We start from the raw sequence: 55977 nt of genomic DNA, 5'->3' as shown, positions 1-55977 counted from the left end.
CGCGGACAGCTGCGTCTCGCGGGTCGGCATCCCGGTGGAGGGCCGGAACGGCTGGAGGTCCTCCGGCGCGCCGTGGTTGACCACGGCGACGCGGCTCCACGGCACCAGCCCGCTGCGGACGAGCTGGTCGCGCGCGAGCGCCGTGAACACGGTCACCTGGGCGGCGCCGTCGACGACGCCGCGCAGCACGGCGCGCTGGCGCGGGCTCGGCTCGAGCAGCAGGGTGTGCAGGGTGACGACATAGGGCACGGTGAGCGCGGCGAGCAGGTCGAGGAGGTGACCCCCTGCCTCCCCCCCGAAGATCCCGTACTCGTGCTGGACGAGCACGACGTCCACGCCGCTCTCGTTGAGGACACGGGCGGCGCGCGAGTAGTCCTCCCGGTCGTGCTGGCGCAGCGTGAGCAGGACCTCGGGCCCGTGCGGGCCGTCCGGGTCCGGCTCGGCGAGCGCGCCCGGGGAGTCGTCGAGCACCGCCGCGATGAGGACCTCGACCGAGCTGTCGGCGGCGAGGACGGCGTGGCGCAGGTCCGTCGTGAACGTCGCCAGCCCGCACCGCCGGGGCGGATAGGTCGAGAGGACCGCGACCCGCATCGTCACGTCCCCGACCCGTCGTCGGGGTCGCGCCCGCGCCGGCGCGCCTGCGACACCTCGTCGTCGCCGGCCCCGGTGCCACCGGCCCCGGTGCCACCGGGGTCCCGCTCGAGCGCCCCCTCGAGCCGCTCGAGAGGGTCGACGTAACCGGGTGGGGGCGGGGGGTCCGGGGTGACCGGGGGGAAGGTGGTGCCGTCGGGCCGCAACCGGGACGTGTGGTGGTTCATGACTGTCTCCTCACCCTTCTTCATTCCCCGAAGAGGGGGCAGTCAAACCGTGGAGTGACGGTTCACACTGCGCCGCGGAGCAGGAACGCGGCCAGGGTGAGCATCACCACGCCGATGCCGATGTCGAGCACCTGCCACGTGCGGGGGCGGGCGAACCAGCGCGAGGCGAGCCGGGCGGCATACCCGAGGGCGGTGAACCACCCCACGCTGGCGACGCCGGCACCCAGCCCGAACCACCAGCGCCCGGTCGGGCCGTGGGAGGCGCTGAGGTTGCCGAGCATGAGCACCGTGTCGAGGTAGACGTGCGGGTTGAGCCAGGTGAGGGCCAGCGCCGTCAGCACGGCGGAGCCCTTCGCGGTCGCCGTGCCGGCGACGAGGGCCTTCGGCGTGCGTGCCGCGAGCAGCGAGCGCACACCGAACCAGACGAGGTATGCCGCTCCGCCCAGGGTGAAGACCCGCAGCACGGTCGGGTGGCTCTCGACCAGGGCCCCGACCCCGACGACCCCGGCGACGATGAGGGCGAGGTCGCTGAGGGCGCAGATGGCGACGACGACCCCGATGTGGTCACGCGCGACGCCCTGGCGCAGGACGAAGGCGTTCTGTGCGCCGATGGCGACGATGAGGGAGAAGCCGGAGACGAGTCCGGCGAGGACGGTGGTGAGGATCGTGGTGGTCATCGCAGTCGACGCTAGGTCGTGGCTGAGGTGAAGGCCAGCGAAGGATTCACGGGGCTCCTTAGCCAGACTTCATCTAGGATCGCCCCGTGCAGGCCGACCAGCTCAAGGCGCTCCTCGCCGTCATCGACGGTGGGACCTTCGAGGCGGCCGCGCGACAGCTGCACGTCACGCCGTCGGCGGTGAGCCAGCGGATCAAGGCCCTCGAACAGTCCCTCGGCCGGGTCGTCGTGCGCCGCGGCCTGCCGTGCGAGCCCACGACCGTCGGCGAGGTGCTCGTCCGGCTGGCCCGCCAGCAGCACCTCCTCGAGCAGGAGGCCCGAGCGGCGCTCGACGAGTCCGCCGCCCCGCGAGAGCTCCCGGTCGCGGTCAACGCCGACTCACTCGCCACGTGGTTCCGGCCCATCCTGCGCGAGGTCGCCGACTGGGACGGCGTCGTCCTCCGCCTCCACGTCGAGGACGAGGGGCACAGCCACGAGCTGCTGCGCGCCGGCACCGTGCTCGGCGCGATCACGTCCAACCCCGTTCCGGTGCAGGGCTGCTCGGTCGAGCAGATCGGCGGGATGCGCTACCTCCCGGTGGCGACCCCCGCGCTGCGGGACCGCTACTCGTCCGGGCGCGGAGTCGCGTGGGGCCGGATGCCGGTGCTCCGGTTCAACGAGCACGACGAGGTCCAGGACCGGGTGCTCCGCAGGCACGGGGTGGATGACGGGGCGGCGCCACCCGCGCACCGCATCCCCTCGTCCGAGGGGTTCGCCGAGGCGGTGCGGGCGGGCCTCGGGTGGGGCGCCCTCCCGCTCTCCCAGTGCGGCGACGACCTCGAGCGCGGGTCCCTCGTCAGGCTCGGCAGCCGCGACCACGTGGACGTGCCGCTGCACTGGCAGGCGTGGCGGCTGCGCTCCCCGCTGGTCGACCGACTCACCGCCGCCATCCGCGCCCACGCACCGGCGGGCTGACCGACTCAGCCGTCGCCGTCGCCGTCGCCGTCGCCGTCGACTCGGTCGTCGACGGCCTCGACACCCTGCCGGTCGAGCGCCGCCAGGTGCTCCCGCATCGTCTGGAGCACCTCCGGCGGGTGCGGCTCCCAGTCGAGCACCTCGCGCACGACGCGCACCGGGTGGCGGGTGCGGTACGACCGGGTCGGGTTGCCCGGGAACCTCATGTTCGTGAGGTTGGGGTCGTCCTCGATCGGGCCGGTCGGCTCCACCTCGTAGACCCGCCCCCGTCCCTCACCCACCGCGAGCTCGGCGCCCCACGTGGCCGCGTCGAGGGTGGCGCTGACGTAGACGTGGTTGGCCTCACGGCGCTCGCCGAAGTTCGAGGCGTAGCCGGGCACGAGGACGTCCCCCCCGACGAGGTCGGCCCTCGTGCCGTGGAAGAACGGCCCCGGGTCCGAGACTTCGGACGGCCGCGGCTCGTGGCCCGAGCGGATCCGGGCGCCGGTCAGCCGGACGAGCACGCCGTGGCGCAGCGCCGACGGGATCTCGGCCACGTCCTCGACCCTGGCGACGAGGTCGCGCAGCGCCGGCTCCGAGGCGTTGCTCTCGACCTCGATCCGGTAATCCACCCCCGTCGACTGGCACGGGTCCCCGCCGAACCCGCCGTCGGCGACCACCCGCACCCGGGTGAGCACGATTCCCCGGGCCTTCGCCTCGCGGAACAGGTCGTTCGACACGCAGCCCGCCACCGCCAGGTGGAGCAGGTGTCCGCCCGTGAACTCGTCCACCGACGCGCGGTTCCACTGGCCCGTGTGCCGGTTGCGCACCTCGAGGACCACGGGGCCGGCCTCCCCGATCGTCCCGTCGCCCGTGGTCTCCACCACTGCCTCGAAGTCACCCATGATCCGACTCTCCCAGAGCTCCGCGGAGCAGGTGTGGTCAACGGGGGTGCCCAGACCGGGATACCTTGCGAACATGAGCGAAGACTGCAGGCACGGTTTGAACCCAGCGTGGTGCGCCTCGTGCCGAGGTGACGACGACCGTGCGCTCTCGCCCGCAGGAGGCCGCAACGTCTACGGCGACGGCATGCAGGCCCAGGTGGACCGGCTGTGCCGGCAGCTCGCGATCCCCATGGTCAAGGTGGGCGCCCTGAGCACCCTGCCGCCCGAGGTCTTCGCCGCCGCGGCCAAGGCCTGCGGCGTGAAGGCGGGCACGATCCCCGAGACGGCGGCCGCCATCGCCGTGAAGTCCGGCGTGCGGTGGACCTCCGCCTGCGACAACCGGGCCACGCCGAAGGGCGCGGCCACCGAGGTCACCCGTGAGGGTCTCATCGTGCTCAACCGCGCCGTCGGCGTGATGCTCGCTCGCGCGTAGCTCCAGACGTCGACGCGCTCGTCAGCGCACCCCACGACAGCATGACGAAGCCCGGGGGAACGTTCCCCCGGGCTTCGTCATCGGGTCACTTGAGCGTGAAGTTCGCGCTGATCGTGGATCCGTCGTCCGTCGTCATCGTGACCTGGTAGCAGACGCCGGACTTTTTCGGGGTCTGCCAGTTCTGGATGAACTGCCCGCCGGTGGTGTCGTAGCGCAGGCTCGTGGAGCCAGTCGTGACGAGCTCGATGTCATCGGTGGTGACCCCGGTGTTGGGGCAGGCCACGCCCTTGACCACGAAGCTGTCGACGACCGAGATGTCCGTCAGCTCGGTCGTGCCGGCGTGGACGGTGAACTTCAGGGGCACGGTCGAGCCGCCCTTGACGCTGTTCCACGTGCCGCCCATGTCCACCGGCTGGCGGAACCCGCTGAGCGTCCAGGCGAGGACCGAGTAGCGGCGGGACTCCGTGGCGCTGTTGCCGGCGACGTCGTGCGCGGTGGCCACCATGGTGTGGTCTCCCACGGTCGTCGCGTAGCCGGTGACGGCGCAGTCGAGGGGACCGGACAGCGTGTCCTGTGCCTCACAGGTGGGTGCGGCGGGGACCGCGCCGAAGTAGTGACTGTCACCGTCGGCCGGTCCGCCGACCCACGAGAGGGTCGGGGCGGTCCTGTCGATCCTGATGCCGGTCTGGGTGTCGGACGCGGTGTTGCCGGTGACGTCGGTGCAGGTCCCGGTGGCGCCGAGGTTCGCGCCCTCGGTCGTGATGGTCTGGCTCAGCGTGGAGGCGGAGGCATCGACGGCGACGTTGTCCGTGCAGGACCAGGTGAGCGTGACGTCCGTGTTGTTCCAGCCCGCCTCGTTGGCGACGGGTGCCTGTGACTCGAAGGTGATGACCGGATTCGTCGTGTCGACGATCGTGTAGGTCGCCGAGCTCGTCGCCGTCAGGACATCGTCGCCGTCGCTGTTCCCGTCGTCGCTGTAGGTGCACGTCGCCGTCTGCTGCCCGAGGCCGAAGGCCGCGAGCGGTCCGGTCATCTCGCTCAGCGTCGCAGCAAAGGTCGAGTCGCCGTCCTCGGCGTCCGTCACGGAGCAACCGGCCACGGGGACGGCGCCGTACTCGTAGGTGCTGCCGGTGGAGACGCCGGTGACCTCGACGACGGGCGCGGTGTTGGTCTCGGTCGCCGACACGTCCACCTGGAACGCTGCGGGGGTCAGATTGAAGCTGGCCCCGGTGGTGTTCGCGGTCTGGCTGAGGCTCACCGTCGTCGACCCGGCCCTGACCGGGGTCACCGTGATGGTGGCGGTGGCGCTGCAGCTGGTGAAGGTCACGCTCGACGGGGACACCGTGGCGATGGTCGGGTCGGTCGAGGCCACGCTCACGGTGAGGCTCGTCTGTCCCGTGAGGTTGCAGCCTGGCTTGCCATCCGCCGGGTTGTTGCCCGTACCCGTCTCGTTCACGGACAGGGTGGTCGTTCCGTTGGACCCGCCGACGGTCAGCGGCATGATTTCCGCGTCCGCGTCGATCGAGGTGTCGAGGTTGTTGACGATGTCGTCGGCGGTGGCCGACGCTGAACCGAGGGCCATCGCGAGGGCGGTGATGGCGAGGACGGAGGAACGGCGGAGCAGGGTAGCGTTCAACGAGACTCCTGGGGGTGCAGACAGTCAGGGGCAGTGGGAGTGGGCGAAACCAGGAGCCGGGCCCGAGCCGAGACCCGTGTGATGCCCCGGACTCCGCCGGGCGAAAGGAAACGCAGCACGGTGGGGTGCACCACCACCATGAGTGGGTCGTCGACGACGCCGACACTACGGCCGTAGCCCGTCTGCGTCAGGCGAATAGGAAAATCGGGCTAGTCATTCGAGCCAGCGGCTCAGGGGCACCCCGGCACCGGCGCGCTGTAGGTGGTGTTCGACATGTTGGACACGTAGTAGTCGCTGACCCACCGGCCGCCGACGAGCTGGTTCCACACCCGTGTCGAGGCGACCAGCGTCCCGGCCTTCTGGCAGGCGACGTAGGCGAGGGCGCCGCCCTGCAGCGAGCCGTTGACGGCATACGTCGTGCCCGGTCCGGTGCGCGTGTTCACCGGCGTCCCGATGGTGATCTGCCCCGGGTAGGAGCAGCGCTGCAGCGGTGCGCTGAAGGTCGTCGTCGACGGCGTCGAGACGTAGCGGTCCGAGACGTAGCCGCCGGTGCTGATGCGGTCCCACACCGAGGTCGTCCCGACCAGCTGCCCGCGGGCCTGGCAGATCACCGACACGGTGGAACCAGAGGCCAGCGATCCGATGATCGGGTACGCGCTCGACGGACCGCTGCGGACGTTGAGGGACCCGGAGCTCGTCACGCGGTAGGGCCGGGCAACCGTGGCCACCGGGCCACGGATGATGTCGCTGTCAATGTTCATCGTCACGCCGCCCCAGGTCTCGTTGTGGTCCCCGCGGTACTGCTTCGCGCGCTGCCACTCCGCCCAGAGGCCGTTGCCGGCGGTCGGCCAGTTCACCGTGGTCGCGACGTTGTCCCAGCGCGCCATCCAGATGGCGTCCGGCCGCGCCAGGGTCGTCGACAGGTAGCTGGCCGCGAGGTCGCGCACCCCCGAGTCTTGGTGTGCGTAGACGCCGGCGAGGTAGCCAGACCGGTGCAGGGCCCGCGTCCACTCCGACACGTAGGTGCGCACGGCGGTGGTGCACCCGGCGGCGGCACGGTCGTAGTGCTCGACGTCGGCGTAGAGCGCGCTGCCGGGGAGCAGGCCGAGAGCGCGGGCCTTCGCGACGGCGTCCGCCCCGTCCGCTGCACCCCGGGCAGCCGCGGTGGCGGCGGTGAACCGGTAGGTCTTGGTCCCGAAGATGCAGAACGGCTGGTCACCCATGTACGTCGGGACGAGGAACCACCCACCCGCCGTCGCGCTCCGCACCCAGGCCGCCGTGAGGTTGGGCTGGGTGCAGGCTCGGTTGCGCCCGCCGAAGTAGATGTTGACACCCGCGTAGGGCGAGCGACCCTTCCACGCGGCGAGGCCCGTGAGCGAGGGCGCCGTGCACGTGTCGAAGAACAGCGCGGACACGCGTGTCGCCGACGACGCCGCGGGATAGGTCGCGGGGGTGCTCGGGTCGGCTGCTGCCGGGGTCGGCGAGGCGACCCCCATCGCGAGAGCCGCGAGGGCTGCGGTCGTCCAGGCCGCGACGCGTCGTGCAGGGCTCATGGTCCACCTCCAGCGGAACCGAGCCGGGCGCACGGCCCCACGCCTTCCATGATCCGCCTCGGTGGAGCCCGGCTGAAGAGGTTCGGACAACTCGTCCGGGCCAATTTCGGCGGCCCTGCTGGGAGCCGGGTGACTACGACCTCTGCCCGGCGCCCAGGGTCCTCACGAACGCGTCGTCTTCCGCGCGGTCGTGAGGACCGGGATCTCACCCGCGGAGCAGGGGCGGGCTCAGCCCAGCCAGACGCCGTCGTCCCACGCGGCCGCGAGCACGCCGGCATACCGCGCCAGGTCGTGACCCTTGCCCGCGACCCACTCGTCGGAGTTGTAGGTCTCGTCGTAGCGGTCGCCGCGGTCGCACACGAGCGTGACGATCGAGCCGCGCTCGCCGGCGGACTGCATCTCCGCGGCCAGCCGCAGCGCGCCGTAGATGTTGGTGCCGGTCGACGGCCCCGCGTGGATCCCGGTGCGTTCGCGCAGGAACCGGGTCGCCGCGATCGACGCGCAGTCGGGCACCCCGAGCATCCGGTCGACGACCAGCGGCAGGAACGACGGCTCGAGCCGCGCCCGCCCGATCCCCTCGATCCGCGAGGGCTCGAGGCGGGCCTCCCCGTCGCCCTGCCACGCCGGCAGGAACGCCGAGTGCTCCGGGTCGACGACGCAGACCCGGGTGTCGAGCGCCTGGTAGCGCACGAACCGGCCGATCGTCGCCGAGGTCCCGCCGGTGCCGGCGCCGACGACGATCCAGGTCGGCACCGGGTGCTCCTCGAGCGCCATCTGCTCGAAGATCGACTCGGCGATGTTGTTGTTGCCGCGCCAGTCCGTCGCCCGCTCGGCGTTGCTGAACTGGTCGAGGTAGACGCCCCCGGCCTCGTCCGCCACCCGCCGCGCCTCGTCGTAGACCGCAGTGGGGTCCTCGACGAGGTGGCAGCGCCCGCCCTCCCGCTCGATGAGCGCGATCTTCGCGGGCGAGGTCGTCGAGGCCATCACGGCGACGAACGGCACCCCGAGCATCTGCGCGAAGTGCGCCTCGCTCACCGCCGTCGAGCCGGACGACGCCTCGACGACGGTCGTGCGCGGGCCGATGATCCCGTTGCACAGCCCGTAGAGGAAGAGCGAGCGCGCGAGCCGGTGCTTGAGGGAGCCGGTCGGGTGCGTCGACTCGTCCTTGAGGTAGAGGTCGACGCGGCCGCAGCCGGGCAGGTGCACCTTGATGAGGTGGGTGTCCGAGGTCCGCGTCGCGTCGGCGCGCAGCTTGCGGATCGCGCCCTGCACCCAGGCCCGGTCGGGCTCGGTCCGCAACCCGGTGTCGACGAGGGGGGTCGGGGCGGTCGGCGATGACATGCGGCTCAACCTATCGACGCCCCTGCCCGCCCACCACCAGCCCCACGGCGGGAACGGCGAGAGGCGGTATGCCGGGTGGGCACCCGGCATACCGCCTCTCGTCCTGCGCCCCGGAGGGTCAGCTGTTGTTGCCGCGGCCCTCGTCGAGATGCGGCGTCGACAGGTCCGACCCCTCGGACGTGCCGGAGGTCGACGGCGCGGAGCCGTCGGCCCACTCGCCGGCGTCGGTCCAGGCGTCGCCCTCGGTGACGGTCTCGGTGGTCGGCTCGCCGGAGTACTCGGCTGCGTCGTCCGCGGTGAACTCGTCGGTCTTGTCGCCGGCCTTGTCCTTGACGTCGGCGGCCTTGTCGGCTGCGGCGTCCTTGGCCTCGGAGGCCTTGTCGGTCGCCTTGTCCTTGACCTCGGTGGCCTTGTCCTTGACAGCCGAGCCCGCGGCAGCAGCCTTCTCCTTGGCGGCGGTGGCGAGGTCGGTGACCTTCTCGCCGACCGTGGCGCCGTTGGTCCCGCTGTGCGCGCCACCCACGGACGAGTCACGCCCGGAGCCGGGAGCGGTGTAGGCGCCCGCGGTCGCCCACGGGTCCTTCTTCTCGGTCGACTTCTTCCACGCGAGCGCGGCAGCGCCGGCAGCGAGGAGGCCGAGGAGCAGGAGGCCCTTGCCGCCCTTCTTCTGCTTGACGACGGCGTCGCCCTTGAGCACGTGGTAGGCGTCGGGGGCGCGCTCGGCGGCCTCGGCCGCGGCGGCCTTGGTGGCCGCGGCGCCGGCGAGGACGGTCGCGAGGGCGGTCGCGAGCTTGGGCACGACCTCCTCGACGAAGGTGTCCTTGGCGTCGTGGACCTTGGGCCCGGCCTCGGCGGCGTAGTCGCGGGCGGTCTCGCGCGCGCTCTCGACCTTGGGGGCGGCCTTGTCCTTGAGCTCGGCGGCGCGGGCCCGGAGGTCGGCAGCCGTGGAGTGGGCGCTGGACGAGGCGTCCGACGCGGTGGAGGCGGCGGTCTCGACCCGAGCCGCGACGGCCTCACGGGCCTGTTCGGTCTTGCTCTTCGTGCGGAACACGACGATCTCCTATCGATGGACGAGTGAACGGTGTCGCCGTTCAACGACTGCTTCCCATCAAACACTGTTTGACCAGCACTGTCACAGTTGGGCCTCGGGGCAACCCATACGATGGGACGCATGAAGGCAACCCTGAAGACCAATCACGGCACGATCAACGTCACCCTGTTCCCCGACCACGCGCCCAAGACGGTGAAGACCATCACCGGCCTGGCCACGGGTGAGCTCGAGTACAAGGACGACGCCGGTCGCACCAACCCGGACAAGTACTACGACGGCCTGATCTTCCACCGCATCATCCCCGGCTTCATGATCCAGGGCGGCGACCCGATGGGTCAGGGCTTCGGTGGCCCCGGCTTCACCTTCGACGACGAGATCCACCCCGAGCTGACCTTCGACCGTCCCTACCTCTTCGCCATGGCCAACGCCGGCAAGCGGATGGGCAAGGGCACCAACGGCAGCCAGTTCTTCATCACCGTCGGCGCCACCCCGTGGCTCAACGGCAAGCACACCATCTTCGGCGAGGTCGCCGACCAGGAGAGCCGCGACGTCGTCGACAAGATCGCCGCCGTCAAGACCGGTGCGAACGATAAGCCCGCGCAGGACGTTGTCATCGAGAGCTTCGACATCGAGGCCTGACGACCACCGCAGCGAAGGCGAGCGTGAGCGCGTGAGCGAGCCCACGGCATACGGACAGACCGGCACCCCCGAAGAGGTGCCGGTCTGCCCGCGTCACACCGACCGCGTCTCGTACGTCCGCTGCCAGCGCTGCGGGCGCCCGGTGTGCCCCGAGTGCCAGCGCCCGGCCGCCGTCGGCGTGCAGTGCGTCGACTGTGTGCGCGAGGGCCAGAAGTCGATCCGCCAGGGCCGGACGGTGTTCGGCGGCGACGTCAGCGCGGTGAGCGGTCGGCCGTTCGTCACGACGACGATCATCGGCATCTGCATCGCCGTCTTCCTCGCCCAGCTCGCCTCGCCCCCGGTGACCGACGAGGTGGCGTTTGTGCCCTTCCTCGGCGACACCGAGCCGTGGCGCTTCATCACGTCGGCGTTCGCGCACAGCCCGCGGATGCTGCTCCACATCGGCTTCAACATGTACGCGCTGTGGATCATGGGGCAGTACCTCGAGCCGATGCTCGGGCGCGCCCGGTTCGCGGCGCTCTACCTCATCAGCGCGGTCGGCGGCTCCGTCGTCTACCTGCTGCTGTCCTTCCCGCAGTCGGTCGACGAGCTCAACCTGCGCGACTTCGGCTCCTGGGAGACGCCGGCGGTGGGGGCGTCGGGAGCGGTGTTCGGGCTGTTCGGGGCGTTCCTCGTGCTGCAGCGCCGGCTGGGACGCTCGGCCGCGACGATGTACGCGACCATCGGGATCAACGCGGTCCTCGGCTTCGTCATCCCCGGCATCGCCTGGCAGGCGCACCTCGGCGGGCTGCTCGTCGGGGCGGCGTGTGCGGCCGTCGTGGCGTACACCGGGCGCCGGCCGGAGGGTGCGGCGCCGACGCAGCGCGCGAACTTCGGCGTGCACTGGGTCGGGCTGGGCGCCATCGCGGTGGCGCTCGTCGTGCTCACCGTCCTCAAGTACGCGCTGACGTCGTCCCCGATCTGACCTGTGCACTGCTGCGCTGGGGTGCAGCAGTGCAGCCGGCTGACCCCCGCCCCCCGCCCGCTCCTCGCGCGGCACTGTGCACTGCTGCGCTGCGCCGCAGCAGTGCACACCCTGACCGCGTCGTGACTGTGCCCTGCTGCGCTGGGGTGCAGCAGTGCACAGCGGTGGGGCGGGGCTCGCGTGCTGCGCTGGGGCGCAGCAGTGCACAGGGCCGTCCGCGACGACGTGCGGGGCGCCGACGACCGAGCGGGCCCGCCGATCGGCCGACCGGGGTTCACCGGCCCGGATTACATCGCTGTCATTCATCCACACTGGGGACAACTCCTGTGGATAACTTCCCGTTGTCCACAGCTTGTCCCCAGAAACGGTGCACAGGACACGCAGAACGGCCCCCGACCGGGTGGTCAGGGGCCGTTCTCGCGAACCGGGGACGGGCGGGCGTCAGCGCCAGCGCGTCGTCATGAGGAAGCCGGCCATCATGAAGGCGAAGCCGGCACCGAGGTTCCAGCGCCCGATCTGGGGCAGCGGGTACTCCTTGGTTCCGGAGATGTAGTAGGTCACGACCCAGACGAGACCGATGAGCATCAGCCCGAGCATGACGGGAACGAACCAGCGCGGGTTGGGCTTGGTGGCGTTGGCCTGCGCCGTGCGGGGCGGGGTGTAGGCGGGCTTGGCGCGGCCCTTGGACTCTGGCACGGACTGTCTCCTTGGCATTCGGGGTCGTGGCCTAGCGTAGAGCCTGTTCCAGAGAGAGGTGGTGACCCCGGTGGCTGAGCGCAGAACCTTCCTCACGACGCGACCCACGGCGTGGTCGCTCCTCGTGCCCGTCGTGGCGATCTTCGCGGGCATCCTCTTCGCCACGAGCGGGTCGGTGGCGCAGGGTCGCAGCCTGCGTTCGGACGGGGCCGGCATCCCGGACATCATCCGGCAGCAGACCAAGGACAACACCCGGATGACCGAGGAGCTGCAGACGCTCGAGGCCGAGGTCGAGCAGCTCACCCGCACGAGCACCCCGGGCAACGCGGCGATCGGCGAGCTCAAGCGCAAGGCCGACGCGCTCGCCGTCGCCGCCGGCCGCGCAGCCGTCGAGGGACCCGGCGTCGAGGTCCAGCTCAACGACTCCGACCTCGACGTCGACGCGCTGCCCGCGGGCTTCACCGTCGACGACATCGTCGTGCACCAGCAGGACGTCCAGGCCGTCGTCAACGCGTTCTGGGCCGGGGGCGCCGAGGCGATGATGATCCAGGACCAGCGGATCATCTCGACGAGTGCCGTCCGCTGCGTCGGCAACACCCTCATCCTCCAGGGCCGCGTCTACTCCCCGCCCTACCGCATCCGCGCCATCGGTGACCCCAAGCGCCTGCGCGACATCCTCGACCAGTCGCCCGAGGTCTCGATCTACCGCGAGTACGTCAACGCCGTCGGCCTCGGCTACGACGTGACCTCGTCCGACGCCTACTCCTTCCCGGCCTACGCCGGCTCGATCACCCCCGACTACGCCTCGGTGGAGCAGTGAGCCGGAGCCGCGGCGGCAGGTTGACGGGTGCGGGGGTCGTGGGGGTGCTCGGCGAGGTCCTCGTGACCCTCGGCGGGCTCGTCCTGCTGTTCGTCGTCTGGCAGGTCTGGTGGACCGACGTCGAGTCCGACCGGGCCCACGCCCAGACGGTGTCGACCCTCGAGCGCGAGTTCAGAGAGGCGTCCGGCGACGTCGGCGACGCGGCGGCGGCCGACGCAGAGGTCAAGGTCGGCGGTGATGCCTTCGCCGTCGTGCGGATCCCCCGTTTCGGCTCCGACTACGCCCGCCCGCTCGTCGAGGGCACGTCGGCCAAGGAGCTCGCGCGGGGCCTCGGCCACTACGTCGGGACGGCCGGCCCGGGGGAGGTCGGCAACCTCGCGATCGCGGGGCACCGCACGACCTACGGCAAGCCGCTCGCCGACATCGACCAGCTTCGACAGGGGGACGAGGTCATCGTCGCGACCGCCGGGGGCGAGAGCGTGTATGCCGTGACCAGCCACGAGATCGTGCGCCCCTCGGAGTCCGACGTCATCGCGCCCGTGCCGGGTGACCCCGCTGCCGCGCCGACGAAGGCGGTGCTCACCCTCACGTCGTGCCACCCCAGGTTCAGCGCGAAGCAGCGCTGGATCGTCCACGCCGAGCTCGTCCTCACCCGAACGAGGGACCAGATCGCGCTGTCCGACAACCTCCCCGCGCCGCGGGTGGAGGCGTCCTGATGTATGCCGCCCTGTGGCGCGCGCTGCCCGGTCCCGCCCTGCTCCGTGCGGCGCTGCTCGTGGTCCTGCTCGGTGCCGTCGTCGTGGCCTGCTTCGAATGGCTCTTCCCGCTCGTCGCCTCGTGGCTGCCCTACGACGAGACCACCGTCGGCTCCGACACCGGCGCCGCCCTTCCGGGCCCTTCAGCCCTTCCGGGTCCCGTAGTCCTGCCGGGCCCTTCCGCCCTTCCCTCCCTCCGCCCCCTCGAGGACCTCGCATGAGCGACCCCACCCGCATCCTGGTGATCGACAACTACGACTCGTTCGTCTTCACGATCGTCGGCTACCTCGAGCAGCTCGGCGCCGAGTGCACCGTCGTGCGCAACGACGCGATCGCCCCGGCCGACGGCGCCGACTTCGACGGCGTCCTCGTCTCGCCGGGGCCCGGCACGCCCGAGGAGGCCGGTGTCTCGATGGCGATGATTGAGGCCTGCGGTGAGCGCTCGCAGCCGATGCTCGGCGTCTGCCTCGGCCACCAGGCCCTTGGGGTCGTCGCGGGCGGGGTCGTCGGCCGCGCGCCCGAGCTGCTCCACGGGAAGACCTCGCTCGTGCACCACGAGGGCGCCGGGGTGCTCGCCGGGCTGCCCACGCCGTTCACGGCGACGCGCTACCACTCGCTGACGATCGACCCCCCGACCCTGCCCGACTCGCTCGTCGCCACCGGCCACACCGAGAGCGGCATCATCATGGCGGTCCAGCACCGCGAGCTGCCACTGCACGGCGTGCAGTTCCACCCCGAGTCGGTGCTGACCCAGGGCGGTCACCGCCTCCTCGCCACCTGGCTCGAGGTCTGCGGCGACGCCGACGCCGTCGAACGGTCGGTCGGGCTCAGCCCGCTCGTCCACGACGCCGCGCACGTCGCGGCGCACGTCACCGACTGAGGGCGCGGCGAAGCACCCGGTCGCGGGCCGCCCGGCTCAGGGCTGGCTGGGACTGGGGCTCGGGCTGGGGCTGGGCTCGGTGGGAGTCGGGCTGGGAGTCGGCGTGGGGGTCGGCGACGGGGTGGCGCTCGGCGTGCGTGTCGGCGCTGGCGGAGGTGGCGGTGGAGCCTTCTGGGCGACGGTGATCGTCACCTCGGAGAGGAGGGCGACGACCTCCTTCGCGTCCGGGTCCTGCGCGACGACCGTGCCCTCGGCGGCCCGTGAGGTCTGGCGGTACTCCGTTTTGGGCTTGAGCCCGACCGCGAGCAGTGCCGCCGACGCCTCGTCCTGGGTCTTCCCCGTGAGGAGGGGGACCTCGACCTGGCCGGAGGCAACCGACACGTTGACGACCGACCCGGGGGTGAGGGACTGCCCGGCGGCGGGGGTGCTCTCGACGATGCGGTCCTTGGGCTGCTTGTTGGTGTTGACCTTGACCGTCCGGCCGATGGCGAGCTTGGCCTCGCTGAGCAGATCCGTCGCCTCCTCCACGGTCCGGCCGGCCAGGTTGGGCACGACGACGGCGGCCGGGCCGGTCGAGATGGCGATCCGCACGGTGGTCTCCGAGGCGACGACCCGGGCCCCGGGGTCGGGGTCCTGGGAGATCACCGACCCTTCGAGAACCGTGGCGCTCGCGGCGGCCGTCTCGACGAACTTCAGGCCGGCCCGCCGGAGCTCGGCCACCGCGGTGGCGCGGGGCTTGCCCTCGAGCACGGGCACCGAGACCTTGTTGGCCTCCGCCTGCACCTCGAGGTACTGCTGCACCCCGAGACCGAGCAGCGCGAGAGCCGCGAGGGCGAGCAGTACCATCACGGCCCGGAAGGCGCCGCTGCGGCGGCGACGCGGCGGCGCGTCCCGAACGGCGGGGAAGGTCGACGTCGTCGAACCCGCCGCGGCCACGGGAGGCGAACCGTCCCGGGGACTGGTCTGGGCGGCATACACCTCGGTGGGTTCGGCGGTGCTGATCGCGGGGTGCCCCGCCGTGAGCAGCGCGAGCGAGGCCATCGCCGCGTCGCTGACCGGGCGGCCGAGGCGCGCCGACTGGAGGTCGGCGCGGAACGCCCCGGCGTCCTGGTAGCGCTTCTCGCGGTCCTTGGTCAGTGCGTGGAGGACGACCGCGTCGAGTCCCTCGCTGAGCGAGTCCTCGAGGATCGACGGCGGGGTCGGCTGCTCGCCGACGTGCTGGTAGGCGATCGACACCGGGCTGTCGCCGACGAACGGCGGCCGACCGGTGAGCAGCTCGTAGAGCATGCAGCCGGCGGAGTAGAGGTCGGAGCGGGCGTCGACCGGCTGGCCCTGCGCCTGCTCGGGCGAGAGGTACTGGGCGGTGCCGATGACCGCCTGGGTCTGGGTCATCGTCGCGGCCGCGTCGGCGATGGCGCGGGCGATACCGAAGTCCATGACCTTGATGGACCCGTCGGCGGCGATCATGACGTTGGCCGGCTTGATGTCGCGGTGGACGATCCCCATGCGGTGGCTGTAGGCGAGCGCGTCGAGCACCCCCTCGGTCACCCGGCAGGCCTGGTCGATGGACATCCGGCCCTGCTCGGTGAGGACCTCGCGCAGGGTGCGCCCCTCGACGTGCTCCATGACCATGTAGGGCACCGCGACGCTGGCGCCGCCGGACTGGACGACGTGGTCCTCGCCGGAGTCGTAGACCGCGACGATGGAGGCGTGGTTGAGGCCCGCCGACGACTGGGCCTCGCGACGGAAGCGCTTGATGAAGGAGGGGTCGCGGGCGAGGTCGCTGCGGAGCATCTTGATCGCGACCTTGCGGCCGAGCCGGGTGTCGTGGCCGAGGTGGACCTCGGCCATCCCGCCGCGGCCGATGAGCTCGGCCACCTCGTAGCGCCCCCCGAGGAGCATCGTCTCCCCCCTCATGACGTGCTCACCTCTTCAGCCCTGCCTCGATCATGGCCTTGGCGATGGGCCCGCCGACGGCGCCACCCCCGCGCGCCTCGCTGTCGGCGTCGCCGCCGCTCTCGACGACCACGGCGACGGCGATCTGCGGGTCCTGCGCCGGTGCGAAGCCGGTGAACCACGCGTGCGCCCGCTGCTCCGGGTCGTGCTCGGCGGTGCCGGTCTTGCCCGCGACCCGCACCCCGTCGACCTGCGCCGGCTTGCCGCTGCCGTTCTCGACGACGGCCTCCATCATCTCGGTGAGCTGGGCAGCGACCTCGGGCGTGACCGCCTCGGACAGCTGCTCGGGCTCGGAGCGCTCGATGACGCTGAGGTCGCTGGAGAGGACCGAGCGCACGAGGTGCGGCCTCATGACGATCCCGCGGTTGGCGACGGCGGCGCTGAACATCGCGACCTGCAGGGGCGTGACGCGCACGTCGTACTGGCCGACCGCCGACTGGGCCAGCTGCGGCTCGTTGAGCTCGGCCGGCACGCTGCTCGGCGTGACCCGCATCGGGATCGACAGCTGGTCACCGACGCCGAACTTCGCGGCCTGGTCGCGAAGCGCGTCGGCGCCGAGCTCGAGACCGAGATGGCCGAACGCGCTGTTGCAGGAGATCTCCATCGCGTGCAGGAACGTCGTCTCGTCGTTGTCACCGCAGGCCCGGTTGCCGATGTTGGGCAGGTCGGTCGTCGTCTGCGGCAGGTCGAGCGCGGCCGGCCCGGGCAGCACCGAGTCCGGCGCGAAGCGCCCGCTCGACAGGGCGGCGGCCGCCGTGACGATCTTGAAGGTCGAGCCGGGTGGGTAGAGGTCGCCGCCGATGGCCCGGTTGACGAGGGGTTTGTCGGCCGCGCCGTTGAGGGCCTTGTATGCCGTGTCGACCTTGCCGAGGTCGTGGCCCGACAGTGTGGCCGGGTTGTACGACGGGTTGCTCACCATCGCGAGGATCTCGCCGGTCGACGGGTTGAGCGCGACGGCGGCGCCCTTGCGCCCGTCGAGGGCCTTGATCGCGGCCTGCTGCACGCGGTCGTCGAGGGTGAGCTCGAGGCTGGCGCCGGTCGTCCGACGACCGGTGAAGAAGTCGGAGACGCGGCGGAACGCGAGCTTGTCGCTGCTGCCGGAGAGCAGCCCGTTCTCGGCCTGCTCGAGGCCGCCGCCGCCGCCGTAGAAGGAGTAGTAGCCGGTGACGTGCGCGTAGGCCGCCCCCAGCGGGTAGGTCCGCAGCCACTTGTAGTCGTTGCTGACGGGCACCGACTTCGCGACGGCGGTGTCGCCGACGAGGATCTGGCCGCGCTCCCGGGCGTAGCTGCTGAGCAGGGTGCGCCGGTTGTCCGGGCGCGCGTTGAGGTCCTTGGCGTAGACGAACTGGATCATCGTCGTGGACACGAGGAGCGAGGCGAAGAGGAAGGCGACGACGAAGGAGAGACGGCGGATCGGGCGGTTCATCGGACCTTCACCACCTGGGTCTTTTCGTGGGACACGGGGTGGGGGACCTCGGGGTCGGGGACGGGTCTGCGGGCGTGGTCGCTGATCCGCAGCAGGAGCGCGACGAGCGTCCAGTTCGCGAGCAGCGAGGAGCCGCCCTGCGACAGGAACGGCATCGTCAGGCCGGTGAGCGGGATGACCCGGGTGACGCCGCCGACGACGACGAAGCACTGCAGGGCGACCGAGAACGCCAGGCCCGAGGCGAGCAGCTTGCCGAAGCCGTCGCGGGCGCCGATCGCCGTGCGCAGGCCCCGCTCGACGAGCAGGACGTAGAGCAGGAGCAGCGCGAAGAGCCCGACGAGGCCGATCTCCTCGCCGAAGCTCGGCACGATGAAGTCGCTCTCGGCGAAGTAGGTCAGCTCGGGACGGCCGCGGCCGAGACCGGTGCCGAACATGCCCCCGGACGCCATGCCCATGAGCCCGCGGGCGAGCTGGTCGGAGGTGTCGAGCGCCTCGCGGCTGAACGTGTCGAGCCACAGCAGGACGCGTCTCTGGACGTGGCTGAAGATCATGTTGGCGATCCACGCGCCGACGCCGAAGAGGAGCAGGCCGATGGCCACCCACGACGTCCGCTCGGTCGCGACGTAGAGCATCGCGACGAACAGGCCGAAGAAGAGCAGCGACGAGCCGAGGTCCTTCTCGAGCACGAGGACGCCGACCGACAGCATCCACGCGACGAGGATCGGGCCGAGATCGCGCGCCCGCGGCAGGGTGAAGCCGAGGATGCGGCGGCCGGCGACGGAGAGCGCGTCACGGGTCTGGACGAGGTAGCCGGCGAAGAACACCGCGAGGACGATCTTGGCGACCTCGCCCGGCTGGAACGAGAACGGACCGATCGCGATCCAGATGCGGGAGCCGTAGTTCTCCCGGCCGAGGCCGGGCACGAGGGGCAGCAGCAGCAGCCCGAAGCCCAGGGCCCCGGCGAGGTAGGTGTAGCGGCGCAGGATCCGGTGGTCGCGCAGGATGATGAGCGCCGCGATGGCGAGCCCGGCCGCGATCGCGCTCCACATGAGCTGGCGCAGCGCCATCCCCTCGGCGAGGTCGCGCCCGTTGGCGAGGTCGAGCCGGTTGATCATGACGAGCCCGAGCCCGTTGAGCAGGGTCGCGATCGGGAGGATGAGCGGGTCGGCGTACGGCGCCCGCCAGCGCATGACGAGGTGGAACGTCACCGTGATGACGAGGAAGCCGGTGCCCACGGCGATGAGGCTCGGCGGGATCGTCCCCTCGACCGCCAGGCCCACGTTGGCGTAGGCGAGCGCGACGATGCCGACCGCGAAGACGAGGAGCGCGAGCTCGACGTTGCGGCCCTTGCGGGCGGGGATGGCGGAGACGGTGGTCATGGTGCAGCCGTGGCGCTCGGGGTCGGCGCGACCGTGAGCGTGCCGGTCGGGGTCGGGGCCGGGCTCGAGACACTGGTGGTCGGCGTCGGCGTCGGCGTCGGGGTGGGCGAGGGCGTGGTCCAGGTCGTCGGGACGGTCGCGCAGTCGCGGGACTGCGACTTGGCGTAGCGGCACGCCTGCGCCTGCACCTCCAGGTTGCGCACGAGAGCGGCCGCATCGGAGCGTGTGCCCATCGAGATGCCGCGGCCGAGCTGCCCGCGGTAGAAGTCGGGCAGGTCGTCGACGTCGATGCCGCTCGTGGTCTCGGCGCGGGAGAGGTCGATCGGCCCGAAGGACTGGTCGACACCCTTGAAGACCGCGACCCGGCCGTCGTTGACGCCGACGTAGACCTGGGACTGCGTCCAGGCGTATGCCGCATAGCCGCCGGCCACGAGGACCACGGCGGCGAGGAGGGACGCGCCGAGCGCGCGCAGCGCGGTCGTGCGGCGGCTGCGCGGGCCCTCCTCGGCGAGCTGGAGGTCGCCGGGGTCGGTCGCGCCCGTCGCCTCCTGCGAGAGGGCGGCGGCCTTCGCGGCAGGGGTCACGGGGATCGGTCGGGTCCGTGGACGGTTGGCCGCGGCGGCCCCGACGACCTGGGGGGAGTCGCTGGGAACCGGGCCCTTGGTGAGGTCGACGACGTCGCCGACGACGACGGTGACGTTGTCGGGGGCGCCCGCCCGCAGGGCGAGCTGGACGAGCCGCTCGGCGCAGACGTCGGGCTTGCGCTCCGTCGTGAGGATCTCGTCGATGGTGTCGCGGGCGACGTAGTCGGACAGGCCGTCGGAGCAGATGAGGTAGCGGTCGCCGACGACAGCCTTGCGCACGACGACGTCCGGCTCCTCGTCCTCCGCGCCGGTGAGGACGCGGGTGACGAGCGAGCGCTGCGGGTGGGTGCTCGCCTCGTCGGGGGTGAGCCGGCCCTCGTCGACGAGGGACTGCACGAAGCTGTGGTCCTTGGTGATCTGGGCGACCTGCCCGTCGCGCACGAGGAAGGCCCTCGAGTCGCCGATGTGGGCGAGGACGAGCTTGTCGCGGGCGCGCAGGATGGCGATGAGGGTCGTGCCCATGCCCTCGAGGTCGGGGTCCTCCTGCACCATCCGGCCGAGCTCCGCGTTGGCCTCGGCGATCCGCCGGAGCAGGGCCCGGGTCGCATCGGCACCGGAGAACGACTCGCCGTCGAGGCCGACGAGCGCGCCCATGATCGTCGACGACGCGACGTCGCCGCCGGCGTGGCCACCCATGCCGTCGGCCATCGCGAGGAGGTGCGGGCCGGCATACCCGCTGTCCTCGTTGTTCGTCCGCACCATCCCGACGTCGGAGCGGGCGGCGAAGTGGAAGGCGATCGCCACCCGCTACCTCCGCAGCTCGACGACGGTCGTGCCGAAGCGGATCTCGGTGCCGGCCGTGACCGGGGTGGGGGTGCTGAGGCGCATCGGGCCGATGAAGGTGCCGTTGGTGGAGCCGAGGTCCTCGACGACCCAGCCCTCCGGTCCCTTGTAGATGCGAGCGTGCCGGCCGGACGCGAAGTCGTCGTCGAGCACGAGGGCCGACTCGGGGCTGCGCCCGATGAGGATGCCCGCCTCGCGCAGCGGCAGGCTCGTCCCGGCGAGTGGTCCGCTCGTGACACGCAGGTGGCTGGGGTCGCGGTCGGGCGAGCGGGTCGTGAACCGGCGGGCGGCGGGGCGGGGCACCGGGCGCTGCTCGGCGGGGACCGCGGCCGGGTTGGAGCCACGCGCGGCAGGGCGCGGGGTCGCGGCCCGCGGCGGCGCCGGCCGGCGAGGCGTCACCTGCGTGCCGTAGAGGTCACCGCGGAGCACGCCGACGACGGCGATGACGAACGCCCAGAGGGCCACGAGGAGGCCCAGGCGCATGATGGTGATGGTGATCTCGGTCATGGGTGCGTCCCGCTCACTTACGGCCGGCGCGGTAGGTCACCGAGGTGCGGCCCACCGTGACCCGGTCACCGCTCGCGAGGTGCTCGCTGGTGATCCGCTCGCCGTTGACGAAGGTGCCGTTGGTGGAGCCGAGGTCGCGGATGGTCGCGACCGTGTGGGGGCCGTCCTGGGTCACCCGGATCTCGCTGTGCCGGCGTGAGATCCCGGGGTCGTCGAGGATGATGTCGGCGCTGTCGTCGCGGCCGAGGACGGTGATCGCCCCCATGAGCGGGTAGCGCTCGCCGTCGACGTCGAGCCACGGCCGGTCGGCCGGGTTGGTGCGCCGCTTCACCGCCGGGGGCTTCGCCGGACGGTATGCCGCGGTCTCGCCGAGCTCGTCCTCGTCCACCTCGCGCTCGGCCGGCCGCGCCCGCACCCGCTCCGGGACGGCGGGTGCGGGGGTCGGCACCGGGGCGACGGGTGCGGGGGCAGCGGCGGGCGAGTCACCGGCATACGCGTCGGGACGGGAGGACCGGCGCACGGGCTGGTGCTGGCCGGTCGTCCCGGTCGCGCGGGGGCGCTTCGCGGTGCTGGGGCGGATCCGGAAGACGCCGGTCTCGAGCTCGTCGTCCTCGTCGAAGAGGATGTCGATCGGGCCGCCCGGCTGGTAGTGCTGGCTGTCGGCGTGCTCCTCGGCGGCGGCGATGAGCTCGTTCTCCAGCTCGGCCCCGTGGTCGGTGAGGCGCTCGTAGTCGGTCTCGCTCAGCTCGATCGTGAAGACGTTGGGGACGAGGCTGCGCCCCTTGCCGGCGGTCGCGGCGCGGTCGTCCATGGCGCGTCGGATCGCGCTCGCGATCTCGACGGGCTGCACCTCGGAGCGGAACGCCTTGGCGAAGACGCCGTTGACGGCGCGCTCGAGCTTGCCCTCCATGCGGTCGAACAGGCCCATGGCTCGCCTCCTTCGCTCGTCGGTCCTCGGGTCGGTCGCTCCGGCCGATGCTATCTGCCGGGGCTGTGGGGACTCGTGAGGCGAGCGCGAGTCGAGTGGTCACGACACCCCGTATGCCGTGTGCGCATCCGGGGTGTCGTGACCACTCGACGGGTCCTGCAGGGGCGGAGGTGGGGCGGGCATGAGTCGACCGCCGCACCGGAGGGGATGCGGCGGCCGGGTTCAGGGGGTCAGCGAAGGATGCTGTCGTTGCCGACGATCCTGCTCCACCAGCGGCCGAGGCCGAGCTTGTCACCGGAGAACGTGTAGGCGAGGACGATGAGCGCCAGCGCCTCGATCCAGTGGCTGTCGAAGATCGGGTTGGTGAAGCCCTCGCCGTCGCGGCCGATGGGGAACTCCGCGAAGTACATGAGGGCCATGAGCAGGGTGCCACCCCACGCGGCGATCTTCATGCCCGCTCCTGCGAGGAACGCGACGCCGATGCCGAGCAGGCCGAACATGAACAGCCAGTCCCAGACACCGCCGGCGAAGTTGGCGAAGAAGTCACCGAAGGGACCTTCCACGACCGCCGGGTTCTTCGTGAGGAAGCCCGTGGTCGGGGACCCGCCGTCGATCCAGGCGTTCTCGGCCGGCGTGCCGTAGCCGAGGCCGAAGAGCTTGTCGAGGAAGGGCCACAGGAAGGTGAAGCCGAGCACGTAGCGCAGTGCGACGAGCGCCCAGCGGGCGACCGGGTTGCGGACCACGTCCTCCATGTGGGTGATGCCGTCAGGCGTGTCGGTGCGTGTCTCCATGCCCCGGACCGCCTCGCTGTGCTTGGTGGTTGCCATGATGTCTACCTCCAATTGGTAGGTGGTCGGGGGGACGTTCCCTCCGGTACCTACGACGTTAGGAGCACTGCGAGAGACGCGGATGGGACCTATGTCCTGACTTGCGGGGGCACGTCAGTGACCTGCGTCACCGCCCGTGCGGCTCGTCAGGCCACGCGCGAGCCGAGACGCTCGCTGGCGCTGCGGCCGCGGCGCTCGACGGGGACTGTGCCGACGACTCCGCCGAGGCCGATCCCCTCGGCGCCGCCGTAGATCGTCTCCACCCCGCCCGCGCGGACGGCATACGTCTCGTGCCAGATGCCGACGGCCCCGGGACCCTTCCGAACCGCCTGGTTGAAGGCCCGCCAGGCCGGGAGGTGGGCGTGGTCGGTCGCGCTCGCGTAGGCGTAGAGCTGCTCGGTCGAGCGCCACCACTGCACGACGAGCGGCCCTCTGGCGCCGAGGTACTGGCGTGCCCCGAGGAAGCCGAGGTCCTCGGCCTCGCCCCGGGCGGCGGCGACCTTGTTGCGCTCCAGCTCGGCGAGCATCTTCGGCATCGCGGTGAAGACGGGCATCCAGAGGTCCGGGCGGTGCGGCTTGCGGAAGGTCATGCCGATGTGGAAGACGACGAGGTCGCCGTCGAAGGTGTGTGTCGTGCGGGTGTACGGCGCGGACATGGTCGCTCCTTTGGGATAGTGGAACTATCTGATCCTGCTCATTTTGGGGAGCGTTACTATCCAATGTCAAGGGGTTCCCGTGTCGAACCGAAACGTGGAGGTGTGCCGTGCGGCTGGCCGAGCTGTCCGACGCCACCGGTGTCGCCGTCGCGACGCTGAAGTACTACCAGCGCGAGGGCCTGCTGCACCCCGGCCGGGCGCTGTCCCGGACGCAGGCGGACTACGACGCGACGCACGTCGAGCGGGTGCGCCTCGTGCGGGCGCTCACCGAGGTCGGGGGGATGTCCCTCGCGCGCGTCAAGCGGGTGGTCGACGTCCTCGCCTCTCCGGGTGAGGACCGACTGCACGTGCTCGAGGCGGCCCAGCGGACCCTCGCCGGGGACGGGACCGGCGTCCCTGCGTGCGACGACGACGTCGTCGTGCCGCGGGGCCGGGTCCACGAGTGGATGGACCGCCGCGGGTGGGAGGTCGACCCCGCGGACCCGTTCATCGAGGACCTCGAGCGCGCCTGGGCCGCCTGCGACTCCGTCGGCATCGGGCTCGACGAGGAGCGGATGGACCGCTACGCCGACCACATGGAGGGGGTGGCCGACGTCGACGTGCGGTCGGTGCCCAGCGAGGCGGAGGCCGCCGTGCGGCACGTCGTCCTCGGCACCGTCCTCGTCGACCCCGTCCTCGTGGCCCTGCGCCGGCTCGCGCAGCAGCACGTCTCCCGCACGATCGAGCGCACCCGCCCCTGACCCGTCCCCGCGCCCGGAGCCTGACCCCCGACTCATTGCGCACACCGCCCAGCCCAGCCCGGCGGCGGGGGCCCCAGATCTGTTCCTGTTGCGCAATAAGTCGGGGGAGGGTGAGCTTTTCGCCCGGTCCGCCAGGCGCCCAACCTCCCACCTGGTAGGGCGCACCGGCCAGGCCCGACTTATTGCGCACACCGCCCAGCCCAGCCCGGCGGCGGGGGACCCAGATCTGTTCCTGTGGGGCAATCAGTCGGGGGTGGGGAACTGGTCACTCGTTGTCGCCGCCGGTCTCCGCGACCCGGGTCGCGTTCGGTCCACCCTCGGACGTCCCGGTCTCGCCCGCGTCGGACCAGACCCAGTCCCGTACCTCCGGGATGTCCTCACCGTGGGTGACGGCATACGCCCGCGCCTCGAATCGCTTGTCCTGCATGCGTTGCCGCAGCCCCGCCGCGCGTGACCCCAGGCTCGGCACGCGGTCGATGACGTCGATGACGAGGTGGTAGCGGTCGAGGTCGTTGAGCATCACCATGTCGAAGGGGGTCGTGGTCGTCCCCTCCTCCTTGTAGCCGCGCACGTGCAGGTTGTCGTGCCCGGTGCGGCGGTAGGTCAGGCGGTGGATGAGCCAGGGATAGCCGTGGTACGCGAAGATCACCGGCTTGTCCGGCGTGAAGATCCCGTCGAAGTCGCGGTTGCTCAGCCCGTGCGGGTGCTCGACCTCGTCCTGCAGGCGCATGAGGTCGACGACGTTGACGACACGCACGCGCAGTTCGGGAAGGTTCTCCTTCAACAGGTGCACGGCGGCCATGACCTCGACCGTCGGGACGTCGCCGGCGCAGGCGAGGACGACGTCGCACTCCGCCGACGCGCCCTCGGTGCCGGCCCACTCCCAGATGCCGAGGCCGCGCGTGCAGTGCAGGATCGCCTCGTCCATCGGGAGCCAGGTCGGCCCGGGCTGCTTGCCGGCGACGACGACGTTGACGTACTGGTCGGTGCGCAGCAGGTGGTCCCACGTCGACAGCAGGGTGTTGGCGTCCGGCGGCAGGTACACCCGGATGATGTCGGCCTTCTTGTTGACGACGTGGTCGATGAAGCCCGGGTCCTGGTGGCTGAAGCCGTTGTGGTCCTGGCGCCACACGTGCGAGCTGAGGAGGTAGTTGAGCGAGGCGATCGGGCTGCGCCACTGGATGTCGTTGGTGACCTTGAGCCACTTGGCGTGCTGGTTGAACATCGAGTCGACGAGGTGGATGAACGCCTCGTAGCTGCTCATCATCCCGTGCCGCCCGGTGAGGAGGTAGCCCTCGAGCCAGCCCTGGCACTGGTGCTCGCTGAGCATCTCGAGGACCTTGCCCACCCGGGCCATCGGCTCGCCCTCGTCCAACGGCTCGTATGCCGCGTTCCACTGCTTCGGGGTGACGTCGAAGACCCCGCCCAGCCGGTTCGACGCGGTCTCGTCGGGCCCGAAGATGCGGAAGTTGTGGGGGTTGGCGCGCATCACCTCGGCGAGCCAGTTGCCGAGGACGCGGGTGGCCTCGGCGGTGGCGCCGCCGGGCACGTCGACCGGCACGGCGAAGTCGCGGAAGTCGGGCAGCCGGAGCGGACGCTTGAGGAGCCCGCCGTTGGCGTGCGGGTTCGCGCCCATCCGGAGCTGGCCCTCGGGCGCCAGCGACGCGATGTCCTCGTCGAGCCGCCCGGCGTCGTCGAAGAGCTCGTGCGCGGCATACGACTGGAGCCAGTCCTCGAGGTTCTGGAGGTGCTCGTCGGTGTCGCGGGCGCTCGCGAGCGGCACCTGGTGGCTGCGCCAGTGCCCCTCGGTGACCTTGCCGTCGATGGTCTTGGGGCCGGTCCAGCCCTTGGGGTGCTCGAAGACGATCATCGGCCAGCGGGGCCGCTCCACCTCGTCGGCGCCGACCTTCGCCGCGTCGGCCTTGATCGCGGCGATGTGGTCCATGACCTCGTCGAGCAGCTCGGCGAAGCGGCGGTGGTAGGCCTCGGGTGCCTCGTCGTCGAACCCGGCCTTGAAGAAGTACGGCGTGTGGCCGTAGCCGACCATGAGCGACTCGAGCTCGTCGTGGCTGATCCGGGCGAGGACGGTCGGGTTGGCGATCTTGTAGCCGTTGAGGTGCAGGACCGGCAGGACGACGCCGTCGGTGGCGGGGTTGGCGAACTTGTTGGCGTGCCAGCTCGTCGCGAGCGGGCCGGTCTCGGCCTCGCCGTCGCCGACGACGGCGAAGACGAGGAGGTCCGGGTTGTCGAGCGCCGCGCCGTACGCGTGCGAGAGGGCGTAGCCGAGCTCGCCGCCCTCGTGGATGGAGCCGGGGGTTTCCGGGGCGACGTGCGAGGGGATGCCGCCGGGGAAGCTGAACTGCCTGAACAAGCGCTTGATGCCGGGCTCGTCCGGCGTGATGTCGTGGTACGTCTCGCTGTACGTGCCCTCGAGGTAGGTGTTGGCCACGAGCCCCGGGCCGCCGTGGCCGGGTCCGGTGATGTAGATCGTCGGCTGCTTGCGCTCGTCGATGACCCGGTTGAGGTGGGCGTAGAGGAAGTTGAGCCCCGGGGTCGTCCCCCAGTGGCCGAGCAGGCGCGGCTTGACGTGGTCCCGGTGCAGCGGCTCGCGCAGCAGCGGGTTGTCGAGCAGGTAGATCTGGCCCACGGAGAGGTAGTTGGCCGCCCGCCACCAGCGGTGGATGCGGTCGACGGTGGCGGCGTCGAGCTGGCCGGCGCCGCTGTCCCTCCGCGCCTGCCAGAGGGGGGTGGGGTCGGGCCTGGAGCTCATCCTGCGGGTCCTCTCGTGGGGCGGACACACCTGCCGTGCCCACGATAGTGACGAGCGCTCCGTCGCGGTGTGGCTTCGCCGCGGTCGGGTGGCTGAGAGAGTTGGGCCATGAGGTCCTGGTGCGCGGTCTACGTCGATGTCGGCTACCTCCTCGCGTCGGCCGCGACCAGGGTCACCGGATCCTCGCTGCGCAGCAGCGTCGAGGTCGACTACCCGGGGCTCATCGCCGCGCTCGTGCAACAGGTCGAGGCCGACTCGGGGCTGCCCGTGCTGCGCGTCAACTGGTACGACTCGGGCGCCCGGCCCGGGGGCCAGCCCGACCACCACCAGGACCAGATCGGACTCCTGCCGCAGGTCAAGCTCCGTCTCGGGCGGTTGTCGTATGCCGGCGAGCAGAAGGGCGTCGACGTGCGCCTCGGTCTCGACCTCGCCCTCCAGGGCCGGTCGCGCGTCGCCGACGTCGTCTACCTCGTCTCCGGGGACGACGACCTCACCGAGGCGGTCGAGGAGGCGCAGGGCGCCGGCGTCCAGGTGAAGCTGCTCTCCGTCCCCGGGGTCAACGGCCTCTCCCACGCCGTGTCCAAGCACCTGCGCCGCGCGGCCGACAGCGAGCTGCTCGTCGACACCGAGACGATCGACACGTGCGTGCGCTCCCGGGCCCTGCCGCCCGGGCTGGTGCCGACGACGGGCGACGGCGAGGAGGCCGTCCAGGCGCCGGAGGTCGCACCGGAGCCCTCGAGCGAGGCCGACCTCGACCTCGACCTCGACGTCGAGCTCGACCCCGACCTCGACGAGCCGGTGCCCGATTCCATTGAGCCAGAACCGGTTCCGGTGGCAGGCACGAGTGAGGCGGCCGACGAGACCGTCCCGGAGAGCGAGCCGTCCGGCACGCCCGTGCTGTCGCCGTCCCCCTCCATCTTCGGGCAGCGGCGGGCCACCGAGCTCGTGCTGCCGCCGCCGCCGGGTTGGTCGGCGAGCGCCGGCGGCGAGGTCGGCGTGGCGCTCTTCGACGCGGTCGCGTATGCCGTCGTGTCGTCGTGGTGCCGCACCGCGACGCCCGCGTCGCTCGCCGACCTGCGCGGCTCGCGTCCGGCCATCCCCGGCGAGCTCGACCGCGCCCTGCTGCTCGACCTGGCGAGCCGGTCGGGCGGCGACGACATCGACGACGCCGGCCGGCACCAGGTGAGGGAGCGCTTCTGGCACCACGTCGGGCGGATCCGCCTGTCGTGAAGGTCAACGTCCTCGCGGCCGGGTCGCGTGGCGACGTGCAGCCGATGGTCGCGCTCGGTGTCGGGCTCGCCCGCGCCGGGCACGCGGTGACGATCTGTGCCGGCGACGACTTCGAGGACCTGGTGACCCGTCACGGGCTGGGCTTCGTCCCGGCCGGGCTGCGGATCGAGGAGCTCATCGGCTCCGAGCTCGGCGTCGCGTGGCTGGGGCACTCGAGCAGCAACCCGTTCCTCGAGCTTCGTGCGCTCAAGCGCTTCGTGCGCCTCAGCGTCGAAGAGTATGCCGGCGCCTTCCTCCCGCTCGCGGGCTCGGCGGACCTCTGGCTCAGCGGGCTGCTCACGCTCCACGCCGCGGACGCCCTCGCCTCGGTCGGCGGTGGGCGCCACGTCGTGGCCGAGTTCGCCCCGATGCGGCCGACCCGCCTCGGGGCGTCGGGACTGCAGCCGGTGCTGCCCGGGCGGTCCTCGTGGCTCAACCACGTCGCCGGACGGTCGCTGCTCGAGGTCGTGGGGTCGGTGTTCTCCCCGCCGGGTGACGAGGTGCGGGCCGAGCTGGGGCTGGCGCCGACCGGCCGCCGCGGCGTCCTCGACGCGATCCGGCGGACGCCGGGGCTGCTTGCCGCGTCGCCGCTCGTCGTCCCTCCGGCGCCCGACTGGCGCGACAACCCCGAGGTGACCGGCTACTGGTTCCTTGACGACGAGGTGACGGCGGTCGCGGACCCCGAGCTGACGGCATACGTCGAAGGGGGTTCGCGTCCCGCGTACGTCGGGTTCGGGTCGATGTCGACGCGCGACGCCGACCGGATGAGCCGGCTGGTCGCGGACGCCGCCCGGGCCGCCCGGGTCCGGGTCGTGCTCCACCGCGGGTCGGCGGGGCTGGGGTCGCTCGACGACGAGTGGGTGCGCGACGTCGGGGACGTGCCGCACGGGTGGCTGCTCCCGCGGATGGCGGGCGTCGTCCACCACGGCGGGGCGGGCACGACCGGTGCGGCGCTGCGGGCGGGGGTGCCGCAGGCGGTCGTGGCGCACATCGGTGACCAGCCGTACTGGGGGCGACGGGTGTGGGAGATCGGGGTGGCGGCCCGGCCGATCCGTCGGCACGAGCTGACGCCCGGGTGGCTGACGGAGGTGCTGCGCGGGTTCGCGCGGGGTGAGTGCGCGGCGCGTGCGGCGGCGGTCGGTGTGCAGGTGCGGGGCGAGGACGGTGTCGGGCGGGCGGTGTCCCTCCTCACGGCGGAGGTTCGGTAGTCCGCCCCGTGGGGGGCCGCGGTTTGGAGGCGGGTGGGTGCGTGCGGCACACTGGTCCAGTTCCCAGCGCAAGTGGCGGAACGGCAGACGCGCTGCGTTCAGGTCGCAGTGTCCGAAAGGGCGTGGGGGTTCAAATCCCCCCTTGCGCACATTGGGTGGTTCAGGTAACTCTGATCCATCAGTTCAGGTAATTCCGCAGGTCTCTGACCTGCGGAATTACCTGCATCTGGGCCCTCTCTCTTGGTGGTTCGGGCGAAACGGAGGATCGAGTGTTGTTACGTCTCAAATCTCTGCTGAGCCCGTCCGGCCGTCCAGCGCCGGACCTGTCGGTCCTCCCGTGCACGCTGGGCATGTGACCTTGATGCCACTGAATCCTGAACTGGAGCGAGCGCGTCATGACGCGCTTGTTGCCCTGGGCGGCCGGGTGCGCGAACTCCGGCTGGCGAAGTCCATGACGCAGCAGCAGTTGGCCGATGCCACAGGGATGCACCGCGTCAGCATCAACAAGATGGAACACGGCCAGTTGGACGTGGGAGTGAGCAACGTGACGGCGCTCGCGTCGGCCCTCGGGGTAGACGCCAACGAGTTGTTCTCGAAAGGCCCAACGTCAGCCTGAACTAGGTGGGGGGACTGACGGCCGAGCGGTGGCGCCTGAACGTGCGCAGGTGGTGTATTTCGATGCCCGCGAACGAAGAGGTGGATGCTATGGGGTGGGCGTCCGTCCTCACGGGCCATTGAGGCCTTACCCCTCTGTCACGCCGAGCGCCGAGTAGCGGTCGACCGGGATCAGACCGAGCCGTTGGTGCCCACGGCTCGGTCCGATCACGCTTCAGCGCTGACCGCTGCGGAGGGCGTGGACGAGGCGGGCTGCGAGGTCGCGGGCAACCTCATGCAGGTGAGGCGCGAGTGATGTGCTGGCGATCTGGTCGGCGGGCTCGGCCCGCAGGACCGCGTCCCGTCCGAAGCCCATGAGTCCGGACGTCCGGGTGCCTACCCCATGCGGATCGCCCTCGGCTACCGAATCGGCCGGGTCGATGGCTGCCGCCACCGCGATGTTCGCGGATCCAGGTAGGTACGGGGTGAGGTGCCGCAGAAGGACGGTCAACCGCTGTACGAGGTCCGTTTCGTTGATGAGCGATCCGAGCATGTCGCGCGGGAGCGCTTGGAAGGCGCTAAGGGCTCCATCACGTCGGATGTAGACACCGGCGAAGGGATCAGTCGTGACGTCGTTCCAGCCGCTGCGGTGATTTGGATCGTTGCGAACAGCCCAGGCATTCTCAGTGTCGGCGTTGATGTCGAGTGCGTCGCCATGTCCGAAGAAGCCCTGCTGTCGGGCGTCGGTGGCTAGGCGGGTGGCCAGGTCGCTCAGCGCTGCAACCGGCCGAAGGGTGGTCTGCTCGATCGGCAACACGTGAACTTCCAAGACAGCGATGCTGTCTCGGACTTGCGGCAACGACGGTCGCGCACGACGCCACGGCACCTGCACGGGGCCTGACAGAGGGTGCTGAGCAAACGGCGGCGTCGGTGGCCTATGTCCTTGGAGTGCCTTGGTGACCGCGACGCCGAGTTCCGCGTTGTCTGTGAACTCAGTCCAGAATCGACCCTCCTGATAGTTCCCGACTCGTGCAAGGAACGCCTCCTGCTGCGCGTCGGGAGTGGCGTCTCGCTTCCGGAACACATAGATGGGCAGGCCGCGCCCGGTGGCGGTGTTGAACTCCTCCTCTGTCGCGGAAAGCCCAGAGTCACCCATCTCGCCGCCATAGGTGGGACCGAGGAGCAGTAGGTACACGTCGGCCTCTTGGACGCCACCCAAGCAGGCTCCCCGACTCGTGAGGTCTTGTGCTCCGAAGTCCTCGAAGCGCAGGGGCTGGTGCCCGAGTGCGCGGATCAAGTCAGGCAGGTAGTCGCGCTCGTCTTCGAGCCCACGCCGGACCGATGAGATGAACACCTTCATGAGGACCCCTATCCACAGAGCAGGGTGATCGCACCCTGCCGCTTCCACTCGGACATGTTTCGAGGTAGAGCGTCCTCGGCCATCCTGGTGAGGTCGTCTCCGTCGATGCGCCACAGGCAACGACACTGTTCGCACAGGATGTCTCCGGACCCGTCCTTGGGAACGCCCCCGTGGTTGTCGTGGTCGCAACGCAGAAAGTCGGGGACACCTCGGCGGACCGGGATGCACATCATGAGCGCATAGCCGCACCGGCGGCACTCCAGGCGGCATTTCACTGCCTGCGGATTCCTACTCATTCCAACTCCCGTTGATCGGAGCACCCGACGGCCACGCGAGCGCACTGGCCCTCTAGAACGTACGTCGTAGCACCGACAGTCAGGGATGCCTAGCCAGGGTGCTGAGGGTGTCAACGGGCGCCCGGCGCCGTGTGACGCAGGGCCATCCGGCTTTTGGCTTGATGCCCATTTCGCTGGGAGAAGAATGCGGTGCCCCGTCGTGCGGCTCTGAGAGTGGTCGGGATTCCGACCGCCTGCTTTACTCCGGAGCCCTCGGCAGTGTGAGGTAACTTGCGGCCATTGGCCGCTGCTTTCCTACGACTCGGCGCCTCCTGTGTCCAATTTCACGGCGGCTTGTCGCTCTTTCTGGTTCACTTCCGCGGGTAAGTGACGTCTGCCGAGGTCACAGGGGGTTGCGCGAAGCATGGGCGTGTTTAAGGAGGCAGTTCGGCGTCTGCTCGGCCACTCTGAGACCGCGAAGGGTCCCGCCGGACGAAGTGCATCGCCGTTTCAGTCGCCCGCGGCTGCTGCACTGTCCTCATGGCCACGGACCGGCTACGCCGTGATTGACGTTGAGACCACGGGGCTGTCGCCGCGAAGTGATCGCGTCATCGAGGTCGGCGTCGTCTTGCTCGACCGCCACGGAAAGTTCGAACACGAGTGGGTCAGCCGTCTCAATCCGCAACGACCTGTTGGGGCGACGCACATCCACGGGATCACGGACGCCGACGTGGCGCAGGCGCCTGTCTTCGAGGCGGTCGTTCCCCACCTCGCAGGACTCCTCCATGGGCGCGCCTTGGTAGCCCACAACGCGCGCTTCGACTCATCCTTCATGAAGTTCGAGTTCGGCCGCGCGAACTGGTCATGGCCCAGCGTGCCGATGCTGTGCACTCTTGATGCCTCTTGGCACTACCTGCCTCACCTGGACCGTCGTCGTCTCAGTGACTGCTGCTGGGCAGCCGGACTTAAGGTGGACGGGGGCCACTCGGCACTCGTTGACGCACGGGCTACTGCCAATCTCTTGGCCCACTACCTACACCCCGGCGTGCCGCCGACCGCGCTCCAAGAGCACCGCGCGGTCGTCGGACAAGCCACCCGCGTGCTCTGGCCGACGGGCGCGGGAATGGGTCGGATTGCAGACCCCAGCGCTCCTGCCAAGTTGATGCCCCGAACTATCCCGCGCTACATGTATCCACAGGCGAGGCGACGGTGTCAGTGTCCGCCCCTACCGTGTCGACGCACATCGAGGCCGGGTCGACCGAGCGGGGCCTCTCATCAAAGGAGGTGGGACATGCGCGACATGATCTGGCTGGTTCGCGAGGGGCAAGCGCTGGTGGGTGCCTTCGCGATGAGGACGGACGCCGAGCGCCGGGCAGCCGAGGCTCGGGCCGAGCAAGGGCGTGACGGCGAACCGGAGGGCTGGGCCGTTCGGGTCGAGCCGTGGACTATCACGCCACCGAGCGGACTGCCTCCGTTCGAGGAGGCGGGGAGGCAGCACGAGGCGATCCTCGAACAGATGGACCGCGAGTGGGGTCTGCTGGAGATCGCGCCGATGGGGACCGCTCATTTCTTCCACCTGGACACCTACCTGCTCGTTCCGTATCGGAACAGGCTGGTCGTCCCGGCCTTCCAGTTCGACCAGTGGCGGCAGTTGTGGCCAGGCTTCCGGGACGTCCTCAAGGTCTTCCGGGACTCTGGATGGGACGAGTTCTCGATCACGGCGTGGTTCGTCAGCCACCAAGGCTCAGCCGACGGTGACGTTCCGGCCCTCCTCATCCGTGACGAGCCCGAGCGGGTGCTCGACGCGGCCCGCATCAGCGCGGCCGACCGATAGACGAACACACGGCAGAGACGGAGTGTGACCCCAGCGGCAGCCGAGGTGACCAGTTAGGTTGCCCGGTGATCATCGAAGAACTCGACTGGCGGATTCCCCCTGAAGACCTTTGGCCCCACGACCTCGTTGTCCGGTACGTCCACGGTGACCCCGACGAAACCTGCGACGTCGCGTGCCGACAGTGCAGCGGAGACCCGGAGACCCTTGGACCGTTGCCCTCTTGGACACCCTTGAGAATCGTGCCGTGGTCCGTGGCGAACGCGTCGAAAACTACGAGTTCGCGTCGTTGGAGGGCATCGTCGCTGCGGCGGCTAAGCACCTTGAGGCACTCAGCGCAGACTTCCCGCGCTTCGACCCCGAGCACGTCCGTGCCAGCGGATTAGTGGCGGTGCAAGCCAACAACGCACTTCCTGGCCTTGAAGCCCTCGTTGAGGGGCGAACCGACTGCAGCGCAGCCGGAGTGAACCTGGAAGGCGGAGATCCCGTTCCGGGTCCGTAGTCCAAGGACCGACAGTGCCGCCGCAAGTACGGCGGCGGGGTCAGGCGCAGCAGGAGGTGGGCATGTCGCCCCGGAACAGCCCAGCGGCCAATCGCAGGCTCTCAGACGTGGTCAGGTAGGGAGCCCACGTGTCAGCGAGGTCATCGACCGTCATTCCGGACTTGATGGCGTAGGTCGCGGCCAGCATGATCTCGCCTGCCCCGTCCGCCACTGCGTGGACCCCCAGGACCCTGCCGGTTAAGGCATCGGCGATGACCTTGATCGCCCCTCGGGTGTCGCGGTTGACCAGCGCACGGGGCACGTCTTCTAGGGACAGGGTGCGGCAGGCGCACGAGTAGCCCTGCTCGATGGCTTGGTGTTCGGTCAGCCCGGCTGAGGCGAGTTGGGGCCGGGTGAACGTCACGGCAGGCATGCCGGTGTAGTCCACCGAGCCCTGCGCGCCGTCGGGGGTCTCGTCGAGCGCGTTACTGGCGGCGACCCGCCCCGAGGCAGCGGCGACGTAGACGAACTGCGGGGTCCCGGCCACGTCCCCGGCAGCAAAGACACGCGGGTTGCTGGTGCGTTGGTGGGCGTCGATGCGGATGAAGCCCCGCTCGTCAGTCTCGACCCCGGCACCGGCCAAGTTCATCGCATCGGTCTCAGACCGTCGACCGGTCGCCACCAGGAGCCGCTGCGCGGTCACTTCACTGCCGTCAGCCGCAGTCACCATGACTTGCCCGTCGTCAGTGGTCCGAACGCTCAGCGCCCGGTGCTCGATCACAGTGATGCCGTCCTCGGAGAACACTTCAGCCATCACGTCGCGCAGTTCGTCCTCGGCTTTCGGGGCCAACCGTCCCACGATGGTGACCTTCGCGCCCAGGTGGGCGAACAACTGGGCCTGCTCCATGCCCACGTACCCGCCACCGACGACCACCAACGACTCCGGCAGGGCGTCGAGATCCATCGCAGTCGTCGAGGTCAGGTACTCCACATCCTCGACACCGGAGATACCGGCAACCGATGGTTGGGAGCCTGATGCGATGACGTAGGCGCGGGCCCGCAACGGCTTGCCGTCCACGGTCAACACCTCGCCATCGGTGAACCGGGCCTCACCGGCCATGACGGGGAAGTCCCACGCCTCGGCCACCTCCGCGTACTTGTGCTCGCGCAACCGATGGATGAGTTCGTCCTTCTGCGCCACCAGAGCACCGAGGTCCACCCGGCTCGCTGAGGTCGGCGCACCGGCAAACGGGTTCGTCAACGCTGCGTGCCGGTGCCCGGCCGCCGCCAGGAGCGTCTTTGACGGCACACATCCGACGTTGACGCACGTCCCGCCCAAGGTGCCCCGCTCGATGAGAACGACGCTGCGCCCCGCTTTCCGGGCCGTGATACCTGCCGCCATGGCTGCTCCACCGGACCCGATGACGGCTAGGTCCACGTCATACTCACCGCTGCTCTCGATCAGGATGGCGTCAGTGCTGCTGTCGTCCGTTGATGCGGTCACGGTTGAGTCCTTCGGTTGCGTCGCGTGCGGTGACCAGACAACGATGGACCTTCCACCGCACTGGAAGGTCAAGTGCGAACGACGAGAGAGTTCAGGCATGCGTATCGGAGAACTGGCCGCAGCAACCGGCACGTCCACTAAGGCGCTGCGCTTCTACGAGGACAGCGGCCTGTTGCCGCCTGCGAACCGGACGGGCAGCGGATACCGGGACTACGAGGACGACGCGATCGACCGGCTCAACTTCGTTCGCAGAGGCCGCGCAGCCGGACTGACTTTGAAGCAGATACGCGAAGTCATCGACATCCGTGAGTCGGGCACCGCGCCCTGCGGGCACGTGCAGGACCTGCTCAACACCCGCATCGCCGACCTCGATCGCCAGATATCTGACCTGCGAACCCTGCGTGACACCGTGGTCCACCTGCGCGACGGCGCGGCCAACGCGAATCCTGCCGACTGCCGCGCCGAAGACGTATGCCGTTACCTGTGATGGCCACACTTAGGTCGACGGGCCTTTCGACTTGCCCCAGAACACCCGTGGAAGCCGGACCCGGCCGTTGGCCTGTTCCGGTGCTTCTTCCTGCATAGGGGAGGCGAAGGTGTCTGCGTCGACACTGGCCCTAGACCGACGGCGGTGGGAGCGCCGACCTACTTGACGAAGGGGCGGGTGTCATCCGGCCAGTTGGTCCGGTGGCCTCGCGGGAACACCCACCGGAAGGCGCTCATTCCGGGCTTCTTGCACCAGCAGTCGGCCGCGCACCCACACTTGCGCAAGCCCATTGCCTCGGCCAACCGGGTCATCAACGCGGCGAACAGGTAGAGCCCGGCCAGGCGTGCGCCGAGTGCGATGCGCTCAGATGCCGGTCTTCGGCAGGGTGATGACACTGGTCGCACGTCCAAACAGGCGCCTAGCAACGCTGTCCGGGGCGAGGGTGAGCACTGTGATCGTGCAGGCTGCGGGGAGTCGCGCGAAGTCCCCGTCGTTGCTGGCCAAGAAGAAGCGAGAGACTCCTGCGGCCGCGAGGCCATTGGCGCGCTCCAGCAGCAGGTGATCCGCTCCTTGGCGGCGAGTGCCGCCGCTTAGGACCGTGATGCCGAATGGCCCCAACAGTCCGCGGTGCTGAAGCCACGTCCGACGGTGACAGGCCGCGTAAAGATGGTCCGTTGCAGCGCAGATCTGCAAGATCGTTCGGGCCAACCGCTCGTTGCCTTCGCGACCAAGGGTGACGTTGTCCAGGTCCCAGAGCAGGGCGTGGTCCGCGGCCTGTCGAGGGGAGGCTCTCGGCGCGGGAGCCACGTCCGTCATGACTGACCGTCGTTCTCACCAGATCTCCAGGGTCCATCACCGTTCTGACGGCCGGTTTCCGCCGGTGGAGCAAAGCCCGTGGCCCGTTCCCAAGCGCAGAAGGCTCGGATAGTCATAGCGGCGTCACGCCGTTGCGCCTCGACTTGTGCTGGGGTGAACCCGGTCGCGGCCGAGTCCGCTTCCTGCATGCGTGTGAGTGTCTCGTGGGACCGAAGGACTGCCCCGGCCAGCATCGCGTGAATGTATGCGCCGTTCAGCGGAGCCTGCAGCGTCCGTTCGAGTGCCAATGGGAGCGTCTGCTCGGAGCCGTTGTCGGCGTCGTCCCACAGAGAGCGCAGTGTGGCCACGATCGCTGTGATCGAGGCTTCGTCGAGGTCTGTGATGTCGGCGAGGGTGCGTGCCAGCATGTAGTGAGCGGCTTGGGCCGTCAGGTGCGATTCGGACGCTGCAGGATGCAGGGCTACCAGGAGGCGGAGTGCGTCCAGCCGCTCTGGCGCTAGACGTGCGCTCCAGGGTTCTACTGTCATGAGCGTTCCGGCGTGTCGAAGCCTGGCGCTGAGCCAGCGGGCGATGGCGGCTCGACCGTCGAACGGGGCGTTCGTGCAACACGCTGACAAGGGCCGCTGGCGGGCGCCCGGGGGTCGCACTTCAAGAAGTCGGTGGTGGGCATCGCCTTCCTGCTTGGCGATGGGGTGTTCGGATAGGGCGCGGCGGGTTGGGATTGGGCAGGTGGGCGCGTCGACGCTCGTTTTGATCCGAGCGGTACTACGCCCACGAGGTTCAGCCCGTAACCGTGAAGTGACATGGTTCTCGCTCCAGAGGTGTAGTGCATTGACTACATGCAAGCATGAGGCCGCGTCACCTGTCCACCCACCCGAGCATCGGCCTCGAAAGCCGTGGCTGACTCGCCTCCACCCTCATTGGCGAGCGAGGGGCGCTCGAAAGGACGTCTTCGGCGTCACCGAACTCACTTCACTTCCGCTCGACGCCGCGCCCTGAACGGTGCTTGTGGTCACCCTGGGCGCAGCGTCATCAGGCACGTGACTGCCCAGCCATGAAGATTCCACGAAGATCCGAGCCGGGAAGGCTCTTGCACGACCGGTACCAGTCAGCGCGCCTCTAGCATCGACCCGGCCGACGCCCTGAACCTGGACCGGCACCGATCCTTCAAGGAGCCAATGCCCATGGGTGCACACCACGCACGTCGCAGACAGGGCGACTCGGCCTCGATGCGGGCGCTGGCCATCGCCGTGATCTTGCCCATTGCCCTCACCACTCTCGCCGCCATCATCTGGCTCTGGCCCTCTGGCGAGGCCATCAATCCGGAACAAGCGGCCCAAGGCGAGCAAACAAATGGTCGTGTCGTTGCCGTCGAGACCGGGCCATGCCCGGAGGGTCAGCCCGGCACTGATCGGTGCGGCACGGTGCAGGTTCGGCTCACTGAGGGGTCCAAGGGTGACGTCATCGAGGCCCCACTGCCCACGGGGCCTGGTGCGCCCCCCATCCGAGAGGGCGAGGACGTGGTTCTCCTGCGTCTTTCCTCCCCCGAGGGGGGTGAGTACGCGGTCGTGGACCACCAGCGCGAAAGACCGCTCTGGGTCCTCGCCATTGCGTTCGCCCTTGCCCTCGTAGCCTTCGCTCGATGGCGCGGAGTGTCCGCTCTGGCAGGGCTCGTCGTGACGTTCGCGCTGCTCGTCTACTTCGTGGTCCCAGCCATCCTCGGCGGGGAGTCGCCGCTCCTCGTGGCCATCGTCGGTTCCGCCGCGATCATGCTCATCGTGCTCTACCTGACACACGGATTCTCACTCTCGACCACTGTGGCCGTGCTGGGAACGCTCATCAGCCTGACCCTGACAGGGGTGATCTCGTCGGCCACAGTCTCGGCCATGCACCTCACCGGCATGACCGACGACATCTCGACGTCCGTTGGGCTCTCTTTGCAGATCAACATGCAGGGGCTGCTGCTCGCTGGCATCGTCATCGGGTCACTAGGGGTCCTGGACGACGTCACGGTCACTCAGGCCGCGACCGTCACCGAACTCGCCGAGGCAAACCCGGCCTACGGCTTCAAGGACCTGTACCGCGCCGCTGAGCGCGTCGGACGGTCCCACATCGCCTCCGTCGTGAACACGATCGTTCTCGCGTATGCCGGTTCGTCGTTGCCGCTGCTGATCCTCATCGTTGCTGGCGGTGATTCATTGGGCGGGAGTGTTACGGACCAGGTGATCGCGCAGGAGATTGCCCGAAGTGTTGTCGGCACTCTGGGGCTGATCGCGGCCGTGCCGGTGACGACGGTGCTCGCCGCTTGGACGCAACAGCGGGTGCTGCAGGGTTCCCGGCACGCCTGATCCCGCTGGGCTTCCCCGTTTCTGCGCGTCGTACGAGATCGACGTGCGTGCCTGGAGATGCCTTGCGTACGGCCGGGCTTGCGGCTTCAGCGCGTCGGGCGGAAACGTCGCAACCTCAGGCTGTTGCTGACGACGAACACGGAACTGAAGGCCATGGCTGCGCCTGCGATCAGGGGGTTGAGCAGCCCCACGGCGGCGAGCGGTAGTGCAGCCACGTTGTAGGCGAACGCCCAGAAGAGGTTGCCCTTGATCGTTCGCAACGTAGCGCGTGCGAGCCGGATCGCGTCGGGTGCTGCCCGCAGGTCGCCGCTGACCAGCGTGAGGTCGGAGGCCTCGATCGCTACGTCCGTTCCGGTGCCCATGGCCAGGCCCAGGTCGGCTTGCGCCAGAGCGGCGGCGTCGTTGACTCCGTCGCCCACCATGGCGACCACCGCTCCCTCGGCCTGGAGGCGCTTGACGACCTCCACCTTGTCCGCAGGGAGGACCTCGGCAATCACGTCGACGTCCGCGATGCCGACCTGCCCGGCAACCGAGCGTGCGGCTCGCGAGTTGTCCCCAGTGAGCAAGACCGGACGCAAGCCCAACTCGCGGAGTTCAGCGATCGCTTGGGCGGAGGTTTCCTTGACAGTGTCGGACACAACGACGACTGCGCGAACGGCGCCGTCCCAAGCAACCCAGACAGGGGTTCGACCCTCGTTCTCAGCGGCCTCGGCCTGGCCCTGCAGGTCTACTGGGAGGCTCAAGGACCATTCCTTGGTGAGCCATGAGCCCCGGCCCACCATGGCTGCATGGCCGTTCACCGAGCCGGAGACTCCGTGCCCGCCGTGGTTGGTGAAGTCCTCGACCTGAACAAGGTCGACCCCGGCGTCCTTCGAGTGCGCGGCGATCGCCCGTGCAATCGGGTGCTCGGAGGCGTGCTCCAACGGCCCCGCGATCGCGAGAACGGTCTGAAGGTCTTCGGTGGCCGTCACGTGCACGTCGGCTACTGCCATGTGCCCCGTCGTGACGGTCCCCGTCTTGTCGAGAACGATCGTGTCGACCCGTCGCGTGGACTCCAAGATCTGTGGGCCCTTGATGAGGATGCCGAGTTGGGCGCCTCGACCGGTCCCGACGAGAAGCGCGGTCGGAGTGGCCAACCCGAGGGCGCAGGGGCACGCGATGATGAGCACGGCCACGGCCGCCGTGAACGCTGCTGTGACCGAACTGCCAGTGACCAGCCAGGCGGCAAGCGTGAGCAGCGACAGGCCGATGACGATCGGGACGAACACGGCGGACACGCGGTCCGCGAGGCGCTGAACCTCGGCCTTCCCGTTCTGGGCGTCCTCGACGAGCCGAGCCATCTGCGCCAGTTGGGTGTCAGAGCCGATGCGAGTGGCGCGCACCACGAGTCTCCCGCCCGCGTTAACGGTGGCGCCGACAACTGGATCTCCCGGACCGGCCTCAACCGGCACGGACTCGCCGGTCAGCATGGACGCGTCCACAGCGGACCGGCCGAACTCGACCTGGCCGTCAGTGGCGATCTTCTCGCCCGGGCGGACGACGAACCGGTCGCCCACGCTCAGTTGACTCACGGGAATGCGAACTTCGGTGGGACCCGATGGACTGTCGCGCAGTACGGCGACGTCCTTGGCTCCCATATCGAGGAGTGCGCGAAGGGCAGCGCCGGAGGTGCGCTTGGCGCGAGCCTCGAAGTAGCGACCGGCCACAATGAACGTGGTGACAGCCGCGGCGACCTCCAGGTAGATGTGGGACTCTGCCGCAGCGTCGGACCGGCTCGGAAGCAGGTCGAACGGCATCCGCATGCCCGTCATCCCGGCATGCGTGAAGAACAGCGCCCATAGGGACCACAACCATGCGGCCCCCACGCCCACGGAGATCAGGGTGTCCATCGTGGCGGCTCGGTGCCGAAGATTGGTCCACGCGGCCCGGTGGAAGGGCAACGCGCCCCAGACGACGACGGGCGACGCAAGCGTCAGTGACAGCCACTGCCAGTTGTCGAACTGGAGGGCTGGAATCATCGACATCAACAGCACGGGGAGCGTCAAGACAGCGGACACGGTCAGCCGCTGCCGCCAGGTGTCAGCCTCTTGGTCCTTGGCCGACTGCCCCGTGTCCTCCACTGCCTCTTGAGCCCGTTGGGGGGCAGGAACCGACGCTGTGTACCCGGTGGCCTGGACGGTGGCGATGAGATCAGCGGGGGCGACCTCCGACCCGTAGTGAACCTTGGCCTTCTCGGTGGCGTAGTTCACGGTGGCGCTGACACCGGGCATCTTGTTGAGTTTCTTCTCGATGCGCGCGGCGCACGATGCGCAGGTCATCCCCCCGATCGCGAGTTCGACCTCTTGGTCGTGCTGCTGGACGTTGTCCACCTGGGTGGCCATCGTGCGGTCCTTCCGGGTCTGGCTGTTGCGGTTCTGATTAGGAGCGAGCGAGGTGGTAATCCCCGGCCTCGTCAAGTGCTGCGGAGACCTGTTCGTCGCTGAGGGGTTCGGTGCTGGTCACCGTGACGGTGGATGGCCCGTCGGGGACGAGTCGGACGTTGACGTCGCTGACCCCGGGAAGTGCCTTGACTTCGCTGGTGACTGCGTTGACGCAGTGACCGCAGGTCATGCCGGTCACTGGGAAGGTCTGGGTGTTCATGGTGTTCTCCCCGGTAGGTGTGGTGGCGGTTTCGGAGGAAGCAGGGCTGCAGCAGGCGCAGCCTGAGGGCTGCGCCATGGGCAGGTTCTTACCGGTGTTCTCGGACAAGGTGATCTCCTTCGAGCGATGGGTGGGTCAAGAACGGACGAGTCGGGCGATGGCAGCCGACGCTTCTTCGAGTTTCTGGCTTCGATCGGTCTCGCTGCCGTCCGCCACGTCGGACATGCAGTGCCTCAAGTGGTCATCGAGCAGGCCGAGCGCAACGGCTTCAAGCGCCTTGGTTGCGGCAGACACCTGGGTGAGGATGTCGATGCAGTAGGTGTCGGACTCGACCATCTTCTGCAGGCCGCGCACCTGCCCCTCGATTCGCCGCAGCCGCCGTAGTTGCTCGTCCTTGCTGTCGATGTAGCCGGGAACGACCCGGGCGGGGTTCTTGGCGCTCATGGGCTCCTCCATCTCAGCAGTGCCAACATACCCCCGTGGGGTACATATTCCCGATCCCGATGCCAAGCGTTCGCCCCGACGCGTCGATCACCTTCATGGTGGGACTAGGGCCTCAGCCTTCCCGGCCCGCCGGGCCATTGAGTGCAGGTTTCATGAAGGCTTGCTGAAGCCGGTGCTGAGGATGGCGCCTCCCCCGGCGGTCATGTTCGGGTCAGAGGCAACCGGACGGTGAAGATCGATCCACGACCCCGTCCCGGGCTGGTCGCCGACAGTCCGCCCCCATGGGACTCGACGAGCGCCTTGCTGATCGTCAAGCCGATGCCACTTCCGCCGCGAACGCGGCTACGTGCGGGGTCTGCGCGGTAGAACCGTTCGAAGATGTGAGGCAAATGCTCCGCTTCTATCCCCTCACCGTTGTCAGTGACAGTGATCTCGATCCAGTGAGGGTCCGGTTTATGGACCGCCATCTGGACATGGCCACCGGACCCCGTGTGCTGGAGGGCGTTGTTAAGCAGGTTGGAGAGCACCTGGGCCATCCTGTCCGGGTCCGCAAGGACGACGCCATCGGCGCGTTCGTCAACGACCAGCGTCACCTGCTTGGAGACGTAAGCATTGCGAACCGCGGCCGCGGCGGAGTCAGCCAGCGCAGCGGCGCGGGTCGGCACTCTCCGCAGATCGCGTCCGTCCTCCTCCGCACGGGCCACGGCGCTGATGTCCTCCGCGAGACGCTGCAACCGTGCGGTGTTCCCATGCAGGACGTCCAAGGTCCCGTCATCGAGCCTTCGAACACCATCCTCCACTGCTTCCAGGTGCGCCTCAATGCTGCTCAGAGGCGTCCGCATCTCGTGTGCAAGGTCGGCCAGCAGTCGCCGACGGGTGGCTTCCACGTCTCCGAGACGCCGCGCCAAGTCGTTGATGGTCGCTGCCAACTGGTCGAACTCCACACCCAACCCCGGGCTGGGCACTTGGGACTGATACTGCCCATTGGCGATCTTGGCGGCCGAGTTCGCAACAGCAGCGGTCGAACGCTGGATTCGCCGGGTGAAGAACGCGGTCACCCCCAAAGCCAGGATCACGGACGCGGTAAGCGCGGTACCCACCGAGATGATCAGCGCCGAGCCGAACGCCTCCTCCACGTGGGCGGCCTCGGACGCCGAGTGACCCACTCCCGCCTGACGCAGGTGATCATGAAAGATGCTCGGGCCGACTATGGCTGCTACCAGCCATGACGTGGCCGCGCCCGCAACGAGCACGAGCGTCTGAGCAACCAGCAGGCGCGGGGCCAGCCCAGCCCGCCTAGGACCGGCCCCCGCACGCTGGGACGCGATCATTCGCCGGTCCCCATCCGATAGCCAATCCCACGCACCGTTCGGATAAACCGTGCGGCACCGGCGTCATCACCAAGTTTGCGGCGGAGGTGGCCGACATGAACGTCGACGAGATGCTCGTCCCCGACCCATGTCTGCCCCCACACCCGATCGATGAGTTGACGTCGGCTGAACGCCATCCGAGGCCGTTCGGACAGCACAGCGAGGACGTCAAACTCCGTCCGCGTCAGGGGCACCGGCTCGTCCTCGATCCAGACGTCCCGGCCGACAGGGTCGATCGCGAGGGAGCCGAACCGGCGATACGCAGGGCCGTCCTCCGAGACCCCCAAGGGGCGGGGCCGACGCAGCATCGCACGCAACCGGGCGATGAGCACTCGCGGGCTGAAGGGTTTCGTCATGTAGTCGTCCGCTCCGACCGAAAGGCCGACGAGCGTGTCGAGTTCGTCCGTCCGGGCCGTCAACATGACGACGTAGGCGTCGGAGAAGGTGCGCAACGACCGACAGACCTCGATGCCGTCCTGCCCTGGCAGGCCAAGGTCGAGGACCACCACGTCAGGATCGACACTGCGGGCAACCTGAACCGCGTCCATCCCGTCGTGGCTCTTGTGGACCTCGTAGCCCTCGCGTTCAAGATAGTTCGCGATCACCGTCGCCATGGGCACGTCGTCCTCGACGACGAGGGCTCGTACGCCCCGCAATGATGCCTGGCGACTAGACCCACCTTCGACAGTGTCCTCGCGCCCTGCCTTCTCCTGGACCATGCCCACATGGTCGCAGCCGTCCTCGCGTCGACCACTTGCAGAGGGGTCGGCACGGAGCATCTTCAGCGAACCTTCACAGAACCACTGCCGTCTAGATCGTGTGGCCGTCCCACATTGAAGGCATCCGATCGAGGAGTTGAGGACGATGATGTGGAACGACGGAATGGGTTGGACCGGTTGGCTCGTGATGGCCCTGACGGCCGTGGCGTTCTGGGCCCTGGTCGTCGTCGCTGTCGTGGCTCTGTTCAGGGACAGCCGCCCCGAGTCGAGGCAGGCCAAGGCCGGGTCTGACGAGGCCAGGCGCATCCTCGACCAGCGGTTCGCGCGCGGCGAGATCGACGCCAACGAGTACCAAGCGCGGCAAATCATGCTGCGTTCGGCGCACTGAGATCCGCCTCGACGGACCCATGCAGAACACGGCGCAGGGGCAGACAACCCGGTTGGGCGCCCTGCGCGACGCGGTAGGAGCAGCGGCCGGTGCGGTTCTGGGTCTGGTCCCGCACGTCCTGCACCACGTCGGCATCATCGCAGGCGCCGCTCTCCTCACCGGTGCAGGCGGCAACGCCGCCCTCTACGTTGTGGGCCTGGTTCTCTCTGTGCCCATGCTCCGACGCATCCACAGACGGTTCCGCACATGGATCGCGCCTGCCATTGCGGCGGGCCTCTTCACGGCGATGTTCCTCGTGTCTGCGCTCGTCGTGGGACCCGCCATCAGCGATGGCTCGCCTGCCGAGGAGCGAGATCCGGCGCCGTCACCGACAGGGCAGCACAACGAGCATCACTCGTGAGGCCTTCAACGAACCTTCATCCGCTTCCCGCGGCTTCCTCAACTTCCGGCGGTCACCGTGGCAAGTGGAAGGAAGGAAGTTGACATGGGCGACAGAAGGTTCTCCGTGAACATCACCCCCGCTGAACGCATCGGACGGATTGCAGCCGGTTTGGCCGCCGTGGCCATCGCGATCGCGCTGTTCCAAGAGCCAGGACCCGCCGGGGCTGTGGCCCTCAAGGTCTTGCTTGGCCTCGCAGGGCTCGACTTGGTCGTCACAGGTGCCACGGGGCACTGCCCTCTGTACAAGGCGCTCGGGCACGTCCCGGCCTCCACGAAAGGGAGAAGACAATGACCGATACGCGTGATGGCGACCACCGTCCCATTCACTGGCACGAGGACGCGCCTTCCGATGATCTGACGTCGAAGCCGTTCGCCGACGAGGCTGGCGCGTCTCCTCAGAGCCGTCACTCAGGCGGTCATGCGCTGATGATGCTGGCCTGTTGCATTCCCATGGTGTTCGTCGTGGTTGCACTCGTCGCGACCGGTGTCGTGGGTGCTGGCGCCATCGCATACGCGCTCCTGTGCGTGGCGATGATGGCCGCCATGATGCTTTTCATGCCTGGGCACCGGCACTGACGGAATACCCCATGGGGGTATACAGTTGTCTTGTCGGAGCGAGTTCCCAAGTCGAACCCACGGAGATGTTGCGCCATGAGCCAGAAGACCGTTCTGCAACTGGGAGGCCTGCACTGGGCCACCTCCGCCCGAGCCATCGAGGCCACGTTGACGCGTCGGCCGGGCGTCGAGGCCGTCGAAGCCAACGCGGCGAACCAGACCGCGACCGTCACCTACGACCCACATTCGACGACGGTGGCGGAACTGACCGGCTGGGTTCGCGACTGCGGCTACCACTGCTCGGGCCAGTCAGTTCCCCAGCACGTCTGCGAGCCAATGAGTGAGCCCGCGGCTGAAGGGGCTGCCTCTGTTCACGACGGAGGACACGCGGGACACCAAGCGCACACCCAACGCGACGTGATGGACCACGGCGCTCACTCGCCGCACGAGATGATGGGACACGGCGGCCACGCAGGCATGTCCATGGCAGACATGGCGCGCGACATGCGCAACCGCTTCCTCGTCGCGCTGGTCCTCACCGCCGGTATCACCCTCTGGTCACCCATGGGCAGAGACATGCTCGGCTTCACCGCCCCCACCCCGTTCGGGCTTCGCGACGACGTGTTCGCCCTCCTGCTGAGCCTCCCGGTCGTGTTCTACTCCGCGTGGATCTTCTTCGACGGAGCATGGCGAGCGCTTCGCAACCGAACGCTGGACATGATGGTGCTCGTGGCCGTCGCAGTCGGAGCCGGATGGCTCTACAGCGTTGGAATCACCCTCACTGGTGGCGGCGAAGTCTTCTACGAGGCCGCCGCAATGCTGACCACCTTCGTGTTGCTCGGACACTGGTTCGAGATGCGGGCCCGCGGCGGAGCGAACGACGCCATCCGCGCCCTCATGGACCTGGCCCCACCGAAGGCCACCGTCATTCGCGACGGCCAAGAGGTCGAGATCCCCACGGCAGAGGTAATGGTGGACGACCTCGTGCTGATCCGCCCCGGTGGCAAGGTGCCCGTCGACGGAACCGTCGAAGACGGGATGTCCGAGGTCGACGAGTCCATGGTGACCGGCGAAAGCATGCCCGTGGGCAAGTCCTCCGGCTCCGAGGTCATCGGCGCCTCGATCAACACGACAGGAGTCCTGCGAGTCCGCGCCACCAAGGTCGGATCCGACACCGCGCTCGCACAAATCGTCCGCCTGGTCCAGGAAGCCCAGAACTCCAAGGCCCCGGGGCAGCGCCTTGCTGACCGTGCCGCGTTCTGGCTCGTTCTCGTTGCACTCATCGGCGGGGTCGGCACCTTCCTCGTGTGGCTGGCCGTCGGCGCCAGCGTCCAAGTGGCACTGCTGTTCGCGATCACGGTGGTCGTCATCACCTGCCCCGACGCCCTCGGTCTGGCCACGCCCACCGCGATCATGGTCGGCACGGGTCTTGGTGCCCGTCGAGGCGTCCTGTTCAAGAACGCCACCGCTCTGGAGTCCGCTGCCCACATCGACACTGTTGTGCTCGACAAGACGGGCACCCTGACCAAGGGCGAGCCCGAAGTCACCGACGTTCTGACTGACAACTTCCTGACCGAGACCGAACTCCTGCGCTTGGTCAGTGCGGTGGAACGTGAATCGGAGCACCCGCTTGCGAGCGCCATCGTCGCGCATGCTGACGACCAAGGCGTTGCTCGGGCAGCCACGTCTGACTTCCAGAACGTTCCAGGTCACGGCGCCGTGGCCGACGTGGACGGCCACCGCGTCGTCGTCGGCAACCGCAAACTCATGGCCCAACAAGGAATCGACGTCGGACCATGGCTGGCTCGCCGAGATGAACTCGCCGCCAGCGGTCGCACCGCCGTCCTCATCGGCGTGGACGGACGAGGCGCGGGAGTCATCGCGCTCGCAGACGCAGTCCGAGAAACTTCCGAGCAGGCCATCCGGGAACTCCACGAACTCGGCGCCGAAGTCGTCATGCTCAGCGGCGACAACCAAGCCACCGCCGACCGCATCGCCGGGCAACTCGGAATCGACACCGTGATCGCCGAGGTCCTCCCCGGTGACAAGGCCGCAAAGGTCGCCGAACTGCAAGCCGCAGGCAAGAAGGTGGCCATGGTCGGCGACGGCGTGAACGACGCTCCCGCCCTGGCCCAGGCAGACCTGGGCATCGCGATCGGCGCAGGCACTGACGTCGCGATCGAAACAGCAGACCTTGTACTCATGCGCTCGGACCCCCTCGACGTTCCCATCGCCCTGCGCGTTGGTCGGGGAACGCTGCGAAAGATGCGTCAGAACCTCGGGTGGGCCGTCGGCTACAACGTCATCGCACTGCCTATCGCCGCCGGTGTCTTCGAACCGTCCCTGGGGCTGGTCCTTCGTCCCGAGGTCGCGGCGCTCTCGATGTCCGGATCAAGCGTCATCGTCGCCGTGAACGCACTAATGCTCAAGCGGCTCCGTCTTCCGTCAGGACCACAGGCAGACAGTGCCCAGGCGCACACGCAACGGGCCTCCAAGGCGCCTGCCCCGACGGGCCGCTGACACCACCTGGCCGTTACCTGCCCGAGCGGCTGAGGTCATCTTCATCAAACCTTCAGAGAATCCACGTCGTCCCGGGCGACCAAGCGCTGGAGGGTAGGACCCGGTGCGCAGCCGACTTCCCCCTCGCCGGATGCGCACCACCACACACTCACCATCAAGGAGCGAAGTTCCGTGCACCTCAAGAAGCACCACCCCGTCCTGGCCACCGTCGGCGTTGCTGCGCTTCTCGCCCTCAGCGCCTGCGGCACAGACGACGCTGGGTCGGGAACAGCGGGCGGCGGGAGCACGACATCAGCGACCGAATCGCAGAACGTTGACGCCGGGCGAAAGGGCGACGTCATGTTCGCCCAGATGATGATTCCGCACCACCAGCAAGCGGTCGAGATGGCAGACGCAGCGCTCAAGAAGGACGCGTCGACCGAGGTCAAGGGACTGGCAACCCAGATCAAGGCGGCCCAAGACCCTGAGATCCAGACGATGACGAAGTGGCTTCAGGAGTGGAACGCGCCCATGACCGCAGAGGGCGGCCATGGAGGACACGGCGGCGGCGACGGCATGATGTCCGGTGACGACATGGAAAAACTGTCGGCCGCCAATGGAGCCGCGTTCGACAAGATGTGGCTGACCATGATGATCGAGCACCACGAGGGCGCTGTAGAGATGGCTGAGGGTGTTCTCAAGACGACCACGAACCCTGAGGTTGAGCAGATGGCCAAGGCGATCGTCGAGGGCCAGAAGACGGAGATCGCAACCATGAAGGGCCTTCTGTAGCCCGCGTTGGCGCACTCAACGACGTCGCCTGAAAGGTCTTTCATGCACCACCCAGCACGCCAGAGCGTCCGTGCACTCTTCGCGGTAACGGCAACTGTGGCCCTGCTGTCTGCGTGCTCGGCAAACGCCGACAACGCTGAGAGCCCCGCGCCTGCAATCTCGGCCGCCCTCGACAGCGCGTCACTGCCCTCCGCGCACATCCACGGCGTTGGCCGAGATCCCGGCGACGGAGCGTTGCTCTTGGCCACCCACGAAGGACTGTTCCGGTACGCCGCCGACGGTCCCGTCAGGGTTGGACCCAGCATCGACCTCATGGGTTTTTCGATCGCCGGGCCCGGCCACTACTACGCCTCAGGGCACCCGAACATGGTCTCGGAACTTCCCCAACCCATGGGCCTCATCGAAAGCATCGACGGCGGCAAAACGTGGACGGTGCTGTCGCGAGGCGGCCAGTCGGACTTTCACACGCTGACCCAGGCGGGCGACACCGTCCTAGGCTTTGACGGCAACCTGCGCCGCACCACTGATGGTCGCCAATGGTCGACAGCACCGCTTACAGGGCAGCCGCGAACCCTCGCCGCCAACCCGGACGGCAGCAAAGTCCTCGCGACGACAGAGGCCGCCCTGCTGGGCTCGACCGACAAGGGCGCGACGTGGCGGCCGACCCCCGGTGCGCCGCTGCTGCTGCATGTGGCCTGGGCCGACGCTGGTGCCGTCGCGGGCGTAACGCCAGGCGGCGAGGTCGCCATGAGCGTGGACGCAGCGCAGACGTGGACGATGACCGGTGCGACCGTGCCGCCACCACAGGCGGTGAGCGCGAGCCGCACCTCGGCGGGCCTGGAGATCCTCGTCGTCACCGAGCGCGAAGTGCTGAGTTCCCCGGACGGCAAGAACTTCGAACCGCTCAGGTGATCCGCCTGGCCATCGAACAGCAAAGAAGCCATGCGGCTCGTCATCCGGGTCGCCGACGCCGTAGCCCAGCACCTGCCGGGCGCATCGTCCCGCCCAGTACGCACCCGAAGTCTCATGGCGCGCGGACCTAGAATGCAGGTCATGGTCGAAGGGAAGGCTGTAGTGGCGCGCTGGTTGCGGCTGCTCGCCGTCCTCGCGTGCACCATGGGCGCCTCGCTGGGCTTCGCCGCCGGTGCGCACTCCACGACGCACGCGCTCGCGGGGCCCGCGACGCCTGGACACCACCACCACTCGACAGGCGGCCCCAGCCCGCACCTGACTGATGACGGAACGCAAGTCCGCTCCCGTCGCATGCAAGCCAAGACCGTTCGGGTGCAGCGTCCCTTGCCCCGCGCCACATGGGTCGGACTGCGCTCCCTGGTGGCGAAGGTAGTGCCGCGATCACAGATGCCCTCCAGGTGGTTGGGCAAGTCGCTTTGGGCTGGCGCGCCCGAAGTCCTTTGCGTCCATAGGACGTAGAGGCTCGCGGCGCTTCGCCGATCGCACTCCACCGCGCGAGCCCTCGATTGGTGCGACGTTTACCGCGCGGTGACGGCACCGCAACCTGTGCCGCTCAGACGCACTAGTCGCCTGGGGTCTTCGTGCTTGCACGTGACCCCGGCTGCCGAAGGCGCCGCGGCAGAGACCCTGGCCGCAGCCGCTCACCCACCCCCAGATCTCTACGTCATCGGAGTCTCACCATGACTGAGGCGCACGCGTCAGTCAGTCCTCCTCAATCGCCCCCAAGACACACCACCCGCCTACTCGCAATCGATGCCGCGCGAGGACTCGCTCTCATCGGCATGATGATGATCAACCTGGGCACAGTCCGTTCAGACGGCTGGTTCAACAAGGTTTGGACCTTGCCCTTCGGACGCGCATCGATCCTGTTCGTCATGTTGGCAGGGCTCGGCATGTCCCTCTTCCTATCCTCCCGCCGCTCGCACGCTCATCGCTGGCCTGTGTTGGTTTGGCGCGCCCTCATCTTTCTCATGCTCGGGCTCGCTCTTCAGGTTCTGACCCCGGCCGTGAGCGTCATCCTTCCCACCTACGGTGTGCTGTTCCTGGGCGCGCTCCTATGGCGACGACTGCCGGGCAGGGCATTGGTGGCGGCCGCTGCTGCCATGCTTGTGATCGGCCCGATCGTGGTTCTGGCACACCAGATTCCCGGCGAACACAAAACCCGTATGCCCACGCTCGGTGAGTCTCCCGGAACGATCCTCCACTCGCTTTTCCTGTCCGGGGCGTACCCGCTGCTTGTCTGGGTCGTTCCCTTCCTTGTCGGAATGTGGCTCGGACGTCAGGACCTGCGGAACGTGGCGTTGCAGCATCGACTCGTTGTAGGAGGAGCCGTCGCTGCCGCAGTTGCCTTTGTCATCGGTCAAGCGTCTGCATGGATGCTCGGAGCCCGGGCAGACTCGGGCTGGGCTCGACTCCTCACCGGCGCTGCCCACGGGCAGATGCCCCTATGGCTGGTCAGCAGCATCGGCAGCGCCTCGTTCGTCGTCGGAAGCGCGCTCTTGCTCTGGCCGAGGATGTCGAAGTGGGCGCTTCCCTTGGCCTACGTCGGCCAACTTGCCTTCACGCTCTACGTCGCGCACTTCTTCTTCATCGCCGCCATGGGAGGCCGGATCGAGTCACGACTCGTTGGCGTGCCGGTCACCATCGCGCTCGTGCTGTTGTTCGCCGCGGCGGCCACCCTCTGGGTCCGGCGCTGGGGTACAGGGCCTTTGGAAAGGGTGCTGCGCGCAACCTGGCTCGCCAACATTGCAAGGGGTAACGCGTGAATGCGAACGGACACGATCGCCGCCGGGGCCTACTCACCCGCCGTGAGGCGCTGACGGGCTTGGCCGCAACGACCTTCATTGCTGCGGGATGCTCGAACGACGAGGGGGACCGGCCATCACCCCCACAGGCTGGCTCTCAAACCTCGCAGCGGTCGAACCCCAGCACGCCGCCCCCTCCGGCGCTCGGCGCTCACGGGGCGAACACAGGGCATCCGTTCGCAACCGACGCCGCCATGAACGTCCTCGCCAAGGGCGGCAACGCCATCGATGCGGCTATCGCGGCCGCGTTCGCTGACGCCGTCATGCAGCCCGCGTCCTCCGGGATTGGCGGAGGAGGTGTCACGATCGTCGCCCGGGGCGACGAGATCGCAAACCACGACTACCGCGAGGTCGTCGCTGCCTCCGGCAAGGTTCCGGAGAGCGGCGTAGGCGCGCCCGGATTCGTCGCAGGAATGGTCGACCTCCACGAACGTTATGGCACGCAGCCTTGGGAGAGCCTGCTTGCACCAGCCATCGCGATTGCTGAGAATGGCGGCCCTGTTTCTCGCTATCTTGCCGAAACGCTGGCAACGACCCGCGGGCGCCGTGTCGTTCGCGACTTGAAGCAGTTCCATCGCAAGGACGGAACGGTCCTGCGCCGCGGGGACATGTTGGTGCAGAAAGACCTTGCGGCGACCATGCGGACCCTGGCGTCCGAAGGTGCGGACGCGTTCTACGCCGGTCCTCTCACCCGAGAACTCACGCGGGTGCCCGGGCTCGACGCCGCCACTCTGAAGGGTTACAGGATCCAGCACTCGGTCCCTGCACGTGGTCGTCTCGGCCGGTACACGTTCCTCTCCGGTGCTCCAGCCCTACCCGGCGGGGCCATCATCCAGATGGCACAGATCGCCGAGGCGTTGGGCATCGGTCAGGTAAGGGCCGACTCGGCGGAGTTCATCGACATGCAGTCCCGCGGTTGGCAGGTGGCCGAGCGCTCGGTGCATCGCTGGTTCGGAGACCCGTCGTTCGTCGACGTTCCCCTGGAAATCATCACAGACCGGGCGAAGAACGCTGCGCTCGCGAAAACACTCACGCGTGAGCCTCGCGCGAAGACGGGACCTGACAGCACTGGAGACCCCAACACGACTCACATCTCCATCGTCGATGCCGATGGCATGGCTATCTCGATGACCAACACGGTGACAAGTTACTGGGGGTCGGGGATCTACACGGGCGGGTTCTTCCTCAACGACCAACTCGGACGGTTCGACCTCATCGGGGACGGGGCCGCAAACCGAGCCCAACCGGGGCGGCGTTCAGTGACGTGGAGTTCCCCGTCCATGGTCCTTGACGGTGACGGCCGTCCGGCTTTGGTCACCGGTGCTCCCGGCGGTAGCCAGATCCCCAACACCACTGCGTCGGTGGTCCTGCGATGGGCCCTGCTGGGGCAGGCGTTGGAGGTTGCGGTACCGGCCCCTCGTTTCAAGTTGGACAACGGGTTGATGCGGCTTGAAAGCGATGAGCACGTCTCCGCTCTGACTCGGTTGGGCTATCGCACGCGCGTCATGCCGAAGGCCTACCGAGCGTCTTGGGGATCTGTTCAGGCGTTGGCCGTGGACTGGGAGGGACGCTCCGTGAGTGGAGTGGCGGACCCAAGACGTTCGGCGGGTGTCGCCCTGTCCTAACTTCACGGCCGGGCGTGCCAACCACGAGTGGGTCCGGTTTGCCCCGAAGCACAGCAGCGTGCCCCGCTTCACCACGTCCGCCGCGAGTGCCCCTACGACAACTCCTGACCTGCCGGACCTTTCACTCCGATCACGAGCGGGCTGTGGCCAGGTTCCGGGAGTCGCTGGAGGCGCTGCGGTCCGGTGGGTGAAGGGGAGTGTCCATCACGGCCTGGTTCGCCAGTCCGCAAGGCCGCTGACGGGGCGGTCCCGCCCGCCTCATCAAGAGCGAACCTGACCGCGTGCTCGACGCGGTCAACGTGACCCTTTCGAGTGAAGCGGCGCCATGCCTTAGTATCTGCGTATGCATGCAGATACGCAACCACCGGTTTGGGGTGAAGACGTCGTCACCCTCGCCGTCGAGGTCCTCAGAGTTCTCGCCGACCCGACCCGACTGCAGTTGGCCGGACTTCTCCTCGACGAAGAGAAGTCGGTGTCGGACCTCGCATCACAACTCGACCGTCCCGCAACTGGTGTCTCCCAGCACCTGGCCAAGATGCGGATGGCCCGACTCGTGAGCACTCGACGCCGAGGCACCTCGGTTCTGTACCGGGTAGAGAACGACCACGTCCGGCAACTCGTTGTCGACACGATCGGACACGTCGAGCATCTGCTCGACGTCGTCCCGGCGCACCACCGCCCGCTGCGGGAGGTGACCTGATGACGCACGTCTCGCGCACACCTGCTCAAGCAGACGAGCGCCAGAAGGACCACCACGAGGACGACCACTCACACGGCCACGAGCACGGCCGCTGGAGCAAGATCCGGCACGGCCTGGACGAACTGTTCGGTGGGCACTCACACGACGCGACGGACACCGTCGACTCAGCCCTCGAAGCAGACGCACGCGGCCGTCGGGCGCTGTGGATCAGCCTGGCTGCTCTCGGGGTTACCGCGGCACTCCAAGGCGTCGTCGTCTTCGCCACTGGGTCAGTGGCCCTGCTGAGCGACACCCTGCACAACGTGGTGGATGCCCTCACCGCGCTGCCACTCCTCGTCGCCTTCGCGTTGGCCAAGCGACCCGCCAACAAGCGGTACACCTACGGATACGGCCGCGCCGAAGACCTGGCTGGCCTGTTCGTCCTCGCCATGATCACGCTTTCCGCGGTGCTAGCGGCGTACGAGGCAGTTCACCGGCTACTCAACCCACAGCCCGTGAAATATCTCTGGGCTGTCGCCGCAGCCGGTGTGATCGGCCTCGTGGGTAACGAGTTGGTCGCCCGTTACCGAATCCGGGTCGGACGACAGATCGGCTCGGCTGCGCTGGTCGCAGACGGGCTGCACGCGCGCACGGACGGGTTCACATCCTTGGCGGTCGTCCTGGGTGCAGCGGGCGTCGCCCTGGGCCTGCCCTGGGCCGATCCTGCCATCGGCCTCGTCATCGCTGTCGCCATCCTGAGCGTGCTGCGTTCAGCCGCCGCTCAAGTGGGCGCCCGGCTCATGGATGCAGTTGATCCGCACTTGGTGGACCAGGCCCGCGAAGCCGTCAGCAGCGTCGACGGGGTGCTCGACGTACGCGAACTCCGACTTCGATGGATCGGGCACACCCTTCGAGCCGAAGTCGACATCACCGTTCCCGCGGACCTCCCCGTCGACGCGGCTCACGAACTCGCGCACCACGCCGAGGAACACCTGCTGGTCTACGTTCCTCGCCTGACCGCCGCGCTGGTGCACGTGAGCCCCGACGGCGCCCACGCCTGACCCATCGCTCTTCGGCACCGTCGGCGGTGCGCACTCACCGACCAGGCACCAGGGGCGTCACAAGGGCGTGCCGATGGGTACTGGCGCCTGTTCCTGGCGCCAGTACCCATCGACAGCGGATGAACCGCGACCTTAAGGGCTTGTCAGGTCGGGCAGATCCAGGGGTATCTCGGCCCTCGCCAAAGGAGCGATGACGGGGGTAGGCCGAGCAGCATCGCTACGAGATCTGTCAGGCTCGTCAACTGTCAGTGATTTCGGCCAGGCATGCCTTTCGCCGTCGGGATCTCCTCACTGTCCGATGGAGTCGAGCAGGTCTCGACAGGCCTGCTCGCAGCGTCGGCAGGACTCGGCGCACACCCGGCAGTGTTCGTGCATGGAGGCGTGGCGCTCACACTCGTCGCCACACGCTTTGCAGGCGGCAATGCAGGCCTCAAGAATTGCGCGTGTGAGGTTGGCGTCGTACCCGGTGTGCCGAGAGAGGACCGACCCGGTGGCCGCACAGATGTCTGCGCAGTCAAGGTTGGTCCGCACACACTTGACGAGATCCGCGACCATGTCCTCGCTCAGGCACGCATCGGCACAGGCAGCGCATGTCTGCGTGCACTCATAACAAGCCTGGATGCAGGCAACCAACCTTGCTCGATCCAGGTCACCAAGGTCCTTGGGGTAACTGTCGAGCATCGCCTTGACGGTATCCATCGTCTTCTCCTGACCCGGGCGACGGCGCCGGACCGTCAATCCGACGGCGGAACGTCACCCGTCGTTGCTTCCTACCCGTGAATTGGCCCGATGCGCACGCGGGGCCTCGGATTGGGTGGAACTTCAGCGAATCTTCATGTTGGACGCTGACAGGTTGCTCCGCCCAGGTGCGCTCGGCCACTTTGGCGCGAGAGGCGCGGCCGCTCCTGCGGTCCCTTGCCCTTGCGACGGTTTCTGCTGAAACCACTCCACTTGTGTATCGCCGCAGCGCGCGGGCGGCGACACACAAGGGGAGTGGGTTGAACGGTCGAGCATGGCTTCTGGTCGACGAAGAGGTATGAGTCCCATGGCGTGGTGGGG

55 protein-coding genes, 1 tRNA gene and 1 pseudogene (1 of these 57 only partly in view) are annotated in these 55977 nt (G+C 69.0%); 28 read left to right on the top strand and 29 right to left on the bottom strand.

What is annotated here, in order from left to right; genetic code table 11:
* The 3 genes from N801_RS07565 to N801_RS07555 form a co-directional block, all read right to left on the bottom strand.
* Positions 1-591, bottom strand: partial view of a glycosyltransferase gene (locus tag N801_RS07565; RefSeq protein WP_035935722.1) — the start only. Its footprint begins 1689 nt before the window's first position; only the first 591 of its 2280 coding nucleotides appear in the window; the start codon lies at positions 589-591; the stop codon falls past the left edge of the window.
* A 2-nt stretch (positions 592-593) separates the two neighbouring features.
* Complete coding sequence (locus N801_RS07560; protein ID WP_035935718.1) at positions 594-818, bottom strand: hypothetical protein; 225 nt, start codon at positions 816-818, stop codon at positions 594-596.
* A gap of 62 nt (positions 819-880) precedes the next feature.
* Positions 881-1495, bottom strand: coding sequence for a LysE/ArgO family amino acid transporter (locus tag N801_RS07555; protein ID WP_035935715.1), 615 nt, complete (start codon positions 1493-1495; stop codon positions 881-883).
* Positions 1496-1581: 86 nt separating this feature from the next.
* On the opposite strand from N801_RS07555, the gene N801_RS07550 reads away from it, so the two are divergent.
* Positions 1582-2448, top strand: coding sequence for a LysR family transcriptional regulator ArgP (locus N801_RS07550; RefSeq protein ID WP_035935710.1), 867 nt, complete (start codon positions 1582-1584; stop codon positions 2446-2448).
* A 5-nt stretch (positions 2449-2453) separates the two neighbouring features.
* Here N801_RS07550 and arr read toward each other — a convergent pair whose 3' ends face one another.
* Positions 2454-2924: an NAD(+)--rifampin ADP-ribosyltransferase gene (arr, locus tag N801_RS21755; RefSeq protein WP_052112740.1), complete on the bottom strand. Its 471-nt coding sequence runs from the start codon at positions 2922-2924 to the stop codon at positions 2454-2456.
* A gap of 27 nt (positions 2925-2951) precedes the next feature.
* Positions 2952-3332: pseudogene (locus N801_RS21750) on the bottom strand (OsmC family protein); the annotation flags it as partial.
* Between the two features lie 73 nt (positions 3333-3405).
* Between N801_RS21750 and N801_RS07540 the strand changes: the two are divergent.
* Positions 3406-3804 carry a hypothetical protein gene (locus N801_RS07540; RefSeq protein ID WP_156996603.1) on the top strand — a complete coding sequence of 133 codons (399 nt, stop codon included), beginning with the start codon at positions 3406-3408 and terminating at the stop codon, positions 3802-3804.
* An 85-nt stretch (positions 3805-3889) separates the two neighbouring features.
* Here the strand turns inward: N801_RS07540 and N801_RS07535 are convergent, their stop codons facing one another.
* The 4 genes from N801_RS07535 to N801_RS07520 form a co-directional block, all read right to left on the bottom strand.
* Complete coding sequence (locus N801_RS07535) at positions 3890-5440, bottom strand: PxKF domain-containing protein (protein ID WP_035935702.1); 1551 nt, start codon at positions 5438-5440, stop codon at positions 3890-3892.
* A gap of 230 nt (positions 5441-5670) precedes the next feature.
* The gene (locus N801_RS19665; RefSeq protein WP_052112733.1) at positions 5671-6993 is read right to left on the bottom strand and encodes a glycoside hydrolase domain-containing protein; all 1323 of its coding nucleotides are present in this window, start codon (positions 6991-6993) and stop codon (positions 5671-5673) included.
* Positions 6994-7221: 228 nt separating this feature from the next.
* Complete coding sequence (locus N801_RS07525; RefSeq protein WP_052112732.1) at positions 7222-8334, bottom strand: PLP-dependent cysteine synthase family protein; 1113 nt, start codon at positions 8332-8334, stop codon at positions 7222-7224.
* Between the two features lie 118 nt (positions 8335-8452).
* A complete protein-coding gene (locus tag N801_RS07520) occupies positions 8453-9385 on the bottom strand; it encodes a hypothetical protein (protein ID WP_035935700.1) in 933 nt (310 codons plus the stop codon).
* 120 nt (positions 9386-9505) lie between these two features.
* Between N801_RS07520 and N801_RS07515 the strand changes: the two genes are divergently transcribed.
* Positions 9506-10024: a peptidylprolyl isomerase gene (locus N801_RS07515; protein WP_035935698.1), complete on the top strand. Its 519-nt coding sequence runs from the start codon at positions 9506-9508 to the stop codon at positions 10022-10024.
* A 31-nt stretch (positions 10025-10055) separates the two neighbouring features.
* Positions 10056-10988 carry a rhomboid family intramembrane serine protease gene (locus tag N801_RS07510; protein WP_035935695.1) on the top strand — a complete coding sequence of 311 codons (933 nt, stop codon included), beginning with the start codon at positions 10056-10058 and terminating at the stop codon, positions 10986-10988.
* A gap of 441 nt (positions 10989-11429) precedes the next feature.
* Here the strand turns inward: N801_RS07510 and N801_RS07505 are convergent, their stop codons facing one another.
* Positions 11430-11684, bottom strand: a complete 255-nt coding sequence (locus N801_RS07505) for a cell division protein CrgA (RefSeq protein WP_035935693.1) — start codon at positions 11682-11684, stop codon at positions 11430-11432.
* 70 nt (positions 11685-11754) lie between these two features.
* Between N801_RS07505 and N801_RS07500 the strand changes: the two genes are divergently transcribed.
* The 4 genes from N801_RS07500 to N801_RS07485 are packed head-to-tail and all read left to right on the top strand — an operon-like array spanning position 11755 to position 14139.
* Complete coding sequence (locus tag N801_RS07500; RefSeq protein WP_052112731.1) at positions 11755-12504, top strand: DUF881 domain-containing protein; 750 nt, start codon at positions 11755-11757, stop codon at positions 12502-12504.
* On the top strand, positions 12501-13220 hold the full coding sequence (locus N801_RS07495) for a class E sortase (RefSeq protein WP_245618285.1): 720 nt from the start codon (positions 12501-12503) through the stop codon (positions 13218-13220). Before N801_RS07500 ends, N801_RS07495 begins: the two co-directional genes overlap by 4 nt.
* Positions 13220-13480, top strand: a complete 261-nt coding sequence (locus N801_RS19660; RefSeq protein ID WP_052112730.1) for a hypothetical protein — start codon at positions 13220-13222, stop codon at positions 13478-13480. Before N801_RS07495 ends, N801_RS19660 begins: the two co-directional genes overlap by 1 nt.
* Positions 13477-14139 (top strand): aminodeoxychorismate/anthranilate synthase component II, encoded by a 663-nt coding sequence (locus N801_RS07485; protein ID WP_035935684.1) that lies wholly within the window; start codon positions 13477-13479, stop codon positions 14137-14139. Before N801_RS19660 ends, N801_RS07485 begins: the two co-directional genes overlap by 4 nt.
* A 36-nt stretch (positions 14140-14175) precedes the next feature.
* Here the strand turns inward: N801_RS07485 and pknB are convergent, their stop codons facing one another.
* The 8 genes from pknB to N801_RS07445 form a co-directional block, all read right to left on the bottom strand.
* Positions 14176-16056: a Stk1 family PASTA domain-containing Ser/Thr kinase gene (gene pknB / locus N801_RS07480; RefSeq protein WP_035935681.1), complete on the bottom strand. Its 1881-nt coding sequence runs from the start codon at positions 16054-16056 to the stop codon at positions 14176-14178.
* A 7-nt stretch (positions 16057-16063) separates the two neighbouring features.
* Positions 16064-17521 (bottom strand): peptidoglycan D,D-transpeptidase FtsI family protein, encoded by a 1458-nt coding sequence (locus tag N801_RS07475; RefSeq protein WP_035935678.1) that lies wholly within the window; start codon positions 17519-17521, stop codon positions 16064-16066.
* Positions 17518-18900: an FtsW/RodA/SpoVE family cell cycle protein gene (locus N801_RS07470; RefSeq protein ID WP_035935781.1), complete on the bottom strand. Its 1383-nt coding sequence runs from the start codon at positions 18898-18900 to the stop codon at positions 17518-17520. The genes N801_RS07475 and N801_RS07470 overlap by 4 nt, the downstream gene beginning before the upstream one ends.
* The gene (locus N801_RS07465) at positions 18897-20288 is read right to left on the bottom strand and encodes a PP2C family protein-serine/threonine phosphatase (protein ID WP_035935675.1); all 1392 of its coding nucleotides are present in this window, start codon (positions 20286-20288) and stop codon (positions 18897-18899) included. Before N801_RS07465 ends, N801_RS07470 begins: the two co-directional genes overlap by 4 nt.
* 3 nt (positions 20289-20291) lie before the next feature.
* A complete protein-coding gene (locus N801_RS07460) occupies positions 20292-20834 on the bottom strand; it encodes an FHA domain-containing protein FhaB/FipA (RefSeq protein ID WP_035935673.1) in 543 nt (180 codons plus the stop codon).
* 13 nt (positions 20835-20847) lie between these two features.
* Entirely contained in the window at positions 20848-21762 is a 915-nt protein-coding gene (locus tag N801_RS07455) for an FHA domain-containing protein (RefSeq protein WP_035935670.1), read from the bottom strand.
* A 230-nt stretch (positions 21763-21992) separates the two neighbouring features.
* Positions 21993-22589 carry a DoxX family protein gene (locus tag N801_RS07450; RefSeq protein ID WP_211254683.1) on the bottom strand — a complete coding sequence of 199 codons (597 nt, stop codon included), beginning with the start codon at positions 22587-22589 and terminating at the stop codon, positions 21993-21995.
* A gap of 146 nt (positions 22590-22735) precedes the next feature.
* Positions 22736-23245, bottom strand: a complete 510-nt coding sequence (locus N801_RS07445; RefSeq protein ID WP_035935668.1) for a DUF4188 domain-containing protein — start codon at positions 23243-23245, stop codon at positions 22736-22738.
* A gap of 107 nt (positions 23246-23352) precedes the next feature.
* Between N801_RS07445 and N801_RS07440 the strand changes: the two genes are divergently transcribed.
* Positions 23353-23985, top strand: coding sequence for a MerR family transcriptional regulator (locus N801_RS07440; RefSeq protein ID WP_035935665.1), 633 nt, complete (start codon positions 23353-23355; stop codon positions 23983-23985).
* Positions 23986-24250: 265 nt separating this feature from the next.
* On the opposite strand, the gene N801_RS07435 is transcribed toward N801_RS07440, so the two are convergent.
* Complete coding sequence (locus N801_RS07435; RefSeq protein WP_035935661.1) at positions 24251-26755, bottom strand: phosphoketolase family protein; 2505 nt, start codon at positions 26753-26755, stop codon at positions 24251-24253.
* 108 nt (positions 26756-26863) lie between these two features.
* Between N801_RS07435 and N801_RS07430 the strand changes: the two genes are divergently transcribed.
* The 4 genes from N801_RS07430 (at position 26864) to N801_RS07415 (ending at position 29848) form a co-directional block, all read left to right on the top strand.
* Complete coding sequence (locus N801_RS07430; protein ID WP_035935658.1) at positions 26864-27985, top strand: NYN domain-containing protein; 1122 nt, start codon at positions 26864-26866, stop codon at positions 27983-27985.
* Positions 27982-29232, top strand: coding sequence for a glycosyltransferase (locus N801_RS07425; RefSeq protein WP_035935654.1), 1251 nt, complete (start codon positions 27982-27984; stop codon positions 29230-29232). Before N801_RS07430 ends, N801_RS07425 begins: the two co-directional genes overlap by 4 nt.
* Before the next feature lie 66 nt (positions 29233-29298).
* Positions 29299-29381: transfer RNA gene (locus N801_RS07420), tRNA-Leu, on the top strand.
* Between the two features lie 212 nt (positions 29382-29593).
* The gene (locus tag N801_RS07415; protein WP_035935649.1) at positions 29594-29848 is read left to right on the top strand and encodes a helix-turn-helix domain-containing protein; all 255 of its coding nucleotides are present in this window, start codon (positions 29594-29596) and stop codon (positions 29846-29848) included.
* Between the two features lie 213 nt (positions 29849-30061).
* On the opposite strand, the gene N801_RS19655 is transcribed toward N801_RS07415, so the two are convergent.
* Entirely contained in the window at positions 30062-31186 is a 1125-nt protein-coding gene (locus N801_RS19655) for a DUF4062 domain-containing protein (RefSeq protein WP_052112728.1), read from the bottom strand.
* A gap of 837 nt (positions 31187-32023) precedes the next feature.
* Between N801_RS19655 and N801_RS20165 the strand changes: the two genes are divergently transcribed.
* Both N801_RS20165 and N801_RS20675 read left to right on the top strand, forming a co-directional pair.
* Entirely contained in the window at positions 32024-33295 is a 1272-nt protein-coding gene (locus N801_RS20165; protein WP_169744224.1) for a 3'-5' exonuclease, read from the top strand.
* 220 nt (positions 33296-33515) lie between these two features.
* Positions 33516-33794, top strand: a complete 279-nt coding sequence (locus N801_RS20675) for a hypothetical protein (protein ID WP_156996599.1) — start codon at positions 33516-33518, stop codon at positions 33792-33794.
* Between the two features lie 40 nt (positions 33795-33834).
* Here the strand turns inward: N801_RS20675 and merA are convergent, their stop codons facing one another.
* Positions 33835-35235 (bottom strand): mercury(II) reductase, encoded by a 1401-nt coding sequence (merA, locus tag N801_RS07390; protein ID WP_035935771.1) that lies wholly within the window; start codon positions 35233-35235, stop codon positions 33835-33837.
* Positions 35236-35374: 139 nt separating this feature from the next.
* On the opposite strand from merA, the gene N801_RS07385 reads away from it, so the two are divergent.
* Positions 35375-35764: a heavy metal-responsive transcriptional regulator gene (locus N801_RS07385; RefSeq protein WP_035935634.1), complete on the top strand. Its 390-nt coding sequence runs from the start codon at positions 35375-35377 to the stop codon at positions 35762-35764.
* A 363-nt stretch (positions 35765-36127) separates the two neighbouring features.
* Here N801_RS07385 and N801_RS07380 read toward each other — a convergent pair whose 3' ends face one another.
* Together N801_RS07380 and N801_RS20670 are read right to left on the bottom strand one after the other, a co-directional pair.
* Entirely contained in the window at positions 36128-36580 is a 453-nt protein-coding gene (locus N801_RS07380; protein WP_035935631.1) for a hypothetical protein, read from the bottom strand.
* Entirely contained in the window at positions 36577-36987 is a 411-nt protein-coding gene (locus N801_RS20670) for a hypothetical protein (protein ID WP_156996597.1), read from the bottom strand. The genes N801_RS07380 and N801_RS20670 overlap by 4 nt, the downstream gene beginning before the upstream one ends.
* A gap of 777 nt (positions 36988-37764) precedes the next feature.
* Between N801_RS20670 and N801_RS07375 the strand changes: the two genes are divergently transcribed.
* Positions 37765-38928: a YibE/F family protein gene (locus N801_RS07375; RefSeq protein ID WP_035935769.1), complete on the top strand. Its 1164-nt coding sequence runs from the start codon at positions 37765-37767 to the stop codon at positions 38926-38928.
* An 86-nt stretch (positions 38929-39014) separates the two neighbouring features.
* On the opposite strand, the gene N801_RS07370 is transcribed toward N801_RS07375, so the two are convergent.
* From N801_RS07370 to N801_RS07350, 5 genes are all read right to left on the bottom strand, one after another.
* Positions 39015-41309 carry a heavy metal translocating P-type ATPase gene (locus N801_RS07370; protein WP_052112727.1) on the bottom strand — a complete coding sequence of 765 codons (2295 nt, stop codon included), beginning with the start codon at positions 41307-41309 and terminating at the stop codon, positions 39015-39017.
* A 37-nt stretch (positions 41310-41346) separates the two neighbouring features.
* A complete protein-coding gene (locus N801_RS07365; RefSeq protein WP_245618284.1) occupies positions 41347-41676 on the bottom strand; it encodes a heavy-metal-associated domain-containing protein in 330 nt (109 codons plus the stop codon).
* Positions 41677-41703: 27 nt separating this feature from the next.
* The gene (locus N801_RS07360) at positions 41704-42012 is read right to left on the bottom strand and encodes a metal-sensitive transcriptional regulator (RefSeq protein ID WP_035935623.1); all 309 of its coding nucleotides are present in this window, start codon (positions 42010-42012) and stop codon (positions 41704-41706) included.
* Positions 42013-42212: 200 nt separating this feature from the next.
* Positions 42213-43343 carry a sensor histidine kinase gene (locus tag N801_RS07355; RefSeq protein WP_035935620.1) on the bottom strand — a complete coding sequence of 377 codons (1131 nt, stop codon included), beginning with the start codon at positions 43341-43343 and terminating at the stop codon, positions 42213-42215.
* On the bottom strand, positions 43340-43996 hold the full coding sequence (locus N801_RS07350) for a winged helix-turn-helix domain-containing protein (RefSeq protein ID WP_439330532.1): 657 nt from the start codon (positions 43994-43996) through the stop codon (positions 43340-43342). Before N801_RS07350 ends, N801_RS07355 begins: the two co-directional genes overlap by 4 nt.
* 250 nt (positions 43997-44246) lie before the next feature.
* Here N801_RS07350 and N801_RS07345 point away from each other — a divergent pair, with 250 nt between their 5' ends.
* The 11 genes from N801_RS07345 (at position 44247) to N801_RS07295 (ending at position 54918) form a co-directional block, all read left to right on the top strand.
* The gene (locus tag N801_RS07345) at positions 44247-44489 is read left to right on the top strand and encodes an SHOCT domain-containing protein (protein ID WP_035935617.1); all 243 of its coding nucleotides are present in this window, start codon (positions 44247-44249) and stop codon (positions 44487-44489) included.
* Between the two features lie 19 nt (positions 44490-44508).
* Positions 44509-44889 carry a hypothetical protein gene (locus N801_RS07340; RefSeq protein WP_035935612.1) on the top strand — a complete coding sequence of 127 codons (381 nt, stop codon included), beginning with the start codon at positions 44509-44511 and terminating at the stop codon, positions 44887-44889.
* A gap of 84 nt (positions 44890-44973) precedes the next feature.
* The gene (locus N801_RS07335) at positions 44974-45222 is read left to right on the top strand and encodes a YgaP family membrane protein (protein WP_035935609.1); all 249 of its coding nucleotides are present in this window, start codon (positions 44974-44976) and stop codon (positions 45220-45222) included.
* Entirely contained in the window at positions 45219-45506 is a 288-nt protein-coding gene (locus tag N801_RS07330) for a hypothetical protein (protein ID WP_035935607.1), read from the top strand. Before N801_RS07335 ends, N801_RS07330 begins: the two co-directional genes overlap by 4 nt.
* Positions 45507-45581: 75 nt before the next feature.
* Positions 45582-48005: a heavy metal translocating P-type ATPase gene (locus N801_RS07325; RefSeq protein ID WP_035935603.1), complete on the top strand. Its 2424-nt coding sequence runs from the start codon at positions 45582-45584 to the stop codon at positions 48003-48005.
* 171 nt (positions 48006-48176) lie between these two features.
* Complete coding sequence (locus N801_RS07320; protein ID WP_035935600.1) at positions 48177-48776, top strand: DUF305 domain-containing protein; 600 nt, start codon at positions 48177-48179, stop codon at positions 48774-48776.
* 42 nt (positions 48777-48818) lie between these two features.
* Entirely contained in the window at positions 48819-49688 is an 870-nt protein-coding gene (locus tag N801_RS07315) for a F510_1955 family glycosylhydrolase (RefSeq protein WP_035935596.1), read from the top strand.
* Positions 49689-50428: 740 nt separating this feature from the next.
* Positions 50429-51514 carry a DUF418 domain-containing protein gene (locus N801_RS07310; protein ID WP_084108457.1) on the top strand — a complete coding sequence of 362 codons (1086 nt, stop codon included), beginning with the start codon at positions 50429-50431 and terminating at the stop codon, positions 51512-51514.
* Positions 51511-53178 (top strand): gamma-glutamyltransferase, encoded by a 1668-nt coding sequence (locus N801_RS07305; RefSeq protein WP_500683866.1) that lies wholly within the window; start codon positions 51511-51513, stop codon positions 53176-53178. The genes N801_RS07310 and N801_RS07305 overlap by 4 nt, the downstream gene beginning before the upstream one ends.
* Before the next feature lie 343 nt (positions 53179-53521).
* Complete coding sequence (locus tag N801_RS07300) at positions 53522-53878, top strand: ArsR/SmtB family transcription factor (RefSeq protein WP_035935591.1); 357 nt, start codon at positions 53522-53524, stop codon at positions 53876-53878.
* Positions 53878-54918 (top strand): cation diffusion facilitator family transporter, encoded by a 1041-nt coding sequence (locus N801_RS07295; protein WP_052112724.1) that lies wholly within the window; start codon positions 53878-53880, stop codon positions 54916-54918. Before N801_RS07300 ends, N801_RS07295 begins: the two co-directional genes overlap by 1 nt.
* Before the next feature lie 288 nt (positions 54919-55206).
* Here the strand turns inward: N801_RS07295 and N801_RS07290 are convergent, their stop codons facing one another.
* A complete protein-coding gene (locus N801_RS07290) occupies positions 55207-55617 on the bottom strand; it encodes a four-helix bundle copper-binding protein (RefSeq protein WP_035935589.1) in 411 nt (136 codons plus the stop codon).
* Positions 55618-55977: the final 360 nt, after the last annotated feature.

Source organism: Knoellia aerolata DSM 18566 (assembly GCF_000768695.1).
GTDB lineage: Bacteria > Actinomycetota > Actinomycetes > Actinomycetales > Dermatophilaceae > Knoellia > Knoellia aerolata.
The sequence above is the reverse complement of the archived record's forward strand: the minus strand, read 5'-3'. Positions and strand labels throughout refer to the sequence as shown.

What these genes read in the sequence shown, in the direction of transcription:
- N801_RS19665 (WP_052112733.1), bottom strand. Translation starts at nt 6,993, where the DNA reads ATGAGCCCTGCACGACGCGTCGCGGCCTGGACGACCGCAGCCCTCGCG.
- N801_RS07525 (WP_052112732.1), bottom strand. Translation starts at nt 8,334, where the DNA reads ATGTCATCGCCGACCGCCCCGACCCCCCTCGTCGACACCGGGTTGCGG.
- N801_RS19655 (WP_052112728.1), bottom strand. Translation starts at nt 31,186, where the DNA reads ATGAAGGTGTTCATCTCATCGGTCCGGCGTGGGCTCGAAGACGAGCGC.
- N801_RS07470 (WP_035935781.1), bottom strand. Translation starts at nt 18,900, where the DNA reads ATGACCACCGTCTCCGCCATCCCCGCCCGCAAGGGCCGCAACGTCGAG.
- N801_RS07315 (WP_035935596.1), top strand. Translation starts at nt 48,819, where the DNA reads ATGCACCACCCAGCACGCCAGAGCGTCCGTGCACTCTTCGCGGTAACG.
- N801_RS07380 (WP_035935631.1), bottom strand. Translation starts at nt 36,580, where the DNA reads ATGACGGACGTGGCTCCCGCGCCGAGAGCCTCCCCTCGACAGGCCGCG.
- N801_RS07360 (WP_035935623.1), bottom strand. Translation starts at nt 42,012, where the DNA reads ATGAGCGCCAAGAACCCCGCCCGGGTCGTTCCCGGCTACATCGACAGC.
- N801_RS07455 (WP_035935670.1), bottom strand. Translation starts at nt 21,762, where the DNA reads ATGGGCCTGTTCGACCGCATGGAGGGCAAGCTCGAGCGCGCCGTCAAC.
- N801_RS07445 (WP_035935668.1), bottom strand. Translation starts at nt 23,245, where the DNA reads ATGTCCGCGCCGTACACCCGCACGACACACACCTTCGACGGCGACCTC.
- N801_RS07560 (WP_035935718.1), bottom strand. Translation starts at nt 818, where the DNA reads ATGAACCACCACACGTCCCGGTTGCGGCCCGACGGCACCACCTTCCCC.
- N801_RS07475 (WP_035935678.1), bottom strand. Translation starts at nt 17,521, where the DNA reads ATGAACCGCCCGATCCGCCGTCTCTCCTTCGTCGTCGCCTTCCTCTTC.
- N801_RS07485 (WP_035935684.1), top strand. Translation starts at nt 13,477, where the DNA reads ATGAGCGACCCCACCCGCATCCTGGTGATCGACAACTACGACTCGTTC.
- N801_RS20670 (WP_156996597.1), bottom strand. Translation starts at nt 36,987, where the DNA reads ATGCTGGCACGCACCCTCGCCGACATCACAGACCTCGACGAAGCCTCG.
- N801_RS07300 (WP_035935591.1), top strand. Translation starts at nt 53,522, where the DNA reads ATGCATGCAGATACGCAACCACCGGTTTGGGGTGAAGACGTCGTCACC.
- N801_RS07370 (WP_052112727.1), bottom strand. Translation starts at nt 41,309, where the DNA reads ATGGCCACCCAGGTGGACAACGTCCAGCAGCACGACCAAGAGGTCGAA.
- N801_RS07435 (WP_035935661.1), bottom strand. Translation starts at nt 26,755, where the DNA reads ATGAGCTCCAGGCCCGACCCCACCCCCCTCTGGCAGGCGCGGAGGGAC.
- N801_RS07325 (WP_035935603.1), top strand. Translation starts at nt 45,582, where the DNA reads ATGAGCCAGAAGACCGTTCTGCAACTGGGAGGCCTGCACTGGGCCACC.
- N801_RS07340 (WP_035935612.1), top strand. Translation starts at nt 44,509, where the DNA reads ATGCAGAACACGGCGCAGGGGCAGACAACCCGGTTGGGCGCCCTGCGC.
- N801_RS07350 (WP_439330532.1), bottom strand. Translation starts at nt 43,996, where the DNA reads ATGGCGACGGTGATCGCGAACTATCTTGAACGCGAGGGCTACGAGGTC.
- N801_RS07540 (WP_156996603.1), top strand. Translation starts at nt 3,406, where the DNA reads ATGAGCGAAGACTGCAGGCACGGTTTGAACCCAGCGTGGTGCGCCTCG.
- N801_RS07330 (WP_035935607.1), top strand. Translation starts at nt 45,219, where the DNA reads ATGACCGATACGCGTGATGGCGACCACCGTCCCATTCACTGGCACGAG.
- N801_RS07290 (WP_035935589.1), bottom strand. Translation starts at nt 55,617, where the DNA reads ATGGATACCGTCAAGGCGATGCTCGACAGTTACCCCAAGGACCTTGGT.
- N801_RS07430 (WP_035935658.1), top strand. Translation starts at nt 26,864, where the DNA reads ATGAGGTCCTGGTGCGCGGTCTACGTCGATGTCGGCTACCTCCTCGCG.
- N801_RS07385 (WP_035935634.1), top strand. Translation starts at nt 35,375, where the DNA reads ATGCGTATCGGAGAACTGGCCGCAGCAACCGGCACGTCCACTAAGGCG.
- N801_RS07450 (WP_211254683.1), bottom strand. Translation starts at nt 22,589, where the DNA reads ATGGCAACCACCAAGCACAGCGAGGCGGTCCGGGGCATGGAGACACGC.
- N801_RS07460 (WP_035935673.1), bottom strand. Translation starts at nt 20,834, where the DNA reads ATGACCGAGATCACCATCACCATCATGCGCCTGGGCCTCCTCGTGGCC.
- N801_RS07355 (WP_035935620.1), bottom strand. Translation starts at nt 43,343, where the DNA reads ATGATCGCGTCCCAGCGTGCGGGGGCCGGTCCTAGGCGGGCTGGGCTG.
- pknB (WP_035935681.1), bottom strand. Translation starts at nt 16,056, where the DNA reads ATGAGGGGGGAGACGATGCTCCTCGGGGGGCGCTACGAGGTGGCCGAG.
- N801_RS07335 (WP_035935609.1), top strand. Translation starts at nt 44,974, where the DNA reads ATGGGCGACAGAAGGTTCTCCGTGAACATCACCCCCGCTGAACGCATC.
- N801_RS07295 (WP_052112724.1), top strand. Translation starts at nt 53,878, where the DNA reads ATGACGCACGTCTCGCGCACACCTGCTCAAGCAGACGAGCGCCAGAAG.
- N801_RS07375 (WP_035935769.1), top strand. Translation starts at nt 37,765, where the DNA reads ATGGGTGCACACCACGCACGTCGCAGACAGGGCGACTCGGCCTCGATG.
- N801_RS19660 (WP_052112730.1), top strand. Translation starts at nt 13,220, where the DNA reads ATGTATGCCGCCCTGTGGCGCGCGCTGCCCGGTCCCGCCCTGCTCCGT.
- N801_RS07345 (WP_035935617.1), top strand. Translation starts at nt 44,247, where the DNA reads ATGATGTGGAACGACGGAATGGGTTGGACCGGTTGGCTCGTGATGGCC.
- N801_RS07555 (WP_035935715.1), bottom strand. Translation starts at nt 1,495, where the DNA reads ATGACCACCACGATCCTCACCACCGTCCTCGCCGGACTCGTCTCCGGC.
- N801_RS07515 (WP_035935698.1), top strand. Translation starts at nt 9,506, where the DNA reads ATGAAGGCAACCCTGAAGACCAATCACGGCACGATCAACGTCACCCTG.
- N801_RS07415 (WP_035935649.1), top strand. Translation starts at nt 29,594, where the DNA reads ATGCCACTGAATCCTGAACTGGAGCGAGCGCGTCATGACGCGCTTGTT.
- N801_RS07310 (WP_084108457.1), top strand. Translation starts at nt 50,429, where the DNA reads ATGACTGAGGCGCACGCGTCAGTCAGTCCTCCTCAATCGCCCCCAAGA.